The 52368-nt window shown below is 65.7% G+C and carries 48 protein-coding genes (1 of these 48 cut by a window edge); 24 read left to right on the plus strand and 24 right to left on the minus strand.

Annotated elements, in window-relative coordinates:
- Positions 1 to 1010: the 3' portion of an FUSC family protein gene (locus ACVWY0_RS12995; RefSeq protein WP_485837098.1), read on the plus strand. Its footprint begins 43 nt before the window's first position; the window shows 1010 of its 1053 coding nt (coding positions 44-1053); its start codon lies beyond the left edge, outside the window; it ends in the stop codon at positions 1008 to 1010.
- On the opposite strand, the gene ACVWY0_RS13000 is transcribed toward ACVWY0_RS12995, so the two are convergent.
- From ACVWY0_RS13000 to ACVWY0_RS13010, 3 genes are read right to left on the minus strand one after another with little or no spacing between them, the layout of a single operon-like run.
- Positions 1007 to 1933, minus strand: a complete 927-nt coding sequence (locus tag ACVWY0_RS13000) for a MaoC family dehydratase (protein ID WP_485837061.1) — start codon at positions 1931 to 1933, stop codon at positions 1007 to 1009. The genes ACVWY0_RS12995 and ACVWY0_RS13000 overlap by 4 nt on opposite strands.
- Positions 1930 to 3270, minus strand: a complete 1341-nt coding sequence (locus tag ACVWY0_RS13005; RefSeq protein WP_485837062.1) for a 3-oxoacyl-ACP reductase — start codon at positions 3268 to 3270, stop codon at positions 1930 to 1932. The genes ACVWY0_RS13000 and ACVWY0_RS13005 overlap by 4 nt, the downstream gene beginning before the upstream one ends.
- A gap of 9 nt (positions 3271 to 3279) precedes the next feature.
- Entirely contained in the window at positions 3280 to 4647 is a 1368-nt protein-coding gene (locus ACVWY0_RS13010) for an acetyl-CoA C-acetyltransferase (protein WP_485837063.1), read from the minus strand.
- Positions 4648 to 4708: 61 nt separating this feature from the next.
- Here ACVWY0_RS13010 and ACVWY0_RS13015 point away from each other — a divergent pair, with 61 nt between their 5' ends.
- Both ACVWY0_RS13015 and ACVWY0_RS13020 read left to right on the plus strand, forming a co-directional pair.
- Positions 4709 to 5401, plus strand: a complete 693-nt coding sequence (locus ACVWY0_RS13015; RefSeq protein WP_485837064.1) for a TetR/AcrR family transcriptional regulator — start codon at positions 4709 to 4711, stop codon at positions 5399 to 5401.
- A 53-nt stretch (positions 5402 to 5454) separates the two neighbouring features.
- Complete coding sequence (locus ACVWY0_RS13020) at positions 5455 to 7617, plus strand: acyl-CoA dehydrogenase family protein (protein ID WP_485837065.1); 2163 nt, start codon at positions 5455 to 5457, stop codon at positions 7615 to 7617.
- 163 nt (positions 7618 to 7780) lie between these two features.
- Here ACVWY0_RS13020 and glgA read toward each other — a convergent pair whose 3' ends face one another.
- On the minus strand, positions 7781 to 8977 hold the full coding sequence (gene glgA, locus ACVWY0_RS13025) for a glycogen synthase (RefSeq protein WP_485837066.1): 1197 nt from the start codon (positions 8975 to 8977) through the stop codon (positions 7781 to 7783).
- Between the two features lie 99 nt (positions 8978 to 9076).
- Here glgA and glgC point away from each other — a divergent pair, with 99 nt between their 5' ends.
- From glgC to ACVWY0_RS13040, 3 genes are all read left to right on the plus strand, one after another.
- The gene (glgC, locus tag ACVWY0_RS13030) at positions 9077 to 10486 is read left to right on the plus strand and encodes a glucose-1-phosphate adenylyltransferase (RefSeq protein WP_485837067.1); all 1410 of its coding nucleotides are present in this window, start codon (positions 9077 to 9079) and stop codon (positions 10484 to 10486) included.
- A gap of 81 nt (positions 10487 to 10567) precedes the next feature.
- Positions 10568 to 12019, plus strand: coding sequence for an SDR family oxidoreductase (locus ACVWY0_RS13035; RefSeq protein WP_248760601.1), 1452 nt, complete (start codon positions 10568 to 10570; stop codon positions 12017 to 12019).
- Positions 12020 to 12064: 45 nt separating this feature from the next.
- The gene (locus tag ACVWY0_RS13040; protein ID WP_485837068.1) at positions 12065 to 12607 is read left to right on the plus strand and encodes a pyridoxamine 5'-phosphate oxidase family protein; all 543 of its coding nucleotides are present in this window, start codon (positions 12065 to 12067) and stop codon (positions 12605 to 12607) included.
- A gap of 45 nt (positions 12608 to 12652) precedes the next feature.
- Here the strand turns inward: ACVWY0_RS13040 and ACVWY0_RS13045 are convergent, their stop codons facing one another.
- From ACVWY0_RS13045 to ACVWY0_RS13055, 3 genes are all read right to left on the minus strand, one after another.
- Positions 12653 to 13504 carry a transglutaminase family protein gene (locus tag ACVWY0_RS13045; RefSeq protein WP_485837069.1) on the minus strand — a complete coding sequence of 284 codons (852 nt, stop codon included), beginning with the start codon at positions 13502 to 13504 and terminating at the stop codon, positions 12653 to 12655.
- Positions 13501 to 14427 (minus strand): alpha-E domain-containing protein, encoded by a 927-nt coding sequence (locus ACVWY0_RS13050; RefSeq protein WP_111909491.1) that lies wholly within the window; start codon positions 14425 to 14427, stop codon positions 13501 to 13503. Before ACVWY0_RS13050 ends, ACVWY0_RS13045 begins: the two co-directional genes overlap by 4 nt.
- Before the next feature lie 75 nt (positions 14428 to 14502).
- A complete protein-coding gene (locus ACVWY0_RS13055; protein ID WP_485837070.1) occupies positions 14503 to 16059 on the minus strand; it encodes a circularly permuted type 2 ATP-grasp protein in 1557 nt (518 codons plus the stop codon).
- Positions 16060 to 16237: 178 nt separating this feature from the next.
- Here ACVWY0_RS13055 and ACVWY0_RS13060 point away from each other — a divergent pair, with 178 nt between their 5' ends.
- Positions 16238 to 17254 (plus strand): YeiH family protein, encoded by a 1017-nt coding sequence (locus tag ACVWY0_RS13060; RefSeq protein WP_485837099.1) that lies wholly within the window; start codon positions 16238 to 16240, stop codon positions 17252 to 17254.
- Between the two features lie 53 nt (positions 17255 to 17307).
- The gene (gene pepN / locus ACVWY0_RS13065; RefSeq protein WP_485837071.1) at positions 17308 to 19923 is read left to right on the plus strand and encodes an aminopeptidase N; all 2616 of its coding nucleotides are present in this window, start codon (positions 17308 to 17310) and stop codon (positions 19921 to 19923) included.
- 15 nt (positions 19924 to 19938) lie between these two features.
- Here pepN and lplAB read toward each other — a convergent pair whose 3' ends face one another.
- The 5 genes from lplAB to ACVWY0_RS13090 form a co-directional block, all read right to left on the minus strand.
- Positions 19939 to 21039, minus strand: coding sequence for a lipoate-protein ligase LplAB (gene lplAB, locus ACVWY0_RS13070; RefSeq protein ID WP_485837072.1), 1101 nt, complete (start codon positions 21037 to 21039; stop codon positions 19939 to 19941).
- Positions 21040 to 21140: 101 nt separating this feature from the next.
- On the minus strand, positions 21141 to 21398 hold the full coding sequence (locus ACVWY0_RS13075; protein ID WP_056339888.1) for a type B 50S ribosomal protein L31: 258 nt from the start codon (positions 21396 to 21398) through the stop codon (positions 21141 to 21143).
- Positions 21399 to 21520: 122 nt separating this feature from the next.
- Entirely contained in the window at positions 21521 to 22345 is an 825-nt protein-coding gene (locus ACVWY0_RS13080; protein ID WP_485837073.1) for a TrmH family RNA methyltransferase, read from the minus strand.
- Between the two features lie 7 nt (positions 22346 to 22352).
- Positions 22353 to 23138 (minus strand): sulfite exporter TauE/SafE family protein, encoded by a 786-nt coding sequence (locus ACVWY0_RS13085; protein WP_485837074.1) that lies wholly within the window; start codon positions 23136 to 23138, stop codon positions 22353 to 22355.
- Positions 23139 to 23157: 19 nt separating this feature from the next.
- Entirely contained in the window at positions 23158 to 23943 is a 786-nt protein-coding gene (locus ACVWY0_RS13090; RefSeq protein WP_485837075.1) for an ABC transporter ATP-binding protein, read from the minus strand.
- Between the two features lie 167 nt (positions 23944 to 24110).
- Here ACVWY0_RS13090 and serB point away from each other — a divergent pair, with 167 nt between their 5' ends.
- Complete coding sequence (gene serB, locus ACVWY0_RS13095; RefSeq protein WP_485837076.1) at positions 24111 to 25004, plus strand: phosphoserine phosphatase SerB; 894 nt, start codon at positions 24111 to 24113, stop codon at positions 25002 to 25004.
- Positions 25005 to 25093: 89 nt separating this feature from the next.
- On the opposite strand, the gene ACVWY0_RS13100 is transcribed toward serB, so the two are convergent.
- Together ACVWY0_RS13100 and fabG are read right to left on the minus strand one after the other, a co-directional pair.
- Positions 25094 to 25846 (minus strand): SDR family oxidoreductase, encoded by a 753-nt coding sequence (locus ACVWY0_RS13100; protein ID WP_485837077.1) that lies wholly within the window; start codon positions 25844 to 25846, stop codon positions 25094 to 25096.
- A 114-nt stretch (positions 25847 to 25960) separates the two neighbouring features.
- Positions 25961 to 26686, minus strand: coding sequence for a 3-oxoacyl-ACP reductase FabG (gene fabG / locus ACVWY0_RS13105; protein ID WP_485837078.1), 726 nt, complete (start codon positions 26684 to 26686; stop codon positions 25961 to 25963).
- A 144-nt stretch (positions 26687 to 26830) separates the two neighbouring features.
- Between fabG and ACVWY0_RS13110 the strand changes: the two genes are divergently transcribed.
- From ACVWY0_RS13110 to ACVWY0_RS13125, 4 genes are read left to right on the plus strand one after another with little or no spacing between them, the layout of a single operon-like run.
- On the plus strand, positions 26831 to 27265 hold the full coding sequence (locus ACVWY0_RS13110) for a DUF3099 domain-containing protein (protein WP_485837079.1): 435 nt from the start codon (positions 26831 to 26833) through the stop codon (positions 27263 to 27265).
- Entirely contained in the window at positions 27262 to 27537 is a 276-nt protein-coding gene (locus tag ACVWY0_RS13115) for a hypothetical protein (RefSeq protein ID WP_485837080.1), read from the plus strand. The genes ACVWY0_RS13110 and ACVWY0_RS13115 overlap by 4 nt, the downstream gene beginning before the upstream one ends.
- Positions 27538 to 28431 (plus strand): SURF1 family cytochrome oxidase biogenesis protein, encoded by an 894-nt coding sequence (locus ACVWY0_RS13120; RefSeq protein ID WP_485837081.1) that lies wholly within the window; start codon positions 27538 to 27540, stop codon positions 28429 to 28431. It begins immediately after the preceding gene.
- Positions 28432 to 28434: 3 nt separating this feature from the next.
- Complete coding sequence (locus ACVWY0_RS13125; RefSeq protein WP_485837082.1) at positions 28435 to 28914, plus strand: YbaK/EbsC family protein; 480 nt, start codon at positions 28435 to 28437, stop codon at positions 28912 to 28914.
- A 133-nt stretch (positions 28915 to 29047) separates the two neighbouring features.
- Here ACVWY0_RS13125 and ACVWY0_RS13130 read toward each other — a convergent pair whose 3' ends face one another.
- On the minus strand, positions 29048 to 30646 hold the full coding sequence (locus ACVWY0_RS13130) for an ABC-F family ATP-binding cassette domain-containing protein (protein WP_056339851.1): 1599 nt from the start codon (positions 30644 to 30646) through the stop codon (positions 29048 to 29050).
- 283 nt (positions 30647 to 30929) lie between these two features.
- Between ACVWY0_RS13130 and ACVWY0_RS13135 the strand changes: the two genes are divergently transcribed.
- Genes ACVWY0_RS13135 through ACVWY0_RS13145 form a run of 3 tightly spaced genes read left to right on the plus strand, consistent with a single transcriptional unit; the run spans position 30930 to position 32903 of the window.
- Positions 30930 to 31559, plus strand: a complete 630-nt coding sequence (locus tag ACVWY0_RS13135) for a biotin transporter BioY (protein WP_056339847.1) — start codon at positions 30930 to 30932, stop codon at positions 31557 to 31559.
- Positions 31560 to 31566: 7 nt separating this feature from the next.
- Positions 31567 to 32283 (plus strand): energy-coupling factor ABC transporter ATP-binding protein, encoded by a 717-nt coding sequence (locus ACVWY0_RS13140; RefSeq protein WP_485837083.1) that lies wholly within the window; start codon positions 31567 to 31569, stop codon positions 32281 to 32283.
- Positions 32280 to 32903, plus strand: coding sequence for an energy-coupling factor transporter transmembrane component T family protein (locus ACVWY0_RS13145; protein WP_485837084.1), 624 nt, complete (start codon positions 32280 to 32282; stop codon positions 32901 to 32903). The genes ACVWY0_RS13140 and ACVWY0_RS13145 overlap by 4 nt, the downstream gene beginning before the upstream one ends.
- A 26-nt stretch (positions 32904 to 32929) precedes the next feature.
- Here ACVWY0_RS13145 and ACVWY0_RS13150 read toward each other — a convergent pair whose 3' ends face one another.
- Positions 32930 to 34129, minus strand: a complete 1200-nt coding sequence (locus tag ACVWY0_RS13150; RefSeq protein ID WP_485837085.1) for a thiolase family protein — start codon at positions 34127 to 34129, stop codon at positions 32930 to 32932.
- On the minus strand, positions 34119 to 35525 hold the full coding sequence (locus ACVWY0_RS13155) for a class I adenylate-forming enzyme family protein (protein WP_485837086.1): 1407 nt from the start codon (positions 35523 to 35525) through the stop codon (positions 34119 to 34121). The genes ACVWY0_RS13150 and ACVWY0_RS13155 overlap by 11 nt, the downstream gene beginning before the upstream one ends.
- A gap of 61 nt (positions 35526 to 35586) precedes the next feature.
- Here ACVWY0_RS13155 and ypfJ point away from each other — a divergent pair, with 61 nt between their 5' ends.
- A complete protein-coding gene (ypfJ, locus tag ACVWY0_RS13160; RefSeq protein ID WP_485837087.1) occupies positions 35587 to 36468 on the plus strand; it encodes a KPN_02809 family neutral zinc metallopeptidase in 882 nt (293 codons plus the stop codon).
- Between the two features lie 78 nt (positions 36469 to 36546).
- On the opposite strand, the gene ACVWY0_RS13165 is transcribed toward ypfJ, so the two are convergent.
- The 6 genes from ACVWY0_RS13165 to ACVWY0_RS13190 form a co-directional block, all read right to left on the minus strand.
- Positions 36547 to 36879, minus strand: a complete 333-nt coding sequence (locus tag ACVWY0_RS13165; protein ID WP_056339832.1) for a metal-sulfur cluster assembly factor — start codon at positions 36877 to 36879, stop codon at positions 36547 to 36549.
- 12 nt (positions 36880 to 36891) lie between these two features.
- A complete protein-coding gene (gene sufC, locus ACVWY0_RS13170; RefSeq protein WP_248760664.1) occupies positions 36892 to 37680 on the minus strand; it encodes a Fe-S cluster assembly ATPase SufC in 789 nt (262 codons plus the stop codon).
- Between the two features lie 101 nt (positions 37681 to 37781).
- Positions 37782 to 38141 (minus strand): non-heme iron oxygenase ferredoxin subunit, encoded by a 360-nt coding sequence (locus tag ACVWY0_RS13175; RefSeq protein ID WP_485837088.1) that lies wholly within the window; start codon positions 38139 to 38141, stop codon positions 37782 to 37784.
- A gap of 16 nt (positions 38142 to 38157) precedes the next feature.
- Positions 38158 to 39444, minus strand: coding sequence for a Fe-S cluster assembly protein SufD (gene sufD, locus ACVWY0_RS13180; protein WP_485837089.1), 1287 nt, complete (start codon positions 39442 to 39444; stop codon positions 38158 to 38160).
- Between the two features lie 2 nt (positions 39445 to 39446).
- A complete protein-coding gene (sufB, locus tag ACVWY0_RS13185; RefSeq protein WP_485837090.1) occupies positions 39447 to 40910 on the minus strand; it encodes a Fe-S cluster assembly protein SufB in 1464 nt (487 codons plus the stop codon).
- Positions 40910 to 41752, minus strand: a complete 843-nt coding sequence (locus ACVWY0_RS13190; protein WP_485837091.1) for a helix-turn-helix transcriptional regulator — start codon at positions 41750 to 41752, stop codon at positions 40910 to 40912. The genes sufB and ACVWY0_RS13190 overlap by 1 nt, the downstream gene beginning before the upstream one ends.
- A gap of 106 nt (positions 41753 to 41858) precedes the next feature.
- Here ACVWY0_RS13190 and ACVWY0_RS13195 point away from each other — a divergent pair, with 106 nt between their 5' ends.
- From ACVWY0_RS13195 to ACVWY0_RS13205, 3 genes are read left to right on the plus strand one after another with little or no spacing between them, the layout of a single operon-like run.
- Entirely contained in the window at positions 41859 to 42827 is a 969-nt protein-coding gene (locus tag ACVWY0_RS13195; protein ID WP_056339818.1) for an ABC transporter ATP-binding protein, read from the plus strand.
- Positions 42824 to 43594 carry an ABC transporter permease gene (locus ACVWY0_RS13200; RefSeq protein WP_485837092.1) on the plus strand — a complete coding sequence of 257 codons (771 nt, stop codon included), beginning with the start codon at positions 42824 to 42826 and terminating at the stop codon, positions 43592 to 43594. Before ACVWY0_RS13195 ends, ACVWY0_RS13200 begins: the two co-directional genes overlap by 4 nt.
- 7 nt (positions 43595 to 43601) lie before the next feature.
- Positions 43602 to 44546 (plus strand): COX15/CtaA family protein, encoded by a 945-nt coding sequence (locus ACVWY0_RS13205; RefSeq protein ID WP_485837093.1) that lies wholly within the window; start codon positions 43602 to 43604, stop codon positions 44544 to 44546.
- A 273-nt stretch (positions 44547 to 44819) separates the two neighbouring features.
- Here the strand turns inward: ACVWY0_RS13205 and ACVWY0_RS13210 are convergent, their stop codons facing one another.
- Entirely contained in the window at positions 44820 to 45779 is a 960-nt protein-coding gene (locus ACVWY0_RS13210; RefSeq protein WP_485837094.1) for a heme o synthase, read from the minus strand.
- Positions 45780 to 46289: 510 nt separating this feature from the next.
- On the opposite strand from ACVWY0_RS13210, the gene tkt reads away from it, so the two are divergent.
- From tkt to zwf, 4 genes are all read left to right on the plus strand, one after another.
- A complete protein-coding gene (gene tkt / locus ACVWY0_RS13215; protein WP_058932515.1) occupies positions 46290 to 48407 on the plus strand; it encodes a transketolase in 2118 nt (705 codons plus the stop codon).
- Between the two features lie 23 nt (positions 48408 to 48430).
- Positions 48431 to 49546, plus strand: coding sequence for a transaldolase (tal, locus tag ACVWY0_RS13220; RefSeq protein ID WP_485837095.1), 1116 nt, complete (start codon positions 48431 to 48433; stop codon positions 49544 to 49546).
- Positions 49547 to 49552: 6 nt separating this feature from the next.
- On the plus strand, positions 49553 to 51187 hold the full coding sequence (locus ACVWY0_RS13225) for a glucose-6-phosphate isomerase (RefSeq protein ID WP_485837096.1): 1635 nt from the start codon (positions 49553 to 49555) through the stop codon (positions 51185 to 51187).
- 15 nt (positions 51188 to 51202) lie between these two features.
- A partial coding sequence (gene zwf, locus ACVWY0_RS13230) for a glucose-6-phosphate dehydrogenase (RefSeq protein ID WP_485837097.1) occupies positions 51203 to 52368 on the plus strand: 1166 nt, incomplete at its 3' end.

Raw genomic sequence — 52368 nt, forward strand, 5'->3', positions numbered from 1 at the left:
TGGCGGCGAAGGCAGCGCTGGCCGCCGGCCTCGCTTTCGCCATTGCTCCCCTGATGCCGGGATCCGCTGCCGAGTATCCGTACTACGCGCCGCTCGGCGCCCTGGTGTCGATGTACCACAACGTGGCCGGATCCTTCCGGCAGGGTCTCCAGGCGCTCGTCGGACTCGCCCTGGGTATTGGGCTCGCCTTTGCGCTGGTCAGTGTCGGTGATCCGTCACCGCTGTCTGTTGCGGTCGTTATGGGACTCGGCGTGCTGCTCGGCGGTCTCCCCCGCATCGGCTCGGGCAGCGATTGGATTCCGACGGCGGCGCTGCTGGTCCTGCTGGTGGGGGGAAGCAACCGGGACGACTTTTCCTTCGGCTACCTCATCCAGATGGGCGTCGGCGTCGCCGTGGGCATTGCCGTCAACTTCCTGGTCTTTCCTCCCCTACACTTCAACGCGGCGGCCACCAGCCTGGGCAAACTCCGGCTGGCCCTCGGGCGGCAACTGACTGACATGGGAACGGCCCTGACTGAAAAGTGGCCTCCCGAGCATGAGGACTGGTCCCGCCGGTCGACCGAGCTGGCCGAAGCAGCCAGCACGGTCCGCCATCTCGTGCGGGAGGCTGACGCGAGCCGCCGCGCCAATCCGCGCCGCCGGCTCCATCCTCGCGATGTGGATCTCGACTACCGCAACCTTCGCGATCTGGAGCGGGTGACATTCCACATCCAGGACATGACAGAAGTCCTGTCCGATGTCATCTGGACGGACGAGGCACCATACACGGTGCCTTTCAACGACAGTGCGCCCCTGGCCGCGGCCATGACCGCCACCGGCGAACTCCTGGCCTCGTTCGACGGTGAGGATGAAGCAGACCAGCGGCGGCTGTTCGCTGCCGCAAAGTCGGCGGTGGAGGCCGGCATGGCAACGGTTGCGGAGCGGGCCCAGGAGGATTCGTCCGTGACAGCGTCCGAGTCCATCCTCCTGAGCCTGCACCGTATCCTCAGGGCTGTGCGGCCGGCGTCCTAGAGCGGTGCCACGGAGCCGCTGAAGTGGCGGCGGCCGGAGCGGGGGTTCCACGCCACAAATTCGGCCCGCTGCCAGCCTTCGCCAGGCGTCTGTGCCGTGGTGATATCCAGGGCGGTGATAGCCAAGGCAACGCGGGCAGGAAGGAACACTGGAGCCTCGAACGTGACATCCCACGTGAACGTTTCGCCCTTGGCCGGCCCGACATCCGCGAGGGCCCTCGAGGCAAGGTACATCCCGTGCGCGATGGAGCGGCGCATGCCCAGGGCCTTGGCAGAAAGCACGCTCAGGTGGATGGGGTTGAAGTCTCCTGAAACGGCGGCATACGCCCTTCCCGTGTCGACCCCCAAATGCCAAATCGCGGTGGGGTCCGGAAGCGTGAAATCGGCCTGGCCGTTGTGGGGCGTTGGCTTGTCGATGCCGGGGAGGAACACGCCCTTGGCCAGGTAGGAGGAGCGCCCGGTCCACTTGATGTCCGGCGTATCCGCGCCACGGATCTCTGCCACAACGTCAAGTTGCGTGCCGGACCGGTGGCCCCGGAGGTTCTCAACCCTGGCCTGGATGTCCAGCGATTCCGTGAAGAGCACCGGCGACCTCTGCTCCACATGGTTGCTGAGATGGACCATGCCCAGGAGTGGCAGCGGGAAATCGTCGCGGTTCATCACACTCATTGCCAGCGGGAATGCCAGTGCGTGGAGGTATCCGGCCGGCAGGGTGTCCCTGGCAGTCAGCCCGATGAGGTGCTGGTAGGCGGTGAGGTTGCCGACGTCGGCCCTTACCCCGCGCACTTCGTGGCTAGTGACCGGAAGGTTTGATCCGTTGTGCGTGCCCAAGACGCGCCGCCGCGCGGTCTGCGCGGCGGCATTGACGTAGAGCTTGGACAGGGACGGCATCTCCCCCAGGATGACCGGCTGGACAGTACTCATGCCCCCACCAGGTTCTGTCCGCAGATCCGCAGCACGTCGCCGTTAATGCCCCCGGCGGCGTCGCTCGCCAGGAAGGCAATGGCCTCCGCGACGTCGGACGGTTGGCCACCTTGCTGAAGCGAGTTCAGCCGCCGTCCCACTTCGCGGACGGCAAACGGGATCCGTGCTGTCATGTCTGTTTCGATGAATCCGGGCGCCACCGCGTTAAAGGTCCCGCCGTTCGCCGCCAGAAGGGGCGCAGAAGCGCGCACCATACCCATCACACCGCCCTTGGACGCCGCGTAGTTGGTCTGGCCCCGGTTGCCCGCGATGCCGCTGGTGGATGCCACCGAGACAATCCGTGGTGAATTACGGAAGTGTTCGGAAGCAAGGAGCGCTTCGTTGATTCTGAGCTGGGCGGCGAGGTTGATGTTCAGGACGGAGGTCCAGCGGCCGTGGTCCATATTGGCGAGCAGCTTGTCCCGGGTAATTCCTGCGTTGTGGATGACGATGTCCAGACGGCCATGACGCTGCACGGCGTGGTCGATGATCCGCTGGCCGGCATCTGCGCTGCTGATATCCAGTTGAAGCGCCGTGCCGCGGACTTCGTTGGCAACGGCAGCCAAATGGTCCCCGGATGCCGGGATGTCTACGAGGACCAGGGTGGCCCCGTCCCGGTGGAGGGTCCGGGCAATAGCCGCACCGATGCCGCGGGCGGCGCCGGTGACCACGGCAACCTTGCCGGCGAGCGGTTTCTCGAAGTCCGGGGGCAGGTGGCCCTGCTCGGTTGCCACAGTCAGGAACTGGCCATCCACAAATGCCGACCGGCCGGACAGAAAGAACCGCAGGGCTGCCAGAGCGCTGGGGCTGGTGCTCTGGACACCTTCTGCCAGGACGATGCCGTTCGCTGTTGCGCCGGCCCGGAGTTCCTTGGCAAGCGACCGCAGGAAGCCATCCACGCCTTGCCGGGCAGCCGACTGTGCAGGGGACGCGGTTTCGGCGGCCCGCCGGGAGATGGTGATGACGCGGGCGCTGGGGCCCAGATCACGCAGTGAGGCCGCGGCGGACAGCACAGGCTTTTCGAGATCCTCGGGCCGGGTCAGCTCATCCAGGACCAGAATGATCGCGCCAAGTTTTTCGCGGGGCACCGCGTGGCGCCGGACGTCCAGGTCCCAGGAGAGCAGCTTGGCGGCCAGTTCGTCGGCACCGGCGGTGTTGCCCTGGACCAGGACGGGGCCGGTGACCAGGGGCTGGCCCGGCTTGAAGCGGCGCAGCACCGCAGGCTGGGGCAGGCCCAGCCGTTTGGCGATGTTCTTGCCTACGCCTTGGTTGACGAGGGTGGTGTATTTATCCGTCATCCGGTGCCCCTAGAGTGCTTCGAGAATTGCGACGACGCCTTGGCCGCCGGCGGCGCAGATGGAAATAAGTCCGCGCGCAGGCCTTCCCTCGACGGTGCCTTTGGCCTGCAGCATCTTGGCCAGCGAGGCCACGATGCGTCCGCCGGTGGCTGCGAACGGGTGGCCCGCGGCCAGGGAGGAGCCATTGACGTTCAGCTTGGTGCGGTCGATGCTGCCGAAGGCACCCTCAAGTCCCAGCCGGGTGCGGCCGAACTCATCATCTTCCCAGGCGGCCAGGGCGCTCAGGACAGTCCCGGCGAAGGCTTCGTGGATCTCAAAGAAGTCGAAGTCATCCAGCGTCAGTCCGTTGCGGGCCAGCAGCCTGGGGACCGCAAACACGGGAGCCATAAGCAGTCCGTCCTTGCCGTGGACGAAGTCCACGGCGGCAGCTTCACCATCCACGACGGTGGCGAGCTTCGGCAGGTCATGGGCATCAGCCCAGTCCTCGGATGCGAGCAGGACCGTGGAGGCCCCGTCGGTCAGCGGTGTGGAGTTTCCCGCCGTCATGGTGGCCTCGGTGCCGAGGCTCTTCCCGAAGACGGGCTTGAGTGTAGCCAGCTTCTCCAATGTGGTGTCCGCCCTCAGGTTGGAGTCCTTGGCGAGGCCTCGGTATGGCGTCAGGAGGTCATCGAAGAATCCTGCGTCATACGCGGCGGAAAGGTTGCGGTGGCTGTTGAAAGCCAGCTCATCCTGCGCCTCGCGCGAAATGTTCCACTGCGCGGTGGTCAGCGCCTGGTGCTCGCCCATGGACAGGCCGGTGCGTGGCTCCCCAGTACTCGGAGCATCGGGGGCCAGGTCCCTTGGCCGCAGGCGGCTGAGTACCTGCAGGCGCTGGGGCAGTGTCTTGGCGCGGTTGAGGTCCAGGAGTATCTCGCGGAGGCCTTCACTGACAGCAATGGGGGCATCCGACGCCGAGTCGACACCACCGGCGATGGCGGAATCGATCTGGCCCAGTTTGATCTTGTTGGCCAGGCCCAGAACCGTTTCGAGGCCGGTGGCGCACGCCTGCTGCAGGTCGTAGGCGGGGGTTTCCGCCGACAACGCCGAACCCAGGACTGCCTCGCGGGTGAGGTTGAAGTCGCGGGAGTGCTTGAGTACGGCCCCCGCCGCAACCTCGCCGATCCGCTCATCCTGGAGGCCAAACCTGGCGATAAGACCGTCCAGTGCGGCAGTGAGCATGTCCTGGTTGGATGACTTCGTGTAGGCCCCGCCGGACCGGGCAAACGGGATCCGGTTACCACCCACAATTACGGCCCGGCGGACTGGACGCGCCGCGCCGGAAATCGTGGGGCTGGCGAATTCGTGGGGTCCGGTGCCGGACTGTCCATTGACGGACATGGGTGACTCCTCTGATCTGCGACGGTTACCGATACCCAGCGTACCTGATACGCTGAGTATCGTGAACAACCTCCACGCAGAAGTCCCGACGCCGGCTGCCGGCGCAATTGCCGACGGCCGTTCGGCCCGCTGGCAGACCCACCGGGAGGAACGACGCCGGGAGCTCATCAAGTCCGCACGCCGCGCGGTCCACGCGCTGGGCAGCGATGCCTCCATGGAGGAGATTGCAGCGGCCGCCGGCACCTCAAAGTCGGTCTTCTACCGCTATTTCGGCGATAAGGCAGGGCTTCAGCACGCCGTCGGGGAAGTTGTCCTGAGCCAGATGCAGCGCAAGATCCGCGAAGCGGCGCAGGGTGCCCAGACTCCTCGGGAAGGGCTGCTGGCCATGATTTCTGCCTATCTCCAGATGGCGGAAACCAGCCCCAATGTCTACAGTTTTGTCACCCGCTATGCGCCGGTGGATGCGGACAGCCACCAGGGAGCGGCGGCCATTTCGGGAGCCCTTGGCCACTTCTTCGATTCCATCGCAGAGATGATCGCCGCGCCAATGCGGACCCACCTCGGCGAAGGCAAAGAAGCGGTGATCGGCTACTGGCCCACGGCGGCCATCGGCCTGGTCCGAAATGCCGGTGAGCAATGGCTCAGCACGCCGGCTTCGGCGGCGAAGCCGGACCAGGAAGCCATGGCCCGCCAGATCACGGCCTGGTTATGCGTGGGGATCGCCCCCGAGCTTAGTCCCGCCAGCGCGGCATGATTCCGCCCCAAGAACCTCACACCCTCCTGTCAGAACCAACGAAGGACATTGACATGACCGAAGTAGTGGACCGCCCCACCGGCCCGGACGCCGCCGTAACGAATACAGCCGTCGCTAATGCCGCCGTAGCGAACATAGCCGCTGCGGGCCCAGCGGTCACCAGCCCCAGCGCCAACTACGGCTCGGCTGTGCAGCCCGCCGTCGACGTTGCCGCCCTCGGCGAGCAACTCCTGGGCAAATGGGCGGACTCTCGTCGGCAATCCCGCGCGCTGGCCAGTGACCCTGCACTGCACAAAATTGAAGGACTGACGCACACCGAACACCGGACGCGAACCTTCGGCCAGTTGAAGTACCTCGTGGACAACAGCGCCGTACACCGGGCCTTCCCGTCGGCACTGGGCGGTTCTGATGACCACGGCGGCAACATCGCGGCGTTCGAGGAACTGGTTACCGCCGACCCGTCCCTGCAGATTAAGGCTGGTGTCCAGTGGGGCCTCTTCGGCTCGGCCGTGATGCACCTGGGCACGCAGCAGCACCACACCAACTGGCTGCCAGGCATCATGAGCCTGGAGATCCCCGGCTGCTTCGCCATGACGGAGACCGGCCACGGTTCCGATGTGGCCAGCATCGCCACCACCGCGACCTACGACGTCAAAACCCAGGAATTTGTGGTCCATACACCGTTCCGCGCTGCGTGGAAGGACTACATCGGCAATGCAGCCATCGACGGCCTCGGCGCCGTCGTTTTCGCCCAGCTCGTGACAAATGGCGTCAACCATGGCGTGCATGCCTTCTACGTTGACCTCCGGGACCCCCAGACCAAGGAGTTCATGCCCGGGATCGGTGGCGAGGACGACGGAGTCAAGGGCGGCCTCAACGGGATCGACAACGGCAGGCTGCATTTCGACAACGTCCGCATCCCCCGCACCAACCTGCTGAACCGCTACGGCGATGTGGCACCTGACGGGACCTACACGTCGTCCATTGCCAGCCCCGGCCGCCGCTTTTTCACCATGCTGGGAACTCTCGTCCAGGGCCGCGTGTCATTGGACGGCGCGGCCGTGGCGGCGTCGAAGGTCGCCCTGACAGCAGCCATCCGCTACGCCACCGAACGGCGCCAGTTTAATGCGTCGTCGCACACTGACGAAGAGGTCCTCCTGGACTACCAGCGCCACCAGCGGCGCCTGTTTACCCGGCTGGCCACGACGTATGCCGCGGGCTTCGCGCACGAGCAGCTCCTCCAGAAATTCGACGACGTCTTTTCCGGCGCCCACGATACTGACGAGGACCGGCAGGATTTGGAAACCCTCGCCGCAGCCCTGAAGCCGCTGAGCACCTGGCATGCCCTTGACACCCTGCAGGAATGCCGCGAGGCGTGCGGCGGCGCCGGCTTCCTGATCGAAAACCGCTTCGCCTCCCTTCGGGCGGACATGGACGTCTATGTCACGTTTGAGGGCGACAACACCGTGCTGCTCCAGCTTGTGGCCAAGCGCCTCCTGGCCGACTATGCCAAGGAGTTCAGGAATGTCGATTTTGGCGTCCTTGCACGCTACGTGGTGGCCCAGGCAACGGGCGTGGCGATCCACCGCACTGGGCTGCGGCAGGTGGCACAGTTCGTCGCCGATACCGGATCAGTCCAGAAGGCTGCCATTGCGCTCCGGGACGAGGAAGGCCAGCGCGCCCTCCTGACGGACCGCGTCCAGACCATGGTGGCCGACGTCGGGGCGGCCCTGAAGGGCGCCAACAAGCTGCCCTTCGAAAAGGGGGCAGCCCTCTTCAACCAGCACCAGAACGAGCTGATCGATGCTGCCCAGGCCCACGCCGAGCTCCTGCAATGGGAGGCGTTCACGGCGGCCCTGGAAGACGTCACGGACCCCGGCACCAAGCGGGTCCTGACCTGGCTGCGCGACCTGTTCGGCCTGTCGCTGATCGAGAAGAACCTGTCCTGGTACCTGATGAACGGCCGGCTCTCCATGCAACGGGCACGCACCGTGGGTGATTACATTAACCGGCTCCTGGTCAAGATCAGGCCCCATGCCCTGGACCTTGTGGACGCCTTCGGGTACGGCGATGACCACGTGCGTGCGGCGATCGCCACCGGTGCCGAGAAGACCCGGCAGGACGAGGCCCGCGCCTACGTCAGGGCACAGCGGGCCAGCGGCAACGCACCCGTCGACGAAAAGCTGCTGCTGGCGCGCACGGCTACCTCCCGATAAAGCAACGCGAGGTCACTTCAAGCCCCTCCGACGCCCCGGAATGGGCACTTTGTGACCCCGCGTTGGATCAAGCGTTTTGTACGAACGACGGCGCCAGTCCCCTCGGTGGGGGCGGCGCCGTCGTGCGCTGTTTGGTCACTAGTGCTGCTGTTCCTGCCGTCCGTCAGGAAAGCACTGAGCGGTAGACCTCGAGGGTGGTCTCGGTGATGGAGTCCCAGGAGAAGTGCTCCTCCGCACGGCGGCGGCCGGCCTGGCCCATGGCACGTGCCCGTTCGGGATCGGACACCACCTCGGTCAGAGCGGCGGCAAATTCCGTTACGAACTTCTCCGGATCAAGCGGCGTGCCTGTACCGTCGGTGACCTGCTCCAGGTCCACCAACAGGCCCGTCTCGCCATGCTGGACCACCTCGGGAATGCCGCCCGTAGCGCTGGCCACCACGGCAGCACCGCAGGCCATCGCCTCGAGGTTGACGATGCCCAGCGGTTCATAGATGGACGGGCAGGCGAACGCTGTGGCGTGGCTGAGGACCTGGATGAGTTCGTTCCGCGGCAGCATCCGTTCGATCAGCACGACGCCGGTCCGCTGGCTCTGCAGCTCCTCGATCAGGCGTGCAGTTTCTGCGGCGAGCTCGGGGGTATCCGCCGCCCCAAGGCACAGCACGAGCTGCACATCGGCCGGAAGCTTCGCGGCGGCACGCAGGAGGTAAGGCACGCCCTTCTGGCGCGTGTTGCGGCCGACAAACACCACGCTCGGCTTATCCGGATCAATGCCCAGGGCGCGGACGGCGTCCTGGTTTTCGTCGCGCTGCCACAGTTCGACGTCGATGCCGTTGTGGACCACCCTGACTTTGGCAGGGTCAACGTCCGGGTAGCTGCGAAGGATGTCCTGGCGCATGCCTTCCGAAACGGCGATGATCGCTGCTGCCGCCTCGTAGGCAGTTTTCTCGACCCAGGAGGACAACGCGTAGCCGCCGCCAAGTTGCTCGGCCTTCCACGGCCTCAGGGGCTCCAGGCTGTGGGCACTTAATACGTGCGGGATGCCGTGGAGCAGGGACGCCAGATGGCCGGCCATGTTCGCATACCAGGTGTGCGAATGGACCAGATCGGCACCTGCCACGTCCGGCACGATCCGCAGGTCCACCCCGAGCGTCTGGACGGCGGCGTTGGCCGAGCCCAGGTCTTCGGGAACGGAATAGGAGGTCACCCCGGCACCGTGGTATTCGGCGTCGCGGGGTGCCCCGAAGGCACGAACCTGCAGGTCAACGTGCTTACTAAGCACCCTGCTCAATTCGGCCACGTGGACTCCGGCGCCTCCGTAGATCTCGGGCGGGAACTCTTTAGTCACAATGTCTATTCGCACGTTACCCAAGGTAGTCCTTCCGCACTATCTGTTCTAGTGTGAAGGAGTCCGGGCATGCCGGACTGTTTGGGGTTACGAAGGCGTACAGGAGCTACTACCATGCCGTTGAATAAAAGAGTCCTGGCCATTGTCCTCGCGGGCGGCGAGGGAAACAGGCTAATGCCACTGACGGCAGACCGGGCGAAACCTGCAGTGCCTTTTGCCGGCAGTTACCGGCTGATCGACTTTGCGCTGTCCAACCTGGTGAATTCACGCTACTTGCAGATCGTGGTCCTGACCCAGTACAAGTCCCACAGCCTTGACCGCCACATTTCCGAGACCTGGCGGATGTCCACGCAGCTGGGCAATTATGTGGCGTCCGTGCCGGCGCAGCAGCGCGTCGGCAAGAGCTGGTTCCTCGGCAGCGCCAACGCCATCTACCAGTCCCTGAACCTGATCCATGACGCCAACCCCGACATCGTCGTCGTGGTTGGTGCGGACCACGTGTACCGCATGGACTTCGCCCAGATGGTGGAGCAGCATGTGCAGAGCGGTGCCAAGGCCACTGTGGCCGCCGTGCGCCAACCGTTGAACATGGCCAACCAATTCGGTGTGATCGAGGTGGACCAGGAGGACCCGCAAAAGATCGCCGCATTTGTGGAGAAACCCGCCACAACTCCTGGCCTGGCCGCTGATCCCAGCCAGTTCCTGGCTTCCATGGGCAACTACGTCTTTGACGCCGACGCGTTGGTGGATGCCCTCCACGTCGACGCCGAACGGCTCGATACCAAGCACGACATGGGCGGGGACATCATCCCCTACTTCGTCGGCCAGGGTGAGGCGGGAGTCTATGACTTCACCCTCAATGACATCCCCGGTTCCACGGAACGCGACCGGACGTACTGGCGCGACGTCGGCACCATCGATTCGTTCTATGACGCGCACATAGATCTCATCTCCCCGTTGCCGGTGTTCAACCTCTACAACTCGGAATGGCCCATCTACACACGTCAGAGCATCTCCCCGCCGGCCAAGTTCGTCCGCGGGGAAAACGACACCGTGGGCACCGCCCTTGACTCCATTGTGTCCAGCGGCGTGGTCATCTCCGGCGGCGTGGTGGAGGGATCCGTCCTGTCCAACGACGTCTTTGTGGGGAACGGCAGCAGGGTCATCGACTCGGTCCTGATGGACAAGGTGAACATCGGCGAAGGTGCCGTGGTCAACCGGGCTATCCTGGACAAAAACGTGAAGGTACCGGCCGGCGCCGCGATCGGCCTGGATCCGGAACTGGACCGCGCCCGCGGTTTCAAGGTGACCGAGTCCGGCATCACGGTGCTCGCCAAGGGCCAGCAGGTGCCAGAGCCCGGAGAGGCGGAACGGGCGCTCGCCGCCAGGAACCTCCACCTTGTACCTAATGCCATCAAGGCGGCCACGGCCAACTATCCCGAAATCCGCGAATCAGTGGAACAGGTCGCTGCGGTCCATGCGGCCACGGCATCCCAGGCCGCCCCGGGCGGCCGCCGCGCCTAGGCGACGGACGGGCAGGCCCGGCAGGACAGCAACGCTGGACCCGGTCAGGCCGGATCTTCCCCAGGCTGTAAAATCGGTACAATGAGCTCCCCCGATCTGACGCCTGAGGAAATCCAGGCCTGCCTCAAGGTGTTGAACACCATCCACGTCTATGACGAGGAACACCCTGACTATGTCTCGGTGCGCCGAGCCACCGGGAAGATGTTCAAGGCCGTGAAGCGTCACCGCCGCGTGACCAAGCGGGACCTGATCTCCGAAGCCGACCGGGCTGTCATCGCACAGACGGCTACAGCAGCACCGGACCGGATCGACGACGAGACCCGCGGCAACAAGCTGGAGACCTCGGCGACGGGAAAGGTGGCCGGGCACCTGATCCGTTCCCGCCCCTGCTACATCTGCAAGAAGCACTACACGCAGGTGGACGCTTTTTATCATCAGCTCTGCCCGGAATGCGCCGCCTTCAGCCACAGCAAGCGGGATGCCCGAACCGACCTGACAGGCCGGCGTGCGCTGCTCACCGGCGGACGCGCCAAAATCGGCATGTACATCGCGCTGCGCCTGCTCCGGGATGGCGCGCACACCACCATCACCACCAGGTTCCCCAAAGACGCCGCACGCCGTTTTGCGGCAATGGAAGACAGCAGCGAGTGGCTGCACCGGCTCCGGATCGTGGGCATCGACCTGCGCGACCCGTCGCAGGTGATGGCCCTGACGGATTCGCTCAACGCCGCGGGCCCCCTGGACATCATCATCAACAACGCCGCCCAAACGGTGCGCCGATCCGGCAACGCCTACAAACCCCTGGTGGACGCCGAGGACGAGCCGCTGCCGGCCGCGCTGGAGCCGGCCAACGGCGGACCGGAACTGGTGACGTTCGGCCACGCCCACGACAAACACCCCCTCGCCCTGGCGAGCAGTGTCACGGATCACCCGGTGCTGGCCGGCGACGCCATCACTTCGCTGGCGCTCTCCACCGGCTCGGCCTCGCTGGAGCGGATCGCCTCCGGAACAGCGATCGACGCCGGCGGGCTCGTCCCGGACCTGGCTGACATCAACAGCTGGACCCAGGTGGTGGACGAGGTTGACCCCCTGGAAATGCTGGAAGTCCAGCTCTGCAATGTCACGGCCCCGTTCCTGCTGGTTAGCAGGCTCCGGGACGCCATGAAGCGCTCCACGGCGCACCGGAAGTACATCGTCAACGTCTCCGCCATGGAAGGCCAGTTCTCCCGCGCCTACAAGGGCCCCGGGCATCCGCACACCAACATGGCCAAGGCAGCCCTGAACATGATGACCCGCACCAGCGCCCAGGAAATGCTGGACGCCGACGGGATCCTGATGACTGCGGTGGACACCGGCTGGATCACTGACGAACGGCCGCACTTCACCAAGGTCCGCCTCATGGAGGAGGGCTTCCACGCGCCCCTGGACCTGGTGGACGGCGCCGCCCGTGTCTACGATCCGATCGTGATGGGCGAAAACGGCGAGGACCAGTACGGGGTCTTCCTCAAGGACTACAAGCCCAGCCCCTGGTAGGACGGACACTGTCCTGAGCAGGGTGTTGGGCGTAGGCTCGGCGGCATGAGCAGCGAGCCAATGTCCGGCGAACCACTGTCCGGTGACCCAGCGTCCAACGAGTCAACGTCCCGAGAGTCCAACTCCGGCGAGTCAACGTCCCAGGTCGAGAACCTGGAACACCACGAATGCTGGGCCCTGTTGCGGACGGTTTCGGTAGGCAGGCTGGCCGTCCTGGTGGACGGCCAGCCTGATATCTTCCCCATCAACTACACGGTGGACGGCGGAACATTAGTGTTCCGCACCGGCGCTGGAACCAAGCTGGCCGCCGCCTCGGGAGGTGCCGCTGTGGCGTTGGAGGCCGACGGCGTGGATGCCGTCAGTGGCCTGGCCTGGAGCGTGGTGGTCAAGGGACCGGCAAAGGCCATCACAGGAACCGAAGGCATCCTGGACTCCGCAGCCCTGTACCTCTTCCCATGGCAGGCCGGGAAGAAAGACACCTTTGTCCGGGTGAGCCCGGGAACAGTGACCGGGCGCCGGTTCAAAGTCACCGCACCCATGACCTGGTGGACCCAGCTCAGCGGAGCGGCCAAGGCAGCCCCGGAGTAGTCCTGGGCCGGACCCTGGGCAGGACGAGGAAACGCCCCCGACTGCCTAAGCGAGGCGGGTGATTTCCACGCTCACGCTGAGCGCCGATCCGCCACCCCCGGACAGGATGCCCTTCAGCGGCGGAACGTCCCGGTAGTCCCGGCCCCTGGCAACTGTGACGTGGTAGTCGCCTGCCGGCTTGTGGTTCGTGGGATCCCAGCTGCGCCACTCGCCGTCCCAGAACTCCAGCCACGCATGTGACTGGCCGGCAACTGTCTCGCCGATGGCCGCCGTCGACCTCGGGTGCAGGTATCCGGAGACGTACCGGGCAGGAATGCCGCAGCTGCGCAGCGCGCCGATGGCGAGGTGCGCGAGGTCCTGGCAGACGCCCTGCCGCTGGCCCCACGCTTCCTCTGCGTTGGTGGTGACCGCGGTGGAACCGGACATGTAGGTCATCTCGCCGCGCATCCACTCGAAGATTGCCATCGCAGCCTCGTGCGGGTTCTTGCCTTCGACCACGCCTGGAATGATTCCCAGCACCTCGGCACCGGGACCGCTCAGCTGCGACTGCGGCAGCCAGTCGCTGAAACTGTTCAGAGACTCCTCCGACGCCAGGACGTCCCAACCGGCGATGTCAGCGTCCGCGGGGATCTTTTCCGCCCGGTGGACTTCGACGGTGATGTTGGAAACGACCTCAAGATGGTCGTGCGGCATCTGCATGTCGAAAGCAGTGACCCGGGTGCCCCAGTAGTCCCGGTAGTTGCTCACGGCCGCCTGCGACGGCGAGACCTTGAGCACGGACTCAAGGACCACCTGCTGGGGATCGGTCAGGGGTGTCATGCGCGCCTCATTGTAGGACAGCGTGACGCGCTTGTTGTACTTGTAAGCCGTGGTGTGGATGATGCTCAGCCGGGTCATGAAACTTCTCCCACCCAGGCCAGTTCGTCTGCCTGATTGAAGTATTTACGGGAAATGGCGTCCGAGGCCTGGGCAACGGCCTTCTGAACGCGTTCCATGTGCTCGGGCAGTTCGGACATCAGATCGTCCGTCCGGTGGAACTCGAGGAACGTCCGGGCCTGGCCCACGATCCGGCGGGCGTCGTTGATGAAGCCCACGCGCTGTGCCGAAGGGTCCAGCTTCGCGAGGCACTCATCGGCGTCACGCAGGGCATAAACGATGGACCGAGGGAACAGCCGGTCGAGCAGGAGGAACTCGGCGGCGTGCTGGTCCCCGAAGGCGGCCCGGCGGGTCCGCAGGAACGACTCATAAGCCCCCGCGCAGCGCAGCATGTTGACCCAGGACATGCCGGCAGAGAGGACATCCCGGGTGGAGAGCATCCGCGCGGTCATGTCGGCGCGCTCCAGGGACCGGCCCAACACCAGGAACAGCCAGCTTTCATCATGGCTCACGGTGGTGTCGGCCAGGCCGCTGACCATGGCGGTCCGTTCCAGCGTCCAGTTGCAGAAGCGGTACGTCCCCACCACGTCCTTGCGGTGCTGGCTCAGCCCGTAGTAGGTGGTGTTGAGGCTTTCCCACAGGCCCGAGGACACGGTCTCGCGGGCACGGCGGGCATTCTCGCGCGCTGCGCCCAGCGACCCGGCGATGGACGTTGCGCTTGTCTTGTCGTATGCCAGGGCGTGGAGGAGCTCCGGCAGGCCGAAGTCTTCGCTCTGCGGCCGGGCGCCCATCACTGCGAGCAGCTCCTGGGCAACCCTGCGGCGCTCGTCCATGGGTAGGTGGTTCAGGCGTTCCAGGTGCACGTCCAGGATGCGGGCGGTGCCGTCGGCCCGCTCCACATAGCGTCCGATCCAAAATAGGGACTCAGCAATACGGCTAAGCATTCGCGGTGACCTCCTGCGCGTCCGAAATCTGCGGGAATGAACCCGTGAACATTTGTACCGGTTCGATGGCCCGGCTCACTGCTGCTGCTCCGACTGGCGGTCGCGCCAGTTGCTCTCCACTGGCCAGACGGAAACCCGCTCGCGGATGGAAATGGTGGGCCGCGGAACAGTTTCCACCGGCACCTGGGGCGAGTCTGCCAGCACCCAGGTGTCCTTGGAGCCGCCGCCCTGGCTGGAGTTCACAATAAGGGAGCCTTCCTTGAGCGCCACCCTGGTGAGTCCGCCGGGGAGTACCCAGACGTCGTCGCCGTCGTTGACAGCGAAGGGGCGCAGGTCCACGTGCCGCGGGCCGAACTTGTCCCCGCCCAAAGTGGGCACCGTGGAAAGCTGCAGTACGGGCTGGGCGATCCAGCCCCGCGGGTCAGCGACGACGCGCTTGCGCAGGGCCTCGAGTTCGTCATTGGAGGCGTCCGGCCCGATCACCAGGCCCTTGCCGCCGGAGCCGTCCACGGGCTTCACCACAAGCTCGGCCAAGTTGTCCAGGACATATTCCCTGGATTCCTTCTCCTCCAGCCGGAACGTGTCCACGTTCGCGATGACAGGTTCCTCGCTGAGGTAGTAGCGGATGAGGTCCGGAACGTAGCTGTACACAAGTTTGTCGTCGGCCACGCCGTTGCCCACGGCGTTGGCGATGGTCACCCCGCCGGCCCGGGCGGCGTTGACGAGCCCGGGGCAGCCGAGCATGGAATCAGAGCGGAACTGCAGCGGGTCCAGGAACTCGTCGTCGATGCGTTTGTAGATCACATCCACGCGCTGCTCACCGGCCGTGGTGCGCATGTAGACGCGGTTGCCGCGGCAGATGAGGTCGCGGCCTTCCACAAGCTCCACGCCCATCAGGCCGGCCAGCAGGGTGTGTTCAAAGTAGGCGCTGTTGAAGACGCCGGGGGTCAGCACCACTACCGTGGGATCGTCGACGCCGGCGGGCGCCGTTTTGCGCAGGGCGGACAGCAGCCGGCGGGGGTACTCTTCCACGGGCCGGATGAGCTGCTGGCCAAATGCTTCGGGCAGGCCCTTGGCCATGGCCCGCCGGTTTTCCAGGACGTAGCTGACGCCGGACGGCACCCGGACATTGTCTTCCAGGACACGGAAGGTGCCCGCCGCATCCCGCACCACATCGATGCCGGAGATGTGGACGCGGACTCCGCCAGCCGGTTCGAAGCCGTGCACCTGGCGGTGGAAGTGGGCGCTGGTAGTGACGAGCTGGCGCGGGATGACGCCGTCGGCCACTACGTTCATCTTGTCGTAGACATCGTTGAGGAAAGCTTCCAGGGCCCGGACGCGCTGCGCCACACCCTTTTCCAGCACGGTCCACTCATCGGCGGGGATAACGCGGGGGACGATGTCGAGCGGAAACGGCCGCTCCTCCCCCGCGAAGTCAAAGGTCACACCGCGGTCCAGGAAGGTCCGTGCCATGGAGTCCGCCCGGGCGCTGACGTCGGCGAGGGAGAGCTTGCGGAGCGCATCCGCCACCTCCGCATACGAATCGCGTGCCTCCTGGCCGGGAGTGAACATCTCGTCGTAGGCGCCCGTGCGCCCGGCGGCCTCGGAGTAATCCTGGAATAGGTCTGACATGTCCTTTAGCCAACCATCTTTTTGTTTCGAAATCATTACCGCCATCCATTGTGGCGTGTTGCAGGGAGGCAACGGCGGTTCGTTGAATCCGTGTCCTATCCGGCAAGGTTAGTGAGTGCCAGAGACAAGTAATCCCGGGAGCTCCGGAGCCGGCGGGAACAGGGGCCGCCGCCGCGCGCTGCGCGCCAGGCTCCGTGGACTGAAGATACGTTCCGGCAGGCTCCTGCCCGGCCTCCTGACGGCCACCCCGGCCCTTGCCGTTGCCTTCGCCGTACATGCCATAGTGCCTGCACTGCCGGCCATGACCATCGCCGTGGCGCTGGGCCTGCTCGCCGCGAACCTGCCCGGCACGGCGGTGTGGATCGCCGGCCGGGCGCGTCCGGGCCTGGACTTCGCGGGCAAGCACCTGATGCGGGGCGGCATCGTCCTGCTGGGCCTCAAGGTGAGCATCATGGACATCCTGGGCCTCGGCTGGCTGGCCATGGTCCTGATAACTGGTGTGGTGCTGCTGAGTTTCGGCGGCACCTACCTGCTGGTGCGGCTGTTCCGGCTGCCGCGCGAGACCGCGCTGCTGGTGGCAACCGGCTTTTCGATCTGCGGGGCGTCCGCCATCGGTGCCATGGCGGCCGTGCGGCGGATCCGGCATGCGGATACTGTCCTGCCGGTGGCGCTGGTGACACTGTGCGGCACGCTGGCGATCGGCATCCTGCCGCTGCTGATGCATCCCCTGCAGTTGAGCCCCCTCGCTTTTGGCGCCTGGACAGGTGCGTCGGTGCACGACGTCGGCCAGGTGGTGGCCACGGCGCAGACCGCCGGCACCGCAGCACTGGGCATCGCCGTCGTCGTTAAGCTCACCCGAGTGCTGCTCCTGGCACCGGTGGTGGCCGTGGCGGGCGTGCACCACCGCATGAGCACGTCAGGACAACATGCACTGCCGCCGCTGGTGCCCCTTTTCGTGGTGGGGTTTGTGGCCATGGTGGCGCTTCGGTCCACGGACTGGCTCTCGGACGGCTGGCTCGACGCCGGTGCGGGGCTGCAGGACATTCTCCTGGGAGCGGCGCTCTTCGGGCTCGGGTCGGCCGTTCGGATCCGCACGCTCCTGCACACCGGAGCGAGGGCGCTGCTCGCGGCGCTGGCGGCCTGGCTGCTGATCGCGCTGCTGGGCCTGGCAGCGGCCCTGCTGATGACGGCCTAGGCCGGCAGCCGGATGGTGACCGGCACGCCCGGGTCCCGTGATTAGATAGCTGAGTGTCACATGAGAATCTGCAGCGCGATGAAGCCGCTCAACGGTCAGCCCTGATCAGCACCCACAGTTACGACGTTTCCCTGGATGTGCGGCAGGCAGCGGACCCGGACGTGGCGGGCTACACCAGCCGCAGCGTTATCCACTTCTCCGCCGCCGTGCCGGGTCAGGGGCAGGTGGCGTCCACATTTCTGGATTTCATCGCCGGTGAGGTCCACAGTGTGTTCCTCAACGGCAAAGCGCTGCCCGTGGCCGACGTTGTGGACGGTTCCCGGATCCGCCTGGACAACCTGCAGGCAGAGAACCAGGTCACCGTCACCGGCACCGCCCTGTACAGCCGGTCCGGTGAGGGCATGCACCGCTTTGTGGATCCGGCTGACGGCCAGTGCTACCTCTACACGCAGTATGAGCCCGCCGACGCCCGGCGAGTGTTCGCGAACTTTGAGCAGCCTGACCTCAAGGCCGAGTACACATTCCACGTGATGGCACCGTCCGGCTGGGAGGTGGCCTCCAACGGCGTGGAAGCGGCCCGGACGCAACTGACCAGCGATCCGGCCACCAGCCGCTGGGACTTCGCCACCACCCGCCCCATGTCCACCTACATCACCACAGTGCTCGCCGGGCCGTACTTCAAAGCCCAGGACCACTGGAGGGCCACGCTCGACGACGGCACGCAGCTGGAGGTTCCGCTGGCGCTGTTCTGCCGGGCTTCCATGGCGGAATCGTTCGATGCCGCGGAGCTCTTCCGCCTGACCAAAAACGGGCTGGAGTTCTTCAACCGGCTGTTCGATTTTCCCTACCCGTGGGGGAAATACGATCAGGCCTTTGTGCCCGAATACAACCTGGGCGCGATGGAAAACCCGGGGCTGGTCACGTTCACGGAAAGCTATGTGTTCACCTCCCGCGCCACCGACGCGCAGTACCAGGCCCGGGCGAACACGCTGATGCACGAGATGGCGCACATGTGGTTCGGCGACCTGGTCACGATGCAGTGGTGGGACGACCTGTGGCTGAAGGAGTCCTTTGCGGACTACATGGGTACCCTCGGTGTGGACCGTGCCACGGACTGGGAGACGGCCTGGGTGAACTTCGCCAACAAGCGCAAGGCGTGGGCCTACGTCCAGGACCAGCTGCCCACCACCCACCCGATCGTTGCCGATATCCCTGACCTTGAGGCCGCCAAGCAGAATTTTGATGGCATCACCTACGCCAAGGGTGCGTCCGTACTCAAGCAGCTGGTGGCGTACGTCGGGTTCGATGCTTTCATCGCCGGCTCACGGCGGTACTTCCGCGATCATGCCTACGGAAACACCACCCTGGCGGACCTGCTGAAGGCCCTCAGCGCTGCTTCCGGTCGCGACCTGGCCGGCTGGGCTGCCGCGTGGCTGCAGACCTCCGGCATCTCCACGCTGTCGCTGGAGGCGGACATGCACGACGGCGTCCTCGGCGCGGTAACGATCGTCCAGGCTGCAGTGGACCCCGTTACCGGACGGGAGGAACTGCGGCCGCACCGGCTGCGCGTGGGCTCGTACAACTTCGACGCCGACGGCGCCCTGGTCCGCACCGGGAGTGTCGAAACGGACGTTGCCGGAGCGCGGACGGAGGTCCCGGAACTGGCCGGGCAGCCGCGGCCCGCCCTTCTGCTCGTCAACGATGATGACCTGACCTACGCAAAAGTCCGGCTGGACCCGGTGTCCGAGGAAACAGTTTTGGCATCCCTGGACCGCATCACCGATCCGATGGCCCGCGCCCTCTGCTGGACCGCGCTGTGGAACTCGGCCCGCGACGGCGAAAGTACGGCCTCCCGCTACGTGGAAGCGGTGACGTCGTTCGGACCGTCCGAAACGGGAGTCGGCGTGCTGCTGAACATCCTCGAGAACGCCGTCACCGCCGTCGAACGCTACACCCCCTTAGCCCAACGCGACGCGGTGCGCGGCGCCTTCCTGGCGGCGGCCGACGCCCAGCTGGGTAAGGCAGCGCCGGGCTCGGACCACCAGCTGGCCTGGGCGCGGACGCTCGCCGCCGGCAGCCGTCATGACGCTGCCCTCCTCCCCCGGCTCAGGGGCCTTCTGGACGGCACGGTGGTGGTGGACGGCCTGGCCGTGGACGCCGAGCTGCGCTGGAGCTTGTGGCACGCCCTGGCGGCCAACGGGCAGGCCATCCCCGAAGAGCTGGACGCAGAACTCGAGCGCGACACCACCGCCTCGGGCCGGGCGGGCCACGCGACGGCGCTCGCCGCCCGTCCGGAGCCTGGTGTGAAGGCCACCGCCTGGCACTCTGCCGTGGAGGGGACGGAGCTGTCGAACCAGCTGCTCAGCGCCACCATCGTTGGATTTACCACCGCCTCTGCTGCCCTGCTGGAACCCTATGTGGAGCCGTACTTCGAGTGCCTCCGCGGTGTCTGGGACAACCGGAGCATCGAAATCGCCAGCCGGATCGTCCGGGGGCTGTATCCCATGGCGCAGGATCTGCCGGCGGGGACCCTGCCAGCGGAACACCCCGTGGTGCTCCGCACGGATGCCTGGCTGACGGCCAACACTGACGCGCCCCGGGCGCTGCGCCGGATCATTGTGGAGCAGCGGAGCCACCTGCTCCGGGCGCTCACCGCACAGCTGCAGTAAGTCACCGGCAAGGGCTTACGGGACCCGGTGCAGCCAATCCACGGCGCCGAACTTGGTGGTCACCCGGTCCCGGGCGGCACTGAGCTCGGCTGCAGTGAGTTCGGAGGGGGTGGCGGCGTACCGTTCGCTGAACACTTCCATCATGGCCGCGATGATCTCCGTGCGGGCCAGCCCGGTCTGCCGGCGCAGCGGATCAACCCGCTTCTTGGCGCTGCGCGTCCCCTTGTCCGAGAGCTTCTCCTTACCGATGCGCAGCACCTCCACCATCTTGTCGGCGTCGATGTCGTAGCTCATGGTGACGTGGTGCAGCATGCCGCCGTTGGCCAGGCGTTTCTGGGCAGCGCCGCCGATCTTGCCCTGGTCCGTCGCGATGTCGTTCAGGGGCACGTAAAACGCGGTCACCCCGATTTTCTCGAGTGCGGCCATCACCCAGGCGTCGAGGAATGTGTAGGAGTCCGCGAAGCTCATCCCGTCCACGAGCGTCTGCGGCAGGTACAGGGAGTACGTGATGCAGTTGCCGGCCTCCATGAACATGGCTCCGCCGCCGCTGATCCGGCGGACCACGGTGATGCCGTGCCGGGCGACGCCGGCGGGATCCAGCTCGTTCCGGACGGACTGGAAGCTGCCGATCACCACGGACGGTTCTTCCCAGTCCCAGAACCGCAGGGTGGGGTTGCGACGGCCGGCGCCCACCTCTTCGGTCAGCACCTCGTCCAGGGCAACGTTGATATGCGTGGGCAGCACGGTGGGAGCGATGATGTTCCAGTGGTGGTCAGTCCAGGACGTGGCCTTCGCCAACGCGCGGCGAACGGTGACAGCCACGGCGTCGGCAGAAAAGCCGAACAGGACAGCGCCGGGCGGCAGCGAAGCGGCGACGGCCGCGGACAGCTCCGCCGCCGTCGTGCTTTCCGGAAGTCCTGTCAGCGCCCGGTTGATGGCAGGCAGCGCCTCGTCGGGTTCGAGGAAAAAGTCGCCGCTGAGGGAGACGTCGGCGAGGACACCGTCCACAACGTCGAAATCCACCACCACAAGTTTGCCGCCGGGGACCTTGTACTCACCGTGGCGGCTGCGGGGGCGGTCTTCAGCGGCAAACGGCGAGGCAGTCATGACATCCATCCTGCCCCACGACCAGGGCTCCCCGAAACGACAAAACCCCAGACGCAAAAAGCCCGCACCGTTGCCGGTGCGGGCTTTCCAAAGAACCTTGGGGGGGTGAATTACTTCGCGCCGCCGAAGCCCTTGAAGCGAGCGTTGAAGCGCTCGACGCGGCCTGCAGAGTCCATGATGCGCTGCTTGCCCGTGTAGAACGGGTGGGACTCGGAGGAGATTTCGACGTCAATGACCGGGTAGGTGTTTCCGTCTTCCCACTCGATGGTCTTCTTGGAAGACACGGTGGACTTGGTCAGGAACTTGACGCCGGAAGCCAGGTCGTTGAAAACAACAGCTTCGTACTTCGGGTGGATATCAGACTTCATAATGGGGCCTTTGTTCGCACAACTGGATTTTGCCAGCTGCCAGGTATGAATGGGATGGCTGGTGCCTGCTTCACTGCCGCATGGCAGAAAGCGCAGGACAGCCAGCTGTTAATAATAGCTGATCAACGCGGACCCTGCGAACCGCGGGGCCGGAGTTCCCAGAACGCCACGGCGGAGGCGGCGGCCACGTTGAGGGAGTCCACGCCGGCGCGCATGGGGATCTTCACGGCGAGGTCGACGGCGGCGAGCGTCTCGGCGCTCATGCCGGCGCCTTCGGTGCCGAGCACCAGGGCCAGCCGGTCAGGATTGCGCGCGGCAAGCGAGTCCACGTCCACGGCGTCCCCGGTGAGTTCAAGCGCGGCCACCGTGAAGCCGGCTTCCTTGAGCAGCAACAGGTCCTGCGGCCAGGACTCCAGCCGCGCCCAGGGCACCTGGAAGACCGTTCCCATGCTGACCCGGACACTGCGGCGGTAGAGCGGATCGCCACAGCGCGGCGAAATCAGGACGGCATCGATGTCCAGGGCCGCGGCCGACCGGAAGATGGCACCCACGTTGGTGTGGTCCACGATGTCCTCCAGGACAGCGACCCGGCGCGCGCCAGCCAGCAGCTCGTGGAGGGGCACCGGTTCCGGCCGTTGCATGGCCGCCATGGCGCCGCGGTGGAGGTGGAACCCGGTGATCTCTTCGAGCAGGGCCGCGCTGCCAATAAACGCGGGAACGTCCGGATGGGCACTGAGGACATCCTGCAGGTCAGCCAGCCATTTCTCCGCCAGGAAGAACGACCTTGGCCGGTGGCCGGCCGCCAACGCCCGGCGCAGGACCCGTGAGGATTCGGCGATGTACATTCCTTCAGCCGGTTCACGGAGCTTCCGCAGGTGAACGTCCGTCAGCTGCGTGTAGTCGGAGACGCGGGGATCCCCGGCCGATTCGAGGTAGTGGATTGTCACGGGCTGATTATTTCATCAGGTTGGCGATCATAAAGCCCAGCGCCATCAGGCCGAGCGCAAAGATGATAGTCCGCAGCACAGCCGGGGACAGCCGCCGTCCCACCTTGGAGCCCAGGAGGCCCCCGATCGTGGAGCTCACGGCGATCAGGAGCACCACCAGCCAGTTGATCCGGTCAAACGCGAAGAGCAGGTAGGACACTGCGGCCACGAGGTTCACGCCGAGGACCAGGATGTTTTTCATGGCATTGGCGTTCTGGATGGTGCCGGTGAGGAACACGCCCAGGATACCCACCAGGAGGATGCCTTGGGCGGCCACGAAGTAGCCGCCGTAGACGCCGGCCAGGTACACCAGCACAATCAGGAGGACGCCATGGCGTTTGTCCTTGATGGCGTGCTCGGGGTTTTCCTCGCGGTTGCGGACCCAGGCCTGCAGCCGCGGCTGGAACACCACCATCAGCAGGGCCAGGACCAGGAGGACCGGCGCGACGTAGTGGAAGACCTTCTCCGGCAGGTGCAGCAGCAGCCAGGCTCCGGTGATGCCGCCCAGCAGCGACGCCGGCAGGAGCTTCAGCAGCTGCAGGCCGCGGCCCTTGAGTTCGCGGCGGTAGCCCCACGCGCCCGCTGCGGTGCCGGCCACAAGGCCCATCGCGTTGCTCATGGAAGCGACCACCGGAGTGACGCCGAGGGCGATCAGGACCGGGAAGGTGACCAGTGTGCCGGAGCCTACAACGGCGTTGATGGTGCCGGCCCACAGGCCGGCAAAAAACACAAAGACGCTGCTGAGAAGATCCACGGTTGGCGGCGCCCGCGGCCTAGCGGCGGGCGGTGGCGGTGTAGCGGCCGGCGTTGACGGTGACGTCGAGTTCCACGTCGAAGGTCTTGCTGAGGTGCTCCGCCGTGAGCACACCCTCGAGGGGTCCTGCCGCCACCACGTTGGATTCACGGAGCAACATCGCGTGGGTGAAGCCAGGCGGCACTTCTTCGAGGTGGTGGGTGACCAGGACAATGGCCGGAGCGGCGTCATCACGGGCCAGTTCGGTGAGGCGGTGCACCAGGTCCTCGCGCCCACCCAGGTCCAGGCCGGCGGCAGGTTCGTCGAGCAGGAGGAGTTCCGGGTCAGTCATCAGGGCACGGGCAATCTGGACGCGCTTGCGCTCACCCTCGGACAGGGACGCGAAAGCCCTGTTCAGGAACGGCCCCATGCCCCAATCATTCAGCAGCCTGAAAGCCCGGCGTTCGTCAGCCCTCTCATAGCCCTCACGCCACCGCCCCGTCACGCCGTACGCCGCGGTGACAACAACATTGAGGACCGTTTCGTGCCCGGGAATCTGGTTGGCCAGTGCGGCGGAGGACAGGCCGATGCGGGGCCGGAGTTCAAACACGTCCACGGAGCCGAGGATTTCCTCCAGGACGCCGGCTATGCCGCTGGTGGGGTGAAGACGGGCTGCAGCAATCTGAAGGAGAGTGGTCTTGCCTGCGCCGTTGGGTCCCAGGATGACCCAGCGCTCGCCCTCCTTGACCTGCCAGTCCACCTTGTTCAGGAGCGTCTTAGACCCACGGACAACGCTGACGGCGGCCAATTCAAGAACATCACTCATAGGAGTAGACACTAGGACAAAACAGGGACGGACTGATAACTGAAACGTGGACAGCGACGCTTGTCACAGTCACGGCCACGGCCCGTCTGCTGGCCGGCCCACGGGTTCGCCATCAACGTGGCGCAATCAATTCGGGCGGCTCTCCCCCGCTGGCTAAGATTGCAGCCATGACTTCGAACGTGACTGCGGTCAGCTATGGCCCAAAACTGACTGCCTCCGGGCTCGACAAGCTGCGCTCCGCCCTGACGGGCAGTGGCGCCACGCTCCAATCCGAATCAAGGGGCGGGGACAGCCGGTTTGAGGTCCACACTGCCGAGGTCGCCGTCGCGGATGGCACGGACGCCGGCATTTCGGCCCTCCGCCGGGCGGTGGCCGAGGCGGCGCAGGATGGCCTGGACACCGCCATCGTTCCCGCTGGCCTTCGTGCGGCTCCGCGGAAGCTGTTGATCATGGACGTTGATTCGACGCTGATCCAGCAGGAAGTCATCGAGCTCCTGGCAGCCTATGCGGGCAAGCGGGAGGAGGTGGCGGCAGTCACCGAAGCGGCGATGCGCGGTGAACTGGACTTCGCGCAGAGCCTCCACGCGCGGGTGGCCGTGCTCGCAGGGCTGCCGGCCGCCGTCGTCGATTCCGTCCGGGCGGAAGTGAAGCTGAGCGAAGGTGCCGCTGAGCTGGTTGCGGCGTTCAAGGCTGCAGGCCACGTGGTGGCCGTGGTGTCCGGGGGGTTCAACCAGATCCTGGGTCCCATCGCTGAGGATCTGGGCCTGGACTACTGGCTGGCGAACGAACTTGAGATTGTGGACGGCGCCCTGACCGGCAAGGTGCTCGGTGCCGTCATCGACCGTGCGGCGAAGGAAAAGTACCTGCGTGTGTGGGCGGCCGCAGAAGGAATCGCGATGGAACACACCATTGCCGTGGGCGACGGCGCCAACGACCTGGACATGCTCGGGGCCGCCGGGATGGGAGTGGCGTTCAATGCCAAACCTGCAGTCCGGGCAGTTGCGGACTCTGCGATCAACATGCCGTACCTCGATGCCGTGCGGCACATCGCCGGCGTCTGAAGCAACCTCCGCCGATACGCCCAGAAGGCACGTCGCGGCAATGTTCTCAAGGAACAATGCTGCGACGTGCCTTCTCGCGTTGGTGAAGCTTAGTTGGCGCCCTTGCCGAAGTAGTCGGAACCGCCGGCGTACTCCGTGTGGCCGGATTCGACGTCTGCCGTAGCCATGCTGGCGACAACTTCAGCGAACTCCTCCACGGAGTAGAGCTTGCCGGCCTCGGCGCGCCGGGCTTCGATGGCGCCCGGGTTCGACCGGTCCAGCAGCGTCGCCGTGACAGTGCCTTCGATCATGTCGCCGGACACAACCACCAGCGAGATGCCCTTTTCCGCCAGGTTCGGCAGGAGCTCACGCAGGGCGTCCTCGCCGGCACGCTTGCTGCGGGCCACGGGCTCGTATTCGGGCATGGTGGGAACTGAGTTGATGAAGTGGGCCTGGTGGCTGGTCACGAAGACCACGCGAGAGCCCTCCTTCATCAGGGGCACGGCGGCGTTGAGCATGTTGACCTGCGCATCGCGGTTCAGCTTCAGGGCGTAGTCGTCTTCCATGCCGGACTCCATGCCGCCGGAAGCGTTGAGCACCAGGACGTCCAGCGAACCGAAGTTCTCCATGGCCGCGCTGGCCAGGGCCTGCACGCCTTCCTGGGTGGTCAGGTCCGCGCCCACGGCGGTGGCGCGGCCGCCGGCAGCTTCAATTCCTGCGACCACCTTGTTGGCGCGCGGCGCCTTCTGGCGGTAATTAACTACGACGGCAGCGCCCTCGGCAGCGAGGTTCTTGGCCACTTCGGCGCCGATTCCCCGTGAGGATCCGGTCACAATGGCAGTTTTGTTGTCCAGCAGTCCCATATGGGCTCCTTTGTTTGAAACGTCTAAATCGCTTGAGGTCTGAAGTCCATCATGCCAGCGCCTGCACCACATTCGCTTGTGTGACCCCCACAAAGAAGCCCTGTCACGCTAGTTTCAGTGGCCCATGCCGAGTCCGCCGTCAACGGGGATGACGGCGCCGGAAATGTAGGCCGCCTCGTCGCTGGAAATCCAACGGACGACGTTGGCCACCTCCGTTGCCTCGGCAAACCGGCCGGCAGGAATGCTGGACAGGTAGCCCTTCTGGGTGGCTTCGGGCAGTTCCGCCGTCATATCCGTGTTGATGAATCCGGGGGCCACAACGTTTGCTGTGATCCCGCGTGAACCCAGCTCGCGGGTCAGGGACCGGGCGATCCCCACCAGGCCGGCCTTGGAGGCGGAGTAGTTGATCTGGCCAGGCGCGCCGTAGAGGCCGGAGACCGAGGAAATGAGGACCACGCGGCCCTTGCGCATCCGGATCATGCCCTTCGAGGCGCGCTTGATGACGCGGAATGCGCCGGTGAGGTTGGTGTCGATCACGGACGTGAAGTCATCTTCACTCATGCGCATCAGGAGCGTGTCCTTGGTGATCCCCGCGTTTGCCACCAGGACCTCGACGGGACCGTGGGCAGCTTCCACCTCGGCGAAGGCGGCATCCACAGAAGCCTCGTCAGTCACATCGGCCTTCACACCCAGAATCCCGGCCGGCAGCTCCGACGCGCTCCGGTAGGTCACCGCCACCTTGTCGCCGTTGGCCACAAAAGCCTGCGCGATGGCCAGGCCGATGCCGCGGTTTCCACCGGTGATCAGGACGCTGCGGGCCGTTGTAGCTGCTTCAGACATTAAACGCTCCGGGATTCTGCGGCACGTGCAGCCGCGATAGGACGGGGGTGTGATTTTTGCTGCCTCCGATCTTAGCCCGCGTTTGGGCACCACTGCCGATGGTGAGAGAATTGAGGCAAGCCTTTGGAGCGTGATCAATCAGCCGTGACCCTTGAAAACCATGCTGGACAATCCGTGTCCGGAGATCCCGAACGGTTCTCCGGGGACTCCGGGGTCCACAGCATCACGGACGCGGCGGCTGCCCATTCAGAGGACATGCGCCAGCGCATGATCAAGTACGCGGTCGCCATGGGAATCCGCATGGTCTGCCTCATCCTCATATTTGTGGTGGACGGCTGGTTCAAGTTCCTTATGGTCGCGGGTGCGGTCTTCCTCCCCTGGATCGCGGTGGTGATCGCCAACGGCAGCGACAAGGCGGAAGTCCACAGCGACTTGCTGCTCGACTCAGCGCCGCTGGCCGAACTCGAAAGCCCGTCGTGGCCGCCGGAACAGGACGGCTCCTCGCCCGCGGTCATCCCGGGCGAGCTCATTGATGACGACGACGAACCCACGCAAGGACAGGAACGGCGCGCCTCATGAACATATTCGACCTGGCCGCAGGGACCGCTGGTCCCCCGCCGGCCATGGCTGCCATGTGCTCCCGCAAGGCCTGCCGCGCGGAAGCTTCCTGGCAACTGCTCTGGAACAACCCCAAGATCCATACGCCGGAACGCCGCAAAACCTGGCTTTCCTGCGACGACCACCGTGACTGGCTGGAAGACTACCTCCAGACGCGCGGGCTCTGGAAGGAAACCCTGATCCTGGTTTCGGGGCAGGAAGCCGGCCAGGCGCCGGTGGGGCAGGACGGCTGAATGTACCGCTTCCTCTTTTCCAGCAAGTGGCTGGGATACCTCCTGCTGGCCGCCATCTTTGCCGCTGCCTGCGTCTTCCTCGGCCGCTGGCAGATGGACCGCCGCGCAGAGACCCTCGCAGAGATCAACCGCGTGGTCACCAACTATTCCGCCACACCCATCGCCTTCGACCAGGCAAGGGACGAGTTCTCCGCGCTTGACCCGTCGAAGGAATGGACCCAGGTGGAACTCAAAGGCACCTACGATCCCAACGGCCAGCGGATTGTCCGCAACCGTCCGCTGAACGGACAGCCCGGGTATGAGGTGGTTGTGCCGTTCAAGCTGGAGACCGGTGAAACCGTGGTGGTCGACCGCGGCTGGCTGCCCATCGGCAACAAGAACCCGGGCAGTCCCGACTCCATCCCGGCGCCTCCCGCTGGGCCCGTGACCGCCGTCGTCCGCCTCAAGCACGGGGAACCGCAACTGGACCGAGGCGCCCCCGACGGCCAGCTTGCTTCCATCGATCTCCCCACCTACGCGGACCAACTGGGATATCCCGTACTCACAGGCGCCTACGGACAGCTGGCGTCTGAATCTCCCGCCCCCGCTGACATGCCGTTCCCGTTCCCGAAACCGGCCACCGAAGAAGGCACGCACCTCTCCTACTCCTTGCAGTGGTTCGCCTTCGGGGTACTGATGTTCGTGGGCTTCGGGTACGCCGCACGGCAGCAGGCCAGGAACGCCGCGATCGACGCCGAGGACGCCGCAGAGGGCGAAGAAGGCTTGACGGATTCGGGCAGTACCGTCCACTCCGCGGCTGCCGCCGCCCGCCGTCGTCCGCCCGTTGCCCGCAAGCGCAAGAAGGCGACCGCCGAAGAAGAGGAAGACGCCCTCCTGGACGCGCAGGGTTACTGACGCATGCGCAGTGTGGAAGTTGCCGCCCCCGTGGCGAATGTGAAAAGCGCCCTGACCTCGGCCGGTGCCCAGGACACGGTGCGGATCTTTGACACCAAGGTCCCGACGGCGGCTGCCGCGGCTGAGGCGCTCGGCTGTGACGTTGCGGCCATTACCAACAGCCTGATCTTCGATGTCGACGGCGCCCCGCTCCTGATCCTGGCCAGCGGTGCCGCCAAGGTAGACACGGCGCTCGTGGCGGCGCAGCTGGGAACAGGAAAGATCCGCCGGGCCACCGCCACCTTCGTCTTGCACCACACAGGCCAGGAAGTAGGCGGAGTAGCCCCGATAGGCCACCCCGAAAAGATCAGGACACTCCTGGACAACTCCCTCAAAGCCCACCAGCTCCTCTGGGCCGGAGCAGGAGACCACAACTCAATGTTCAGCATCACCTACGAAGACCTGCTGCGGATCACACACGCAGAGGAAATGGCAGTCCGTTGATTCACCCAAAGGTGACCCGACCGCAAGCGGAGCGGCGTGGGTGATTTATGTAGCGTGCGTCAGAGGCGAGGAACGAGCCAGCACGCGGGAAATCACCCGCGTCGCGCAGCGAACGCAAGCATTGCAGTTGGGACTAAGCCAGCGTAATCAGGTCCAGGTAGTCTTCGTTCCAGTGGTCCTCGATGCCGTCGGGCAGCAGCACGACGCGCTCGGGGTTCAGCGCTTCGACGGCACCTTCATCGTGGCTTACGAGGACGACGGCGCCGGTGTAGTTGCTCAGGGCCCCGAGGATTTCGGCGCGGCTGGCCGGGTCGAGGTTGTTAGTGGGCTCGTCAAGGAGCAGCACGTTCGCGCTTGAGGCCACGATGGTGGCCAGGGCCAGCCGGGTCTTCTCGCCGCCGGAGAGCACACCGGCAGGCTTGTCGACGTCGTCTCCGGAGAACAGGAACGAGCCCAGGATGTTGCGGACCTCCGCGTCGTTCATGTCCGGGGCGGAGGAGCGCATGTTCTGCAGGACGGTGCGGTCCACGTCGAGCGTCTCGTGCTCCTGGGCGTAGTAGCCCACCTTCAGGCCGTGGCCCGCAACGACCTCGCCGGTGTCCGGCTTGTCGACGCCGGCAAGCATCCGCAGGAGCGTGGTCTTGCCGGCGCCGTTGAGGCCCAGGATGACCACCTTGGAGCCGCGGTCGATGGCCAGGTCCACGTCGGTGAAGATCTCCAGCGAGCCGTAGGACTTGCTGAGTCCGTCCGCGGTTAGGGGGGTCTTGCCGCAGGGTGACGGATCCGGGAAGCGCAGGGCTGCCACGCGGTCGGTCGCGCGCACGGCTTCGAGGCCGCCCAGAAGACGTTCGGCACGCTTGGCCATGTTCTGCGCTGCCACGGCCTTGGTGGCCTTGGCACGCATTTTGTTGGCCTGGTCGATGAGGACCTGGGCCTTCTTCTCCGCGTTGGCGCGCTCACGCTTGCGGGCGCGCTCGTCCGTTTCGCGCTGGAGCAGGTAGCGCTTCCAGTTCATATTGTAGAAGTCGACCTTGGCGCGGTTGGGATCCAGCAGGAACACTTTGTTGACGGTGGCTTCGAGCAGCTCGGTGTCGTGGCTGATCACTATCAGGCCGCCCTGGTGGTTCTTCAGGAACTCGCGGAGCCAGGTGATGGAATCCGCGTCGAGGTGGTTGGTGGGCTCATCGAGGAGCATCGTTTCGGCGTCCGAGTACAGGATCCGGGCGAGTTCCACACGACGGCGCTGGCCGCCGGACAGGGTCTTGAGCGGCTGGTTCAGCAGCCGGTCCGGGAGGGCCAGGTTGGAGCAGATCGCGGCGGCCTCGGCCTCGGCCGCGTATCCGCCGGCGGCCAGGAACTCGGATTCCAGCCGGTCATAGCGGTTCATCGCCTTGCGCTGGATCTCGGTGTCCTCGCTGGCCATGTCCTCATGGGTCTGCTTGAGCTTGTTGACGGCGATGTCCAAACCGCGGGCGGAGAGGATTCGGTCGCGGGCCAGCTGTTCCATGTCCGGGGTCCGGGGATCCTGCGGCAGGTAGCCGATCTCGCCGCTGCGGGTAACCTTGCCGCCGGCGGGCTGGCCTTCGCCCGCGAGCACCCGCGTGAGGGTGGTCTTGCCTGCACCGTTACGGCCGACGAGGCCGATCTTGTCGCCCTTGTCGATGCGGAAGCTCACCTGGTCCATGAGGAGCCGGGCGCCGGCGCGCAGTTCAAGATCCTGGACAGTAATCACAGCAGGTAAGGCCTTTCACAACAGGGAAACGCCGCAGCTCAACGGGTGATGTCTGGAAGCAGCCGGCAGAATGGCCGACAGAACGGCCTTTCCAAGTCTACCGGCCCCAGCTTGACCCCATAACCGCAGCACCGCCGTCGTGCGTTGACTCAGCGTTTTGTACCGTGCCGTCAGTCCCGGGCTTCCCGCTTAGTAGGTCCCCTACAAAATGGCGCCCGACGGCGGCCGGTAACGTCAGGATCACCCCCATGCTTCGCTTGTACAACCACGACAGGAACACCCCATGAGCCAGACTGACACCGCCGGCACCGGCACCGCTTCCCGCTTCCGGAGCCGCTGGAACGCCACCGACCTGGGCCTGATCGCCGTCTTCGCCGCTCTCGTTGCCGGCTCTGCCATGGTGCCAGGCATCGCGGCGAACGTGTTCGGCATCCCCATCACTTTCCAGACCCTTGCGGTGATGCTCACCGGACTGATGCTGGGCCCGGGCCGGGGTTTCGCCGCCGTCGGCCTGTACACCCTCCTGGGCCTGGCCGGCCTGCCGATCTTCAGCCAGGGCCGCAGCGGCCTGGGCATCCTGGCTGGGCCGTCGGCCGGCTACATCATTGCTTTCCCCATCGCAGCAGCCGTTGTGGGCTGGCTCGCCACCGTGGTGATCCGGCGGACAACACGTGCCCGGGCGCTGTGGTTCTTCGCGTCGGCGATGGTCACCAGCATCGCCGTCGTGCACACACTCGGAGTGGCCGGGATCGCCCTGAACACCAAAGCGTCACTGGGTGACGCCTTCCTCGCAGACCTGGTCTTCTACCCCGGTGACGTGATTAAGAACATCCTCGCCGCGGTGATCGCCGTGGCTCTGCACCGGGCATTTCCCGACGTCCTGGTCCGCCGGGTGAAGCGGATCAACAACTAGTCCTGCCATGGCAACCATTTCTTTCCGGCAGGCCGCAGTGGCCGTTGCCGTTGACAACCGCCCGGAACCGAAGACCCTGCTCCAGGACGTCACGCTTGAGCTGACCGAACAGCGCATCGGCGTGATCGGGGCCAACGGGTCCGGCAAGTCCACGCTGCTGCGGCTGATAAACGGCTTGGTCCAGCCAAGTTCCGGCACGGTGTCGGTGGAGGGCGCTGATACTGTCCGGGCCGTGCGGGCTGTCCGCAGGCAGGTGGGGTTCGTCTTCACGGATCCCTTGTCGCAGCTGGTGATGCCCACAGGGCGCGAGGACGTGGAGCTTTCGCTGCGCCGCCCGGTCCGCAACGGGGCGGACCGGCGCAGGCTGGCTGAAGCGGCCCTGGAGCGCCTCGGCCTGCTGCCGCTCGCGGACCAAAGCATCTACGAGCTCTCCGGCGGTGAACGCCAGCTGATGGCCCTCGCCGCTGTGCTGGCCGTGAATCCCTCTGTCCTGGTGCTGGACGAACCGTCCACGCTCCTGGACCTCCGGAACCGTGAACTACTGCGCCGCACCCTGGCGGGCCTCGACCAGCAGATCGTGATGTCCACGCACGACCTCGACCTCGCCCTGGAAATGGACCGCGTACTCGTGGTGGAGTCGGGACGCGTGATGTTCGACGGCGGCGCGGCGGCAGCCGTCGACACGTACCGGGCGCTGGTCACCAACGGCCTGGCCGCGCCATGAGAGGGCACGGCTTCCTGCTGGCCAACTACGTCCCGGGGAATTCGATCATCCACCGGACGCCGCTAGTACTGAAATTCCTGCTGGTGGTGGGCTGCGGCCTGGTGTCCTTCCTGGTGGTCGACTGGCTGGTCTCCGCCGTGGTGCTGGCCGCCCTCGGCGTGCTGTTTCTCCTGACCGGCGCCGGAACCGGGCGGCTCGTAAGTGCTGTCCGTCCTGTTGGGCTGGTACTGGTGGTCATCGGTCTGTTCCAGTGGTGGCAGCTGGGTGCGCCCACGGCTGCCCGGATTGTCCTGAACATCCTGGTCTGCGTGGTGGCGGCGTCCCTGCTGATGGCTACCACGCCCATGCAGCGGATCCTGGACGGCGTGGTATCGCTGGCCACGCCGTTCCGCCGCCTTGGCGCGGACCCTGAGCGTTTTGCGCTGACCATCGCCATCATGCTCCGCAGCATCCCGTATATCTCCGGCGCCTTTGCAGACGTCAGGGACTCCGCCCGGGCCCGCGGGCTTGAGCGCAACCCGCGGGCCCTCGTGCTGCCCGTCTTCATCACCACCGTGGCCTTCGCCCGCCAGACCGGCGAAGCGCTGGCTGCCCGCGGGCTGGGCGACGCGGAAGACTGACGGGCTTTTGGTCCTTCCTGTGCTGCTTAGGGGACCTGGTGGGCGCCGGCCAGCAACTCGTACCGCAGCAGCGCCGCCGTGCCCATGCCGCCGGCAATACTGATCAGGGCCAGCGCCAGCGTGCCGTGATTCGCGGTACGGCGGGCCTGGGCGAGAAGCCGGGTCACCAGCACCGCCCCGGACGCCCCGTAGGCGTGGCCCAATGACAGCGCCCCGCCGTCGAGGTTGACCCGCTCCGGATCAATGCCCAACTGGTCCAGACAGGCGAGGGTCTGGGCCGCGAAGGCTTCGTTGAACTCCACCAGGTCCACGCTGGCCGCGGACAGCCCCCTCGCCTGCAGGAGCCGCTCCGCGGCAACCGCTGCGCCGATCCCCAGCAGTTCGGGGTCCACGCCGGCGGTGTCCGTGGCCAGCACCAGGAGCCCGTCTGTGGCTCCCAGTTCCCGTGCCCGCTGCAATGAAGTGATGACGACGGCGGAAGCGGCGTCCGCGTCGAAGCATGAGTTCCCGGCGGTGACGGTCCCCCCTTGCACAAAGGCGGCCGGGAACCGCTCCAGGACGGCAGCGTTCAGGCCGGGGCGGGGGCCGTCGTCGGCACTGATGGGTCCAGCGGACGTCTCCAGGGTGGTGATCTCGGCGGCGAAATAGCCTGCTTTGGCGGCGGCCAGCGCCCGCTGGTGGCTGCGCAGCGCGGAGGCATCCTGCCGCTCCCGGCTGACCGCGAACCGGGCAGCCACGTTCTCGGCGGCGACCCCCATATCCGGGTCGCCGAAGCTGTGCGGCACAAACTGGGCCCGGGCAAAAAAGTCAGGCTCGCCGTCGTCGTTCCGGTGGGCCCGCAGCGGAGCCGTGCTGATGCTCTCCACTCCCCCGGCGAGATAGACGGGGTTGCCGCCGGCGGCAACCAGCCGGGCGGCCAGAACGATGGCATCCAGGCCTGACCCGCACTGGCGGTCAACGGTCAGTCCCGGCACACCGACCGGCAGGCCCGCCTCAAGCAGGGCAAGGCGGGCCACGTTGCCGCCGCCGCCCACGGCGTTGCCGATCACCACATCCGTGACTTCTTCGGCCGGCACGCGGGTGTCTGCCAGCAGGTTGACCAGGACCGGTGCGAGAAGCTGGTGCGCACGCAGTTCCTTCAGCACACCGTTGGCGCGCCGGACCGCGGTACGCCGCGCCGCGATGATCACGGGCTGCCGGTCCGCCGGCAGCAGGTCAGCGGTCAAGGTGCCGCGCCCTGGGGTCCTGGGAGCCGATCCAGTCGAGCAGGATGTTCCGGCTGACCTTACCACGGTCCGTGATGGGAAGTTCGGAGAGCGCGAAGTACTGGTGGGGCCGCTTGTCCCGCGGCAGGATGTTTTCGAGTCCGGCCTTCAGCTGCGTGGCCGTGACTCCGCCATGGGACGGAACCACGCCGGCGACCACCCGCTGGCCGCGGAGATCATCGGGTATTCCGGCGGCCACCGCAGCAGCCACCCCCGGCACGGCCGCCAGGGCGAGTTCCACTTCGTGCGGATAGACGTTCGTTCCCGAGGTCAGGATCATGTCGGCGCGCCGGCCCAGGATGTGCAGTTCGCCGTCGGCCAGGTAGCCCTGGTCCCCCACCGTGAACCAGCCGTTGAAGGAGCGCAGCGCCTGGCCGTCGTCACCCCACAGGTAGCCGTTGCTGACCATGCCGCTGCGGACACAGATATTGCCGGCTTCGCCGTCCTGCAGTTCGGAACCCTCATCGTCCAGGATTCTGACGTCCACGCCCGGGAACGGGTGTCCGATGCCTGTGCCGCCGGCGTCCAGCAGGTCCCCTGCTGCCAGCCCCACACCGGAGACAAAGCTCAGTTCGGACGCGCCGTAGTACTCGAAGATAGTGGCGTTCGGCGCCCAGCGCCGTGCCGCTTCGAGGGTGCGTGCGTCCAGCTTCGAGCCGGCGCAGATGATGGTACGGATGCCGGAGGCATCCACGCCGCCGGTCAGGCCGCGCTCACTGAGCAGCCGCAGCATGGTGGGCACGAGGATGAGCCGGGTCACGCCGTCGTGCGTAATTGCGGCATGGACATCACCGACGTCGAAAATCTCCAGCGTCTGGAATTCCGAGCCGGCGTAGAGGCACTCAGCCAGGGCATAAAGGTTAAGGCTGGCGGCCAAGGGCCCGGGCGCGAGCGTGACGTCGTCCTGGGCGAGGCCGAAGAACGCAACGGACGCGTCAAAGGACTGCCGCCAGGACTGCCTGGACCGGGTAAACGCCTTGGGCACTGACGTGGTGCCGGAGGTGAGTCCGATCAGGAACGTCGAGTCCGGCGGCCCGTCCGCCAAGGCATCCGCTGCGGAAACCGTGCCGGGCTTGGCCGACTCTGCCAGCCGTTGAACGATCTCCTGGTGCAGGGACTCCGGCCAGGTCGGGTCCAGGACGGCGCATTGCCGCCGGCCGGCAACGGCTGCGGCGAACCTTGCGGCGAAGTCCACGGAGTTGGCCTCGGCAAGGACGGTGACGGCTGCTGTCTCGGGAAGGGCGGCTGCGGCGGCGTCCCTGAGCTCAGCCCAGCGCAGGCGCCGGCCCGCCACCACGACGGCGGTGTCATGGGGGCGTTCTTCGGCCCAGCGCTGGATTCTATCGAGAAAAGGCATCGTCCCAACTTTACCGGCCGGACTCCGCTTCGGTGGTGCCGCTAAGGGCTATTGTGACTTCATGAGCTTCAATGACAACGTGCAGCTGGACCCTTCCCAGGTCCAGGATCGGCGTGGCATGGGCCGTGGGGCCAAGGTCGGCGGCGGCATCGGTGGCGGAATCGTCCTGCTGATAGCTGTGCTCCTCGGCGTCAACCCCGCCTTGCTCGAAGGCCTGACCGGCGGGGCGGGCACGGCTGATCAGAACCAGGGCACGGCCCCGGCCTGCACCACGGGGGCCGACGCCGACGCGCGGCTGGACTGCCGGATCACCGGCACGGTGAACAGCCTGAACGCGTTCTGGCCGGCGTATCTCCAGCAATACAACGTGCAGTACCCGCAGCCGGAGACGGTGATCTTCGACCAGGCCGTCAACAGCGCGTGCGGGACGGCTTCCAGCGCGGTTGGCCCCTTCTACTGCCCGGCTGACAGCACCGCCTACTTCGATCCCGGGTTCTTCCAGGATCTCGTGGACCGCTTCGGATCCTCGGGAGGTCCCCTGGCGCAGGAGTACGTGGTGGCACACGAATTCGGCCACCACATCCAGAACGTGCTGGGGTACATCGACCGCGCGCAGCAGGACCCGCAGGGGCCCGAGTCGGGCGCCGTCCGCGTGGAACTCCAGGCCGACTGCTATGCCGGCCTCTGGGTAAAGCACGCCTCAACCCAGCCCGGACCCGACGGCCAGCCGTTCCTGGAACCGATCACCCAGCAGGACCTGAACGATGCCCTGTCCGCAGCGTCAGCGGTGGGCGATGACCGGATCCAGGAAGCGGCCACCGGACGGGTCTCGCCCGAGGCCTGGACGCACGGGTCCAGCGAACAGCGGCAGAAATGGTTCTACACCGGCTACCAGACCGGCGACATCAACCAGTGCGACACGTTCTCGGCGCCCACTCTCTGATTCCATCGAGGACGACGACGGCCGGCTACCTCCGCTGGGGAGGTGACCGGCCGTCGTCGTACTTTAAGCGGTGAAAACTCAGATGTTGAAGCCGAGGGCCCGCATCTGGTCCTTGCCGTCATCGGTGATCCGCTCCGGACCCCAAGGCGGCATCCACACCCAGTTCAGGCGCCAGTCGTCAACGACGCCGTCAAGGGACTTGCCTACCTGCTCTTCGATGACATCGGTGAGCGGGCAGGCGGCCGTGGTGAGCGTCATGTCGATCAGCAGCGCGCCGTCGTCGTCGGAGTACTTCAGGCCGTACAGCAGCCCGAGGTCCACGATGTTCACACCGAGTTCCGGGTCGATGACGTCCTTGAGTGCCTCTTCGACATCTTCGAGGCCCGTGCGGGCCGCATTGATTTCGGTCATGGCAAGTCCTATCTAGGCCTGTGCGGCAGCAGCGATGGTGGCTGCGCCGGCGCCCGTGGCGTAACGGTCGTAGCCTTCGTCTTCGAGGCGGTCAGCCAGTTCCGGGCCGCCCTCTTCGACAACCTGGCCGTCTACGAAGACGTGGACGAAGTCAGGCTTGATGTAGCGCAGGATGCGGGTGTAGTGCGTGATGAGCAGCGTGCCCATGTTGCCCGCTTCGTGTGCACGGTTGACGCCTTCGGAGACAACCTTCAGGGCGTCAACGTCCAGCCCGGAGTCCGTCTCGTCGAGGATGGCGAACTTCGGCTTGAAGAGTTCCAGCTGGAGGATCTCCACCCGCTTCTTCTCGCCGCCGGAGAAGCCTTCGTTGACGTTACGCTCGGCGAAGTCTGCGTCGATGCGCAGCTGGGCCATGGCCGCCTTGACGTCCTTGGTCCAGGTACGCAGCTTGGGTGCTTCGCCGTCGATGGCGGTCTTGGCGGTGCGCAGGAAGTTGGTCATGCTGACACCGGGGACCTCCACGGGGTACTGCATGGCCAGGAAGACGCCGGCGCGGGCCCGCTGGTCAACGGTCATCGCGAGGACATCTTCACCGTCGAGCGTGATGGTTCCGCTGGTGACCTTGTAGCGCGGGTGCCCGGCAATGGTGGAGGCCAGGGTGGACTTGCCCGAACCGTTGGGGCCCATGATCGCGTGGGTCTGACCGGTCTTGATGGTCAGGCTGACGCCCTTCAGGATCTCCTTGGTACCCTGCTCCGTGTCAATGCTGACGTGCAGGTCCTTGATCTCAAGAGTAGACATAGGTCTTGTTCTCCTCTGCACCGCGCCCTCCGGCGGTGGTGCGGTCTGTATCTGGAAGTTTGGTTCTGTTGCTTGGTGTCCGGCTCGCGCCGGGGATGCTGCTAGCTGAAGTTCGGGGCTTCCGCTCCGTTGAGCACGTTCGTGAAGTCCACGTAGACCTCGTCGCCGACGATCTCGACGGCGAACACCGGGACGGGATCGTAGGCGGGCAGCTGGAGCGGCTCGCCGCTGCGAAGGTCGAACTGGGAGCCGTGGCCCCAGCATTCGATCATGCACCCTTCCACTTCGCCCTCGGACAGTGAGATGTCCGCGTGCGAGCAGGTGTCCCCGATGGCGTGGATATCTCCCATGGAGTCCTTCACGATAGCTACGGGGTAGTCATCGATCAGGATCCGGAGAGCCTGCTTGAGCTGGATTTCATCCGTCTTGCAGACAAATTCGCCCTTTGGCTTGTCAGTCATCTGTATTCCGCGCCGTCTAGTTGTTCGTCACAGCGAGTTCGCGCTCAACAGCCTCGGTGAGCCGCTCTTCGAGGGCCGGTACCTTGATCTGCTGGATGATCTCGTGCAGGAAGCCACGGACCACCAGGCGGCGGGCAACATCCTCGGGGATGCCGCGGGCCATGAGGTAGAACAGGTGCTCGTCGTCCAGCCGGCCGGTGGCGCTGGCGTGGCCGGCTCCCTTGATCAGGCCGGTTTCGATCTCGAGGTTCGGCACGGAGTCGGCGCGGGCGCCGTCCGTAAGCAGCAGGTTGCGGTTGGCCTCGTAGCTGTCGGTGCCTTCGGCTTCCTTGCGGATCAGGACGTCGCCTACCCACACAGCGTGGGCGTTGCGGCCCTGCAACGCGCCCTTGTAGAGCACGTTGGAGGTGCAGTTCGCCACCGCGTGGTCAACAAAGAGCCGCTGCTCTAGGTGCTGGCCGGCGTCGGCGAAGTACAGGCCGAACATTTCCGCTTCGCCGCCGGGGGCGGTGAAACGTGTCGACGGCGTGACGCGGACCAGGTCCCCGCCGAGGCTGACCACGACGTGCTTGAACTTGGCGTCGCGGCCGATCTTTGCCTGCTGGGAGGAGGCGTGGACGGCGTCGTCGTTCCATTCCTGGAGCGAGACAACCGTGAGGTTGGCGCCGTCTTCAACAACGATTTCGATGTTTTCGGACACCACGGCCGAGCCCTGGTGGTTCAGGACCACAACGGCCTTGGAGAACTTCTCCGCCACGATCACCAGGTGCTGGGCGGCGGCCTCCGTGGAGGTGCCTTCGATCACGACGGTGACCTCGGTGCCGGCTTCAAACTCGGCCGGGATGGTGAGGATGGTGGCTTCGCTGAAGTTCTCCCAGGCGTTGGCGGACACGCGGTCCTCCGGGATGCCGGCGGAACCGATGCGCTTATCGCCGCGTGCCACGGTCTCAACCGTGACCTGCTCCGGGCCGCTGACGGTGACGGTGGGAGCCGCTCCCGCCAGGACCTCGCTGTGCAGGCCACGCAGGCGCTTGAGCGGGGTGAAGCGCCAGTCCTCCTCAAGCCCGGTGAGCGGCTTGAAGTCCGCCAGGTTGTATGAGGTCAGCCGGCCGGCGCGTGAGCTGTCCGGAATGCCGACGCCGCCGCCGTGCGAGTGGCGCTTGACCGCTTCGCCGGCCAGCGGAGCCTTGGAAGCGTTCGCGTTGATCGGAGACAGGCTTTCGCCCTCTTCCGTGAAACCGTTAATAAACGGCTGGGCCGAGGGCGCGCCGATGCGGGCCTTTTCAGTAGTGATTTCAGTCATCGTTATCCGACGGACCCTTCCATCTGCAGTTCAATCAGGCGGTTCAGCTCAAGTGCGTACTCCATCGGGAGTTCGCGGGCGATGGGCTCGATGAAGCCACGGACGATCATCGCCATGGCCTCGTCTTCGCGCATGCCGCGGGACATCAGATAGAAGAGCTGCTCTTCGCTGACCCGGGAAACAGTTGCTTCATGGCCCATCACCACGTCATCCTCCCGGATGTCGATGTACGGGTAGGTGTCCGAACGGCTGATGGTATCCACCAGCAGCGCATCACAACGGACGGTGTTCGCTGAGTGCTTGGCACCTTCACGGACCTGGACCAGGCCGCGGTAGGCAGCACGCCCACCGCCGCGGGCCACGGACTTGGAAATGATGGAGCTCTTGGTGTTCGGAGCGATGTGAACCATCTTCGAGCCGGTGTCCTGGTGCTGGCCGGCGCCGGCGAAGGCGATGGACAGGGTCTCGCCCTTGGCGTGCTCGCCCACCAGGTAAACGGCCGGGTACTTCATGGTGACCTTGGAGCCGATGTTGCCGTCAACCCATTCCATGGTGGCGCCTTCTTCGCAGATGGCACGCTTGGTCACCAGGTTGTACACGTTGGTGGACCAGTTCTGGATGGTGGTGTAGCGGACGCGGGCGCCCTTCTTGACGATGATTTCCACCACGGCGGAGTGCAGCGAGTCCGAGGTGTAGATCGGCGCAGTGCAGCCTTCGATGTAATGGACGTAGGAGTCCTCGTCGGCGATGATCAGGGTGCGCTCGAACTGGCCCATGTTTTCCGTGTTGATGCGGAAGTATGCCTGCAGCGGAATGTCCACGTGGACGCCCTTGGGGACGTACACGAAGGAACCGCCGGACCAGACGGCCGTGTTCAGCGACGCGAACTTGTTGTCGCCCACGGGAATGATGGTGCCGAAGTACTCCTTGAAGATCTCCGGGTGTTCGCGCAGCGCGGTGTCGGTGTCCAGGAAGATGACCCCCTGCTGTTCCAGGTCCTCACGGATCTGGTGGTACACAACCTCGGACTCGTACTGGGCTGCGACACCGGAGACGAGGCGGCTGCGCTCAGCTTCCGGGATGCCCAGCTTCTCGTAGGTGTTCCGGATGTCCTCGGGTAGGTCTTCCCAGGTTGCGGCCTGCTTCTCCGTGGACCGCACGAAGTACTTGATGTTGTCGAAGTCGATGCCGGAGAGGTCTGCACCCCAGGTGGGCATGGGCTTGCGGTCGAAGTACTTCAGGCCCTTGAGCCGGAGGTCGAGCATCCATTCCGGCTCGTTCTTCTTGGCCGAAATGTCACGGACGACCTCGTCATTGATCCCACGGCGGGCGTTGGCGCCGACGTCGTTCTTGTCGGACCAGCCGTACTCGTACGTGCCGATGCCGTGGAGCTCAGGATTCTTTTCCAGAATCTCCGAGATCACAGTGTCTTCGGCTACCGCTTTCTCTGATAGTTGGTCCGTCATCACGGCCTTTCTTGCTGATGGTTGGTTACTTCATCCAGGCTGGCGGGGGCTGCCTGCGGGACGCGGGGTCCCCCGGCAGCCAGCCGGCCTGTGGGTATATGGGTGGTGCAGACGTGTCCACCGCGAGCCAGCGTGGACAGGCGGCGTACGTCAACGCCTACCAGCTTGGAGAACACTTCGGTCTCCACATCGCAGAAGACAGGGAACTGGGCGGCGAGCTGCTGGATGGGGCAATGCCCCTGGCACAGCTGGACGCTGGAGAGTGCTGCCGGCAGCGGGGCTTTGGCCTCTATCGAGGCAGCCGACGCCACGAAGCCATCCCGGCTCAGCGCCGCGGACAGTGCCTGCGCCCTGGCGGTAATGTCCGGTCCGGCCTGTTCGACCTCGGGTGCATACCGGCGTTCCATATCGGCAAAACGTTCGACGGCGAACGCGCGGACGGCGTCGTCGCCTGCCACTGCCTGGAGCTGCTTGAGCGCGAGGGTAGCGATGTCGAGGTAATCGTTGCCAAGCGTGGACTGGCCCTGCGAGCTCAGGACGTAGCGGCGGGCGGGACGTCCCGCGCCGGCGCCGGCCTTGGCCACGCGCTTGACCTCAATAACCCCGCTGCGGGCCAGATGATCAAGATGCCTCCGGACCGCGGCGGGTGTGAAACCGAGCATGTCGCCGAGTTCCGCCGCGCTGATGGGGCCGTGCTCAAGCACGGCACCAAGGACCCGGTCCCGTGTACGCTCGTCCGAGTCCGCCACCGGCACAGCGGCCACGTGGCCGCGGTCAGCGGCGGTACGCGGCGCTCGGTGCCCGGCAAACGGCACAGCGGCAGCATTGGTCATGGAATACACAACACAATCATGTCGTAATTTACTCCCCCGTACTAGTAAGGTCAGGCTGACCTGCTGCCCGGGTCCACTGCGGGGCCGCCAGTACTACATCGCGTAGAATGCTGGGGTGCGATCCCCCGAATCCCCGGTTCTGTCCATCAGCGGGTTAATTAAGGATGTTGGTCCGCTGGCCAGCCTGGACGGAAAAATGCTCCGGGTGGTCAACGGCGTATCCCTTATGGCCGAACGCGGCCAGGTCACGGCCCTCCTGGGCGCCAACGGAGCCGGAAAGACCACCACCATCGAATGCGCCCAGGGCCTGCAGAAGCGCAGCGGCGGCAGCATCTCGCTGCTCGGCCAGGATCCGGGCCGTTCGGGCGCTGACCTGCGGTCCCGCGTAGGCGTCATGCTTCAGGACGGCGGCCTCCCGCCGTCGGCCCGTCCCATCCCGCTTCTGCGGCACATCGCCGGAATGTATGCGCGGCCCCGCTCAGTTGACGAACTGGTGGAACGGCTCGGCATTGATACTTTCGCCAGGACCAGCGTGCGCAGACTCTCCGGTGGGCAGAAGCAGCGTCTGGCCCTCGCCGCAGCACTTATCGGCAATCCGGAAGTCCTTTTCCTGGACGAGCCCAGCGCCGGCCTGGATCCCCAGTCCCGGCAACTGGTCTTCGAGCTGATCTCGGAACTGCGGGCGGCCGGGATGGGCATCATCCTGACAACACACCTGATGGACGACGCCCAGCGGCTGGCGGACTACGTGTACATCATCGACGCCGGCAGGAACGTCGCCGAGGGAACAGTTTCCCAGCTGCTGCAGCGGGACCCGGCTGTGGAGGCCGGCACCGACCACGTCCGCACCCTGGTGTTCGAGGCTCCCCCGGGGCTGGATTTCACCGGCGTGCTGCCCGATGCCATCGCCGTCTCTGAAACACGGGCCGGAAGCTACGTGGCCTCGGGTGCACTGACACCCCGCGATCTCGCGTCGTTGACCGCCTGGTGGGCAGCCCACGGCGTGATGCCCGGTTCCATGAGCCTGGCGGCACGAAGCCTGGAAGATGTCTTCCTGGACATCTCGGGAAAGGACATCCGATGACGGCTCCCGCAGCCACCGCCGCCCAGGGAGCACCAGCCACGCTGCTGCGCCGTATCCTGCTGCAGGGTAAGTACGAATCACTGACGATGCTCCGGAACGGCGAGCAGCTGATCCTTGCAGTCGTCCTGCCGCTTCTGGCGCTGGTGGGGCTCACCGTCACTCCCTTCCTGGACGGTTTCGGAGCCAGCCGCATCAATGTGGCCGTCCCCGGCATCCTGGCATTGTGCGCCATGTCCACGGCCTTCACCGGGCAGGGCATCGCCACCGGCTTTGACCGGCGGTACGGTGTTCTCCGGTTCCTGTCCACCACACCCCTGGGCCGCGAAGGCCTCATCGCGGGTAAGGTGCTGGCGGTCCTCGCGGTGCTCTGCCTCCAGGTGGCAGTGGTGACGCTGGTGGCGCTTCCGTTGGGCTGGCAGCCGCCTGCCTCCGGCTGGCTCCCTGGGCTGTCGCTGCTGGCCCTGGGCGCTGTGGCGTTCACCGCACTGGGGCTCCTGGTGGCAGGCACAGTCCGGCCCGAGGCAACCCTTGCCATCACCAATCTGCTGTGGATCCTGCTGGGCGCCCTGGGCGGGATAGTCATTCCCGCGGAACGGCTGCCCGCACTGGCGCAGGGAGCGGTCCACTACCTGCCCTCCGGCGCACTCGGCGAGGCCATGCGCGAAGCTTTCCTGCACGGCTCGTTGAACGGCGGCGCCGCGCTTATCCTGCTGCTCTGGACGGTTCTTGCCGGAGCAGCAGCCATCCGTTGGTTCAAGTGGAATTGAGATATCCGTGAGCATGGCTTCACGCCTCCCCCAGATCGCCGGCCGCCTTATCGCGAGGATGCCCCGAACCGTGGACGCCAGTGTCCGCCGCCTCGCGGTGGCGTCCCTGGTTGGCCAGACGCTGCTGGTGGTGACCGGCGGCGCGGTGCGGCTGACTGCATCCGGCCTCGGCTGCCCCACCTGGCCGCGCTGCACCGAGACCTCTTTGGTCAACACGGCCGAAATGGGGATCCACGGCTTCATTGAGTTCGGCAACCGGCTCCTGACGTTTGCCCTGGCGGCGGTTGCGCTGGCCATGCTTGTGTACTTGTGGAACCTTCGCAAGGAGCGCCGGGACCTCTTCCTGCTGGCGCTGGGCCTGCTGGCCAGCATCCCGGCACAGGCGGTGATCGGTGGCATCACCGTGCTGACCAACCTCAATCCGTGGGTGGTGGGCCTGCACTTCCTCGTTTCCATGGCCCTTGTGGTGATTGCCACGCTGCTCGTCAACCGGGCCTACGGCAGGACGGGCCGCCACGCCAGGGTCCAGCTCCCCGCGTTGCCGGGCGTCCTGCGTCCGGTGGCTGCCGCCGTCGGGCTTTTTTCCGCCCTCGCCGTAATACTCGGCGTAGTGGTGACCGGCTCCGGCCCCCACGCCGGTGACGCCGACGCTCCCCGCAACGGCCTCGACTGGGACCTGTTCTCCCACATCCATGCCGTTCCGGCGTACGTGATCACGGCCGGCACACTGTTCGCACTGGTGCTGGTGATTGTCCGCCGGATCCAGGGCCCGTTCCGCACCTCCATCCTGTTGCTGCTTGCCGTGACCCTGCTGCAGGCCGTCATCGGCTTCACCCAGTACTACAACGGCATCCCCGCGTTGCTGGTGGGCGCCCACATGCTGGGGGCGGCGCTGCTGATGAGCGCGGCAACAAACTCCGCCGACCTCGCCCGTTCGAGCCCGGTCACGTAACCTCCACCGCTTTTTGCCCCGACGGGGTGCCACGGTTCGCGAACGAACCGTGGCACCCCGCATTTAAGGACGCTCTCTCACTTAATGCATGGAATCGGCAGACCCTCTCTCACTTAATGCAGGAAGTGGGCAGACCCTCTCTCACTGCCTGTGGTGTTTCGTGGGATCTTCCCGTACCTCCTGGAGACAAAGAAGCGACCCTCCTTCACCGGTGGTGAGAGAGGGTCGGTAAAAAACCCACATTTAGTGAGAGAGCGTTGGGTGGGGGTGCTGTTAACCGATGATCGCTGATCCGACGAACGGATCCACGGCCAATGCGATGAACAGCAGCGTCAGGTAACTGATGGAGCCGTGGAAGACCTTCATTGCGCGCTTGTCCGAGATGTCCTCGCGCTGCGCCCGGTTGTAGAGGGAGTGCGACTCGTACAGGAACCATGCACCCGCCAACACTGCGGTAGCCGTGTAGACCCAGCCCGCGCCACCGGCGGGGACCAGCAGCAGCGAGCAGGCCACCATGGCCCAGGCGTAGAGGACCACCTGGACGGAAACCACCTTGGCGCCGGCAATTGCCCCAAGCATGGGCACCTTCGCGTTGCGGTAGTCCTCGCCGTAACGCATGGAAAGCGGCCAGTAGTGCGGCGGCGTCCAGAGGAAGATGACCATAAACAGGATGACGGCCGGCCATTCGACGGTGTTGGTCACGGCGGCCCAGGCGATCAGCACCGGGAAGCAGCCCGCAGCTCCACCCCACACAATGTTCTGTGCGGTGCGGCGCTTGAGGATGATGGTGTAGATGACCACATAGAAGAAGATCGCGCCCAGCCCGAGCCACGCCGCCAGCGGGTTGGCGCCGAACCAGAGAATGACAATGGCGGCTGCCCCGAGCAGCCAGGAGAACACCAGCGCCTCGCGCGGGGTCACCTCGCCAGTGACCAGCGGACGGTTCTCGGTCCGGTGCATCAGCTTGTCGATGTCGCGGTCAAGGTAGCAGTTGAAGGCACCGGCACTGCCGGCAGCAAACGCGCCGCCGACCAGCGTGGCCAGGATCAGACCGATCGGCGGGAAGCCGCGCTCGGCGTAGATCATGGTGGGCAGGGTGCTGACCAGCAGCAACTCAATGACACGCGGCTTGGTGAGGGCGAAATACGCCTTGGCCTTACGGGCGACCCCGGCTCCCCCTCTTGTGCGGGGAGCATTAAGCGGCGTATCTGTTGTGCTCACGGTGGCAGTCACCCGTTCTGGTTGGCAGTTCTGTCTGGCATAGCAGCTGTGTCTTGCGGCCGTTCGCCGGGCAGCCCGCCAATGGTCATCAGAAGAGGTCCCGGCAACGCCCCGGGTCTGCCGCCGCCCCTAAAGGGCTCGGCCACCGGCGTCGGCCTCCAAATATCATACCGTGCGCATTTGTAACAGATGCCCCCTGATTAGGCCCTGATGATTGCGCGCAGGGTGATTCGAGCAGATTAACTCAACCTCACGAAATGGCGATTCACATAAGGGGAAATTGCGTCCAAAAGGTGAGATTTGCGCTGACCGCAGAGTGGAATCGAGCTAAGCTGTCACCAGATCAGCAAGCGGCAGAAAAGCGTTGGATAACGCGTTCCCATAGCCCTGCTGAATGATAGATCAACGTTTCGATGGTGAACGGCTGGTACACACCGCAGCGGGCACCATAGCGTGCCCCGAAACGGATCCCGCGTACCGCCCACCATCAGCACAGAGAGGGGCCCGGTTTTCGTGCCACATTTGGAAGAGCAAGAACTGTCATGGACCAGCTTGGACCAGCGCGCGGTGGACACCATCCGCGTTCTGGCTGCGGATGCCGTCGAGAAGGTCGGTAACGGCCACCCGGGCACCGCCATGAGCCTGGCGCCCGCCGCCTACCTTCTCTTCCAGAAGCTGATGCGCCACGACCCGCGCAACCCGGACTGGCTGGGACGCGACCGTTTCATCCTGTCTCCCGGCCACACGTCGCTGACCCTTTACATCCAGCTGTTCCTGTCCGGCTACGGCCTGGAACTGAAGGACCTTGAGGCACTTCGCACCTGGGATTCCCTGACCCCGGGCCACCCGGAGTACAAGCACACTGCCGGTGTGGAGATCACCACCGGGCCGCTGGGCCAGGGCCTTGCCTCCTCGGTCGGGTTCGCCTACTCCCAGCGCCGGATGCGCGGCCTGTTCGACGCCGATGCTGCGGCCGGCGAAAGCCCCTTCGACCACACCATCTGGGTTATCGCCTCCGACGGGGACCTGCAGGAAGGCGTCACTTCCGAGGCGTCCTCGCTGGCCGGCCACCAGGAACTGGGCAACCTTGTAGTTGTCTACGATGAGAACCACATCTCCATCGAGGACGACACCGACATCTCCTTCACCGAGGATGTCCTGAAGCGCTACGAGGCCTACGGCTGGCACACCCAGCGCGTCGACTGGACCAAGACCGGCGAATACAAAGAGGACGTGCAGGAGCTTTACTCTGCGCTGCTGGCCGCAAAGGCCGAGACGTCCAAGCCGTCCATCATCTCGCTGCGCACTATCATCGGCTACCCGGCGCCCAAGAAGCAGAACACGGGCAAGATCCACGGTTCCGCACTGGGTGCAGAGGAAGTCGCAGGCCTGAAGTCCGTGCTGGGCTTCGACCCCGCCAAGTCCTTCGACGTTGACCAGGAAGTCCTGGCCCACGCCCGCTCCGTCGTGGACCGCGGCGCCGCTGCCAAGAAGGAATGGGAAGAGTCCTTCAACGCCTGGCAGGCCGCCAACCCCGAAGGCTCTGCACTCCTGCAGCGCATCGAGGCCCGCGAACTGCCCGACGGCCTGGACGCCGCGCTTCCGGTCTTCCCGGCCGGCAAGGACGTCTCCACCCGCGCCGCTTCCGGCAAGGTCCTGAACGCACTCGGACCGGTCATGCCGGAACTCTGGGGCGGCTCCGCCGACCTCGCCGAGTCCAACAACACCACCATCGAAGGCTCGCCGTCGTTCGTGCCCGCCTCCAAGCAGACCGATACCTGGTCCGGCAACCCCTACGGCCGGGTCCTGCACTTCGGTATCCGTGAGCACGCCGCGGCATCGATCGTGAACGGCATTGCCCTGCACGGCCGGACCCGCGCGTTCTCCGGCACGTTCCTGATCTTCAGCGACTACCAGCGGCCCGCCATCCGGCTCGGCGCCCTGATGGGTGTTCCGTCCCTGTATGTCTGGACGCACGACTCCATCGGCCTGGGCGAAGACGGCCCCACCCACCAGCCGGTGGAACAGCTCGCTTCCCTGCGCGCCATCGTGGGCCTGGACGTGGTCCGCCCCGGCGATGCCAACGAGGTCGCGGTGGCATGGAAGACCATGCTGGAGAACCACGAGAACCCTGCCGGCATTGTCCTGACCCGCCAGAACATCCCCACCTATGCCCGTGGTGAAAGCGAAGCCGACGGCGACACGTTCGGTTCCGTTTCCGGTGTGGCCAAGGGCGGCTACGTCCTGGCTGAAGCTTCCAAGGACGGCGCCACCGTCCCCGCCGACGTGATCCTGATCGGCACCGGCTCCGAGGTCCAGCTGGCCGTCCAGGCCCGCGAAGCCCTCCAGGCTGAAGGCATCGCTGCCCGCGTTGTCTCCATGCCGTGCGTGGAGTGGTTCAACAAGCAGGACGCCGCTTACCGCGAGTCCGTGCTCCCCGCTGCCGTCAAGGCCCGGGTCTCCGTCGAGGCCGGGCTGGCCCTGGGCTGGAGGGAATTCGTCGGCGACGCCGGACGTTCCATCTCGCTCGAGCACTATGGCGCTTCCGCCGACTACAAGCGCCTTTTCCAGGAGTTCGGCATCACCGCGGTGGCTGTCGCCGCCGCTGCCAAGGACTCCCTCGCTGGCCTGCAGGCCTGAACCAGATTCTAGGAGATATCACCATGACTACCCCTACACAGCAGCTCTCCGACGCCGGAGTATCCATCTGGCTCGATGACCTTTCCCGCAGCCGCCTTGAGACCGGCACGCTGCAGAAGCTGATCGAAGAGAAGAACGTTGTTGGTGTGACCACCAACCCGTCCATCTTCCACGCCGCCATCACGGCCGGCACGGACTACGACGCCATCATCGCGGCGCAGGCAGCAGCCGGCGCCAGCGTCGAGGAGACCATCTTCGAAATCACCACCACCGACGTCGCCGACGCCTGCGACCTCTTCGCACCGGTGGCAGCAGCCACCAACGGTGTTGACGGCCGCGTGTCCATCGAAGTTGACCCGCGCCTTGCCTGGGACACTGCCGGCACCATTGCCGAAGCCAAGCACCTGTACAAGAAGGTCAACAAGGACAACGTCCACATCAAGATCCCGGCAACCCTTGAAGGCCTCGAAGCGATCACCGCGACGCTGGCCGAGGGCATCAGCGTCAACGTGACCCTGATCTTCTCGCTCGAGCGCTACCGCGCGGTCATCAATGCCTTCCAGTCCGGCCTGGAGCAGGCCAAGGACAACGGCCACGACCTGTCCAAGATCCACTCGGTCGCCTCGTTCTTCGTGTCCCGCGTGGACTCCGAAATCGACAAGCGCCTTGACGTCATCGGCACCGACGAGGCCAAGGCCCTCAAGGGCAAGGCAGGCGTGGCCAACGCACGCTTGGCCTACCAGGTCTACGAGGAGCTCTTCGCCACCGAACGCTGGGCACTGCTGGCTGAAGCCGGCGCCCTCCCCCAGCGTCCGCTGTGGGCCTCCACCGGCGTCAAGGACCCGGCTTACCCGGACACCCTGTACGTGACCGAACTGGCCGCCCCCGGCGTCGTGAACACCATGCCGGAGAAGACTCTGGATGCCACGTTCGACCACGGCGTCGTCACCGGCGACACCGTCTCCGGCACGTACACCGAGGCCAACGCCACGCTGGACGCGCTGGACGCACTGGGCATCTCCTACAACGAGGTTGTCGCCCTCCTCGAATCCGAAGGCCTGGACAAGTTCGTGGCCAGCTGGAAGGAACTCCTGGGCGACGTCGAAGGTGCCCTTGCCGCCGCACGGAAGGCCTCCTAACCCACTATGAGCACTCTCAGCTACGACGCCACCGGTGCCGCGCAGCAGGCACTCGAGCAGCACCTGCCCGCCCTCGTGGCGGACCGCATCGCCACCCGGATCTTCGCCAAGGACCACACCCTGTGGGGTCCCGACGCCGAGGCCGAGTCCGCTGTCCGCCTCGGCTGGGTGGAGGCGGCCACCGTCTCACAGGCCCTCGTGGCCGGCATCCTCGAGCTCCGTGATGCCCTCAAGGCTGACGGCGTGACCCGCATCGTGCTTTGCGGCATGGGCGGATCTTCGCTGGCTCCCGAGGTCATCGCCGGCACCGCTGGCGTCGAGCTGACAGTGCTGGACAGCACCGACCCCGACCAGGTCCGTGCTGCCCTCGCAGACCGGCTGGCCGAAACCGCGATTGTGGTTTCGTCCAAGTCCGGTTCAACCCTGGAGACTGACTCCCAGCGCCGGATCTTCGAGCACGCCTTCACCGAGGCCGGCATCGAAGCGAAGAGCCGGATCATCATCGTCACCGATCCCGGTTCCCCGCTGGATAAGGCATCGCGTGAGGCCGGCTACCGCGCCGTCTTCAACGCCGATCCGAACGTGGGCGGCCGCTACTCGGCCCTCACCGCATTCGGGCTGGTCCCCTCGGGCCTTGCCGGTGTGGATATCCAGGCCTTCCTGGATGAGGCCGAGGAAGCCGCCGAGATCCTGAACGAGGACGCCGCCGAGAACATCGGTCTGGCCCTCGGAACAGCCCTGGGCGGAACCAACCCGCTGCGCAACAAGATTGTCATCGCCGAGGACGGCTCAGGCATTGTGGGCTTCGCGGACTGGGCCGAACAGCTCATCGCCGAATCGACCGGCAAGCTCGGTACCGGCGTCCTGCCGGTGGTTGCCGGACCCACGTCGCCGGAGGTCACCTCCGGCGCCGCGGACGTCCTGGTGGTGCGGCTGGTAGCCGCGGATGCCGACGTCGAACTCGGTGACAACGAGGTAGCCATCGCGGGCGGCCTGGCCACCCAGATGATGGTGTGGGAGTTCGCCACTGCCGTGGCCGGGCGCCTCCTGGGCATCAACCCGTATGACCAGCCGGACGTGGAGGCAGCCAAGGTTGCCGCCCGCGGCCTGCTGGATGCCCAGCCCGAACCGACCCCTGCCGCCTTCGTGGACGGCGCCATTGAGGTCCGCGGCGGTGACTGGCTCCGTGGGGCAGCCACCGCGGAGGAAGCCGTCGGCGCCCTCCTTGGAACGCTCGACGACGACAGCTACCTCAGCGTCCATGCCTACTTTGACCGGCTGGCCTTCGCAGGGCTGGAAGGCATCCGCGACCCGCTTGCCGGCGTAAGCGGCCGTCCCGTCACGTTTGGCTGGGGCCCGCGGTTCCTGCACTCCACCGGGCAGTTCCACAAGGGCGGACCCGCCATTGGAGTCTTTCTCCAGGTCACGGCCGCTCCTGCGGAAGACCTGGCCATCCCGGACCGTCCGTTCACGTTCGGGGAACTGATTTCCGCCCAGGCCGCGGGCGACGCCCAGGTCCTGGCCGGCCATGGCCGCCCCGTCCTGCGACTGCACCTGACCGACCGCGCCGCCGGAGTTGCACAGCTGCAGGAGATCATTGCAGCACTCGCAGCCCGGTCAGCTTCCGTCACCGAAAACTAAGGCTCAACAGCAAACATGCCAGAAACTGAAAACGGCAGGAATTCCGCGACGCGTTCCGGACGATCAGGGCGGAATCCGCTCCGGGATCCCCGTGATCGTCGCCTGAACCGGATTGCCGGTCCGTCCTCGTTGGTGCTCTTCGGAGTGACCGGCGACCTTGCCCGTAAGAAGCTCATGCCGGCCGTGTATGACCTCGCGAACCGGGGGTTGTTGCCGCCGAGTTTCGCGTTGGTGGGTTTCGGCCGCCGTCCGTGGAAGCACGAGGAGTTCGCCGCCGAGGTGAAGGCCTCGGTGAAGGCGTATTCGCGGACGCCGTTTGATGAGGCGGTGTGGAACCAGCTCGCTGAGGGTATCCGTTTTGTCCAGGGCGAGTTCGACGACGATGATGCCTTTGAGCGGTTGGGTGACACGATCGCTGAGCTCGATGAGCAGCGCGGGACGCGGGGCAATCACGCGTTTTACCTCTCGATCCCGCCGAAGGCGTTTGAGCAGGTCTGCCGGCAGCTGTCCAAGCACGGCCTGGCGCAGGCTGAGGGGGAGAAGTGGCGGCGGGTGGTGATCGAGAAGCCGTTCGGTCATGACCTGGACTCGGCCCGGCAGCTGAACGACATTGTGGAGTCGGTGTTCCCGCCGGACGCGGTGTTCCGGATCGACCACTACCTGGGCAAGGAAACCGTCCAGAACATCCTGGCGTTGCGTTTCGCGAACCAGCTGTTCGAGCCGTTGTGGAACGCCAATTATGTGGACCACGTCCAGATCACGATGGCCGAGGACATCGGCACGGGCGGCCGGGCCGGGTATTACGACGGTGTGGGCGCGGCCCGCGACGTGATCCAGAACCACCTGCTGCAGCTGCTGGCTTTGACGGCGATGGAGGAGCCCATTTCCTTCAACGCCGATGACCTGCGGGCGGAGAAGGAAAAGGTCCTCGCCGCGGTGAAACTCCCGGAGGATTTGTCGACGCATTCGGCGCGCGGGCAGTTCGCCGGCGGCTGGCAGGGCGGGGAACAGGTCCAGGGTTATCTGGAAGAAGAGGGTATCCCGGCGGATTCGAAGACGGAGACGTTCGCCGCGATCCGGGTCGATATCCATACCCGCCGCTGGGCCGGCGTGCCGTTCTACCTGCGGGCGGGCAAGCGGCTGGGCCGCCGCGTGACCGAGATCGCGGTGGTGTTCAAGCG

Source organism: Arthrobacter sp. UYNi723 (genome assembly GCF_054057635.1).

Bases quoted from the DNA above. Each gene is read 5' to 3' on its own strand.
- lplAB (WP_485837072.1), bottom strand. From the start codon at position 21,039: ATGGATGTCATGACTGCCTCGCCGTTTGCCGCTGAAGACCGCCCCCGC.
- tal (WP_485837095.1), top strand. From the start codon at position 48,431: ATGACTACCCCTACACAGCAGCTCTCCGACGCCGGAGTATCCATCTGG.
- ACVWY0_RS13045 (WP_485837069.1), bottom strand. From the start codon at position 13,504: ATGACCCGGCTGAGCATCATCCACACCACGGCTTACAAGTACAACAAG.
- glgC (WP_485837067.1), top strand. From the start codon at position 9,077: ATGCCGTTGAATAAAAGAGTCCTGGCCATTGTCCTCGCGGGCGGCGAG.
- ACVWY0_RS13200 (WP_485837092.1), top strand. From the start codon at position 42,824: ATGACGGCTCCCGCAGCCACCGCCGCCCAGGGAGCACCAGCCACGCTG.
- ACVWY0_RS13225 (WP_485837096.1), top strand. From the start codon at position 49,553: ATGAGCACTCTCAGCTACGACGCCACCGGTGCCGCGCAGCAGGCACTC.
- ACVWY0_RS13005 (WP_485837062.1), bottom strand. From the start codon at position 3,270: ATGACGGATAAATACACCACCCTCGTCAACCAAGGCGTAGGCAAGAAC.
- ACVWY0_RS13000 (WP_485837061.1), bottom strand. From the start codon at position 1,933: ATGAGTACTGTCCAGCCGGTCATCCTGGGGGAGATGCCGTCCCTGTCC.
- ACVWY0_RS13010 (WP_485837063.1), bottom strand. From the start codon at position 4,647: ATGTCCGTCAATGGACAGTCCGGCACCGGACCCCACGAATTCGCCAGC.
- sufD (WP_485837089.1), bottom strand. From the start codon at position 39,444: ATGACTGAAATCACTACTGAAAAGGCCCGCATCGGCGCGCCCTCGGCC.
- ACVWY0_RS13155 (WP_485837086.1), bottom strand. From the start codon at position 35,525: ATGCCTTTTCTCGATAGAATCCAGCGCTGGGCCGAAGAACGCCCCCAT.
- ACVWY0_RS13055 (WP_485837070.1), bottom strand. From the start codon at position 16,059: ATGTCAGACCTATTCCAGGATTACTCCGAGGCCGCCGGGCGCACGGGC.
- sufC (WP_248760664.1), bottom strand. From the start codon at position 37,680: ATGTCTACTCTTGAGATCAAGGACCTGCACGTCAGCATTGACACGGAG.
- ACVWY0_RS13175 (WP_485837088.1), bottom strand. From the start codon at position 38,141: ATGACTGACAAGCCAAAGGGCGAATTTGTCTGCAAGACGGATGAAATC.
- fabG (WP_485837078.1), bottom strand. From the start codon at position 26,686: ATGTCTGAAGCAGCTACAACGGCCCGCAGCGTCCTGATCACCGGTGGA.
- ACVWY0_RS13075 (WP_056339888.1), bottom strand. From the start codon at position 21,398: ATGAAGTCTGATATCCACCCGAAGTACGAAGCTGTTGTTTTCAACGAC.
- ACVWY0_RS13135 (WP_056339847.1), top strand. From the start codon at position 30,930: ATGAGCCAGACTGACACCGCCGGCACCGGCACCGCTTCCCGCTTCCGG.
- ACVWY0_RS13115 (WP_485837080.1), top strand. From the start codon at position 27,262: ATGAACATATTCGACCTGGCCGCAGGGACCGCTGGTCCCCCGCCGGCC.
- ACVWY0_RS13040 (WP_485837068.1), top strand. From the start codon at position 12,065: ATGAGCAGCGAGCCAATGTCCGGCGAACCACTGTCCGGTGACCCAGCG.
- ACVWY0_RS13125 (WP_485837082.1), top strand. From the start codon at position 28,435: ATGCGCAGTGTGGAAGTTGCCGCCCCCGTGGCGAATGTGAAAAGCGCC.
- ACVWY0_RS13035 (WP_248760601.1), top strand. From the start codon at position 10,568: ATGAGCTCCCCCGATCTGACGCCTGAGGAAATCCAGGCCTGCCTCAAG.
- ACVWY0_RS13140 (WP_485837083.1), top strand. From the start codon at position 31,567: ATGGCAACCATTTCTTTCCGGCAGGCCGCAGTGGCCGTTGCCGTTGAC.
- ACVWY0_RS13165 (WP_056339832.1), bottom strand. From the start codon at position 36,879: ATGACCGAAATCAATGCGGCCCGCACGGGCCTCGAAGATGTCGAAGAG.
- ACVWY0_RS13090 (WP_485837075.1), bottom strand. From the start codon at position 23,943: ATGAGTGATGTTCTTGAATTGGCCGCCGTCAGCGTTGTCCGTGGGTCT.
- sufB (WP_485837090.1), bottom strand. From the start codon at position 40,910: ATGACGGACCAACTATCAGAGAAAGCGGTAGCCGAAGACACTGTGATC.
- ACVWY0_RS13145 (WP_485837084.1), top strand. From the start codon at position 32,280: ATGAGAGGGCACGGCTTCCTGCTGGCCAACTACGTCCCGGGGAATTCG.
- ACVWY0_RS13100 (WP_485837077.1), bottom strand. From the start codon at position 25,846: ATGGGACTGCTGGACAACAAAACTGCCATTGTGACCGGATCCTCACGG.
- ACVWY0_RS13020 (WP_485837065.1), top strand. From the start codon at position 5,455: ATGACCGAAGTAGTGGACCGCCCCACCGGCCCGGACGCCGCCGTAACG.
- ACVWY0_RS13050 (WP_111909491.1), bottom strand. From the start codon at position 14,427: ATGCTTAGCCGTATTGCTGAGTCCCTATTTTGGATCGGACGCTATGTG.
- ypfJ (WP_485837087.1), top strand. From the start codon at position 35,587: ATGAGCTTCAATGACAACGTGCAGCTGGACCCTTCCCAGGTCCAGGAT.
- serB (WP_485837076.1), top strand. From the start codon at position 24,111: ATGACTTCGAACGTGACTGCGGTCAGCTATGGCCCAAAACTGACTGCC.
- ACVWY0_RS13120 (WP_485837081.1), top strand. From the start codon at position 27,538: ATGTACCGCTTCCTCTTTTCCAGCAAGTGGCTGGGATACCTCCTGCTG.